Raw genomic sequence first — 52,059 nt, 5'->3', positions numbered from 1 at the left:
TCGTGCGACTTGCAGCTGGAGCTCTGCAGGACGCTGACCTTGTCACCGCCCTTGCCGCCGTGACCGTCGAGGCCCTGGGCCGTGGCGGTGCCGGCTCCCATGAGTCCGACGCTGCCGAGGGCGACGACCACGACGGCGGTTTTGCGTAGCTTGTGCATGCCATCTCCGAGTGAGGGGGTGGGACGATCCGTGACAGATCGACTTCTTACCGTTACGGGAGATTAAGATAAAAAATGCCAATATGTCCCGCAGGCGCGCCGGGAAGCGTGATCCTTGATGCTCAGCTGACCGGAAGGTCTCGTTCGGCGGACGGTCGGCGGACGCATGAGAAATGATCGTGGAATGAACATGACCGATCAGCTCGTGCTGCAGCCTGTCGACGAAGACAACCTGATCATTCTGGAACAACTCACTCAGGATCCGGAGACAGCGGGTGAGTTCGCGCGGTTCGGGTGGTTGGATCCGGGCCGGTACCGGAGGAAGTGGGCAGAGAACGGGTTGCTCAGCGAGGACGGCGGAACGCTCATGGTGGTTCGCGGCGGCGAGCCGCTCGGCTTTGTCACCTGGCGGCGTCGTCAGACGACACCGGCGTCCTTCTGCTGGAGCATGGGGATCGCGTTGCTGCCGCAGGCGCGGGGCCAGGGGTACGGCACGGAGGCGCATCGGCTGCTGGCGCGCTATCTGTTCGCGCACACGACGGTTCACCGCATCGAGGCGGACACCGAGGTCGACAACATTGCCGAGCAGAAGGCACTGGAGAAAGCCGGATTCAGTCGCGAAGGCGTGATGCGCGGTTGCGGCTGGAGAGACGGCGCGTGGCGGGATGGAGTGCTATACAGCCTGCTTCGCACCGACCCGCCCGTCTGACGGCCGGCTCCAGACCGCCCTCTTGCTGGAGAGCGCGGCTGCCCGCGCGGATCCGCGGCGCGAGGCCCGCACCCCTCGACCTCGCCGCGATCGACGACCCCATCCGGCCGGAGGTGCTCGCCGAGCTCGCCGCCGCGCGGGCGGACGAAATGGACGCCGATGCCGTCAACCGCGAATCTGTCGGGAGTTGCCCCGGCGTCGCTGCCATCGCAACTCGCTCACCGGACCCAGGACGGCATCGTGCGCCTGCGGGCGCTCGCTACGACCGAGAGGTTGCCGCCGACTGCCGGAAGGCTCAGCGGTCCGAGGGTCGGAAACCGCCCGCGCTGATGTTGGCCATCACGGTGCTCGTCACGCGGTAACGGCCGTTGGGGACGTCGTGGGACTTGGTGACGTGCACGGTCAGCGGTCCGGCCCATTCGTAACCCTTGTGCTCGCCGTGTCGTGCCAACTTGTCGGTGAGCACCTGAGCGACCTGGCCCTCGTGGGGATCGAGTTCGTCGTGGACGTGTTCGGCGAGTTCCACGTCGTACGCGTTCGGGGCCACCACCCGGCTCTGACTGCACACGAGGGCGTTCCTGTCGCATTCGCGTCGCAGTGCGCCGACCAGTTCGACCGGTTCCCTGGGGAAGACCTGCGCCACCAGGGTCTCCTCTACGCGTTCGAGGGCCCGTTCCCATGCGGTGAGTGTGCTCATCTACGTCGCCACTCCTTCAGTCGCTTCGCCGTGCTCGCCGACACCTGTGCGCTGCAATGGTTCCTGGGTCGCGGGTGAAGGCCGACGCACCGGCCACCGCCGCCCCCGACCGGTCTCGGCCATGGCGGGTGTCCTCATGTCTTTGTTTCTCAGTTTCATGAGCTTGGCCATAGCGGGCGGGTAACCACAAAGTGCTCAGCCACCCGGCCTGCGCACGACCGTCGAACGGCGTCGGCGCCCGTCGCTCAAGAGGGTCGGGGTCCCGCGGCGCGGCGGAGCCGGTTGGCGATCGCCAGTCCCAGCCCCTGCTCGACGGGCAGGGAGGCGATGATGAGGTCGCAGCCCCGTTGGTCGAGTTCGCGTAGGAACCCGTACAGTCCGCGTGCGTAGGCGGCCGGCGAACCCGGGACCGCCACCACGGCGTGTGCCTTCACCGGAGCGTCGGCGAAGGCGGGGGGAAGGAAGACGCCCACCTGGTGCCCCAGCTCCTGCGCGCGTTGCGCTTCGGAGACGACCTTGTCCGGCTCGACGAGGACGACCTGTGCCCGTGGCGCGTAGTGGGACGGGTGCTGGCCCGGCACCCGGATACGGCTCGTCGAGTGGACCGCGAGCGGGCGCCCCAGTACGGCTTCGAGGTCCTCGCGTGTCACTCCGCCGGGCCGGAGGACGCTCGGGATCTCGCCCGTGGCGTCGACGATGGTCGACTCGACGCCGACCTCGCAGGCGCCGCCGTCCAGCACGAAGTCCACGGCATCACCGAGCTCCGCACGGACGTGGTCGGCCGTTGTGGGGCTGACCGAGCCGAAGCGGTTGGCGGACGGGGCCGCCACACCGCCGTCGAAGGCCGACAGCAGGGCGAGTGCCACGGGGTGGTCGGGCACACGTACCGCCACCGTCTCCAACCCACCGGTCGCTTCGCGGGGAACCCGGGGACCGCGTCGCAGGACCAGCGTCAGTGGCCCCGGCCAGAAGCGTTCGGCCAACAGGCGCGCCGTCGCGGGCACGTCCTCGACCCAGTCGCCCAGGTGCTCCGCGCCGCCGATGTGGACGATCAGCGGGTGGGAGGGCGGGCGCCCCTTGACCTGGAAGACGCGCGCGACCGCGGCGGAGTCCTCGGCGTTGGCGCCCAGACCGTAGACGGTTTCGGTCGGGAAGGCCACCAGACCTCCGGTGCGCAGCACACCGGCCGCCTTCTCGATGTCACTGGTTCTTGCCGTCACGTCTGGCATTCCTCTCACTGCGTCGGCGTCGGCGTCGGCGTCGGCTCGGCGTCGGCGGCGTCCGTGTCCTGGGGCTCTTGGCGGGCAAGAGCCCCAGGATGATCGGTCACGATGCGCTGGGCGGAGCGCTCCGTGATCTGGCAGGCGGTAGCGACCTGGGTCGACCGTGCGTGGGGCGGTCCTGGCGATCCGTGGCGTCGGCAGTCATCCCGCCCCGTTCCCCGCTCGCCCGTTCCCCGCATGATGGGCGATGAAGAATACCGGAAATCATCGTCACCCATTTTGGCAGAGACGAGCGCGACCGGAGCGCCCCTCGCGCTGCCTCACCGGCAGGGTGAGCCTGGACGACCTGCCGGCCCGCTGCTGCGACCGCGGGCGGTGTGGCGGTGTACCGACACCCCGCAGTCGAGCGCCCCGGCTTGCCCGGGGCGCTCGCGCGCAACAGGGAGCGTCTGGTCTGCGTCAGGCCTCCACGACCCCCAGTTGCCGCAGCAAGCCGAGGTCGTCCCAGTTCCACCAGCTCTCGGCGATCTTGCCGCCCTGGCAGCGGAACGTGGCGTGCCCGGTTCCGGCGACGTCCCGGTTGGTGGGCTCCATCCCTTGGTAGGCGCCGGTGTGTCGGCCCTGGAAGGTGATCCGGCAGGTCACGAGGTCACCCTCGGCGATCACGCTCTCCAGTGTGAGCCGGGGGTTGAACGCCTCCAGGATCTCGCCGTTCTCCCGCTTGGCCTGGGCGAGGTCCACGTCGTAGGAGGAGAGGGCGGGGTCGTGCTCCCGGTAGTTGTCGGTGCACAGCTCGTCGGCCAGGTCGAGGTTCTTGGCGTTGACGACCTCGTCGAAGAAGCGGCGGACGATCATCTTGTTGAGCTGTTCGTCCCGTACGACGTCGAGATCCGTGAAGGAAGGCGTCTCGTCGCAGGCAGCGACCAGTTCCTCGAAGATGCGGTTGGTTTCTGGAAGGTTGGAGTTCTTCATGGCGTCTTCGTAGGACGGAAACTCCACGATCTCGACGACATGGGTGGAATCCGAGCGGTCCCGCCCGACGATCGAGTGTGTGGCGGTCCGCTTGCCCTGGGTCGCCTCGACCCAGTTGTCCATCAGCCGGTTGAGCTGGTCGATGTTGCTGGTCTTGCAGTCGATGAGCTGGACGAAGGTCATGAGCCCCTCCCGTGCGATGAGCGACACGCGCGAACGAATAGGGCTATTTCAGGCTATATCGGGGCTTTCGTCCTTGCTTCTTCTGCCGCTCTGGCTACTGAGTCGTCGGGGACTGGCGGCTCTCCACGGTCAGCGGGGCGGGCGGGGTGACCGGGCGGTACTGCCGGGCCGGGGGTGGGGTGAGGGTCGAGCTGGTCCTGCGAGTGCCGGGCGTCCACCAGCTGAGGAACGCCGCGGCGGCTGCGGCGGCCCTGCGCATGCCTGCGCGTGCTCGGTCAGGGTCTCGCTCTGGCGGCGGGGCAGCCGCGCTACTTCGACGGAGCTCACCGGCGCACGCCGCCGGCCGGTGAGGCAGCGGGGGTGCGCTTCTGCTGCGGGCGGCGCCGGCCGCGCCGGCCTATGAGCCGGTCGGGCCCGCTGTTCCTGATCGTGCGTGCGACGTACTCGGGCACGCCGTACGCGTGGGCGAGGGCCACGTGGGGGCGTTATCTCGCCGTTCGTCCACCGTCCCTCCATGACTTCGCCGTGCAGAGTCTCGGCGAGCGTGCGAGCGCGCGGGCGAGCGCGCGCCGCAGGCAGGTTCAGGGTGATGCCACGACCCGCGAAGCAAGCCTCGCAGCGGTCGACGGGACATCTACGGACATCTGACTCCAGATGCCGGTGGCACACTGAGGTCCGTGACGGACCAGGTACGGGCAGGCGTTAGCGTGGTCGGTGCCGAGAGCGAGGGCCGTGCTGGTTCGGTGCTGGGTCCAGGGGTGGAGTAAGGGGAAACATGCAGGTCGGAGCGGTGTCTTGAGAATCCTGCACACGTCCGACTGGCATCTCGGCCGGCCGTTCCACCGGGTGGGCATGCTCGGCGCCCAGGCCGACTTCATCGGTCACCTCGTGACGACCGTGCGTGAGCGCGGCGTGGACGCCGTGGTCGTGTCGGGAGACGTGTACGACCGCGCGGTGCCGCCGCTCGCCGCGGTCGAGCTGTTCGACGACGCCCTGCACCGGCTCGCCGACCTCGGCGTGCCGACGGTGATGATCTCCGGGAACCATGACTCGGCACGCCGGCTCGGCGTGGGGGCCGGGCTGATCGGCCGTGCGGGCATCCACCTGCGGACCGAGCCGTCGGCGTGCGGCACGCCGGTCGTGCTCCAGGACGACTTCGGCGACGTGGCCTTCTACGGGCTGCCCTATCTCGAACCCGCCCTGGTCAAGGACGAGTTCAGGGTCGAGAAGCCCGGGCACGAGGCCGTGCTCGCCGCCGCCATGGAGCGCGTGCGGGCCGACCTCGGCACACGCGCGCGCGGCACCCGGTCGGTCGTCCTCGCGCACGCCTTCGTCACCGGGGGTGAGGCGAGCGACAGCGAACGGGACATCACCGTCGGCGGCGTGGCAGCGGTGCCGGCCGGCGTCTTCGACGGCGTCGACTACGTGGCGCTGGGCCATCTGCACGGCTGCCAGACCATCACCGAGCGCGTCCGCTACTCGGGCTCGCCGCTGCCGTACTCCTTCTCGGAGGCCGGTCACCGCAAGAGCATGTGGCTCGTCGACCTGGCCGCCGACGGCGCGGTCACCGCCGAGCGCCTCGACTGCCCGGTACCGCGCGCGCTGGCCCGGGTCCGGGGGACGTTGGAGGACCTGCTCGCCGATCCCGGCCTCGCGCGGCACGAGGAGGCGTGGGTCGAGGCGACGCTCACGGACGCGGTGCGCCCGCCGGATCCCATGGCCCGCCTCGCCGAACGCTTTCCCCACATCCTCAGCCTGGTCTTCGACCCGGACCGGGCTCCGGACGACCCCGACGTGTCCTATGCGCGTCGGCTCGCGGACAGGAGCGATCACGAGATCGCGGAGGACTTCGTGGCGCATGTGCGAGGGGCCGGGCCCGACGAGCACGAACAGGGCGTGCTCCGGGACGCGTTCGACGCCGTGCGGGCCGAGCAGGCCGTGCGGGAGGTGACGCGGTGAGGCTCCATCGCCTCGACCTGACGGCTTTCGGGCCCTTCGGCGGCGCGCAGAGCGTCGACTTCGACGCGTTGTCGACAGCCGGGCTCTTTCTGCTGCACGGCCCCACCGGCGCCGGCAAGACGTCCGTCCTGGACGCCGTCTGCTACGCGCTCTACGGCTCCGTGCCCGGCGCCCGGCAGAGCGGTCAGGGCGGCATGAACCTGCGCAGCGACCACGCCGCGCCCGGCACCCGCACGGAGGTCCGCCTCGAACTCACCGTCGCCGGACGCCGGTTGGAGGTGACCCGGCAACCGCCCTGGGAACGCCCCAAGAAGCGTGGCTCGGGCACGACGCTCGACAAGGCGCAGAGCTGGCTGCGCGAGTACGACGCGCAGCCCGGCACCTGGAAGGACCTCAGCCGCTCGCACCAGGAGATCGGCGAGGAGATCACCCAACTGCTCGGCATGAGCCGCGAGCAGTTCTGTCAGGTCGTACTGCTGCCCCAGGGCGACTTCGCCCGCTTCCTGCGCGCCGACGCCGAGGCCCGCGGCAAGCTGCTGGGCCGCCTCTTCGACACCCAGCGCTTCGCGGAGGTCGAGAAGCGCCTCGCCGAGCGCCGACGGGCGGCCGAGACCCAGGTGCGGGACGGCGACGCCGCCCTGCTGGCCGACGCCCACCGGATGCAGCAGGCGGCGGGCGACGCCATGCGGCTGCCCGACCTCACGCCCGGCGAGCCGGGCCTGGCCGAGGCCGTCCTCGGTGCCGCCGCCGTCGCCCGCAGCACCGCCCGCGAACAGCTGACCGTCGCCCAGTGCCGCCTCCTGGCCGCCGAGTCCGCCCACGCCGCCGCCGACCGCGCCCTGACCGACGTACGCGAAGTGGCCCGGCTGCAGCGGCGGTTCGACGAGGCGCGAGAGCGGGCCGCGCTGCTGGAGGAGCGCGCCGACGGCTACCGGCAGGCGCGGGCCCGGATGGAGCGGGCGCGCAAGGCGGAGGCCGTGGCACCCGCGCTGGAGCTGCGTGAGGCCGCCGAGGCGGAGCACCGGCGGGCCGCCGCAGCCGAGGGACGGGCACGTGGGCTGTTGCCTGAGTCCCTCGTGGCGGCCGGGGCCGCCGGACTCGCGGCCGCCGCGCGCCGGGCCGCCGAGGAACTGGGGGGACTGGAGTCCGCCCGCCGCGCCGAGCAGCGGCTGGCCGCACTCGTCGACGAGCGTGACGAGCTGGACCGCCAGGAACGGGCCGACGAGGGCCTGTTGCAGGACGCCGAGGACTGGCTCGCCGGGTGGGAGGAGAGCCGCGCCGCGCTCCAGGCCCGTATCGACGCCGCCCAGGAGGCCGCGACCCGTGCCGAGCAGCTCGCCGTCCAGCGCGAGCCCGCGCGGCAGCGGCTCGGTGCCGCGCGGACGCGTGACCAACTGACCGGTGACACGGACGCGGCCGCCGAACAGACCCGACTCGCACACGGGCAGGTGCTCCAGGCCAAGGCGCACTGGCTCGACGTCAGGGAACAGCGTCTCAACGGCATCGCCGCCGAACTGGCCGCCCGGCTGAAGGACGGCGAACCCTGCGCGGTCTGCGGCGCCACCGACCACCCCGCCCCCGCCCGCAAGGACGCCGGACACGTGGACCGGGAGGCGGAGGAGCGCGCGCTGACCGCGTACCAGCAGGCGGAGGAACGGCACACCGAGCAGGAACGCCGCCTGGGCCTGGTCCGGGAGGCGCTGGCCGCCGCCGCTGCCGAGGCCGGAGACTCGCCGACGGAGCGACTCGCCGAGCACTGCGAAGAGTTGGAGCGCGGGTACGCGCAGGCGCGTCGGGAGGCGTCAGCCCTGCACCCGGCACAAGAGGAGCTGCGCCGGGCCGAGGAGGAGTACGAGCGGCGGACCGCCGACCGGCAACAGGCGGTGGTCAGAGCGGCCTCCCGGGTGGGACACCGTGAGCGGCTGGACCGGGAAAGCGCCCTGCTGGAGGAGGAGCTGACCCGGGCGCGGGGAGCCTTCGGCAGTGTCACCGCGCGAGCCACCCAACTGGAGCGGCAGGTCGCGCTGCTCACCGAGGCCGCCGACGCCGCGCGCGCCGCCGAGGACACCGCCCAGCGACTCAAGGACGCCGACGCCCGCCTGGCCGACGCCGCATTCCGCGCGGGCTTCGACACCCCGCAGGCCGCGGCCGCCGCGCTCCTCGACGACGCCGCCCACCGCGAACTCCAACGACGGCTGGACGCCTGGCAGTCCGAGGAGGCGGCCGTCCGCGCCGTCCTCGCCGAGGCCGAAACCGCGGCCGCCGCCCAGCAACCCCCCGCCGACCTCGCGTCCGCGGAGCGGGCGGCCGCCGCCGCGGCCCAGCGGGTCCGCGACGCCGCCTCCGCGAGCGACGCGGCCGCCCGGCGCTGCGCCGAACTCGACCGCCTGTCCGCCCGAGTGGCCACCGCCGTACGCCGACTCGGCCCGCTGCGCGAGGAGTACGACCGCGTGGCCCGCCTCGCGGCGCTCACCGCCGGCACCTCGGCGGACAACGAACGCAAGATGCGCCTGGAGTCGTACGTGCTGGCGGCCCGCCTCGAACAGGTCGCCGCCGCCGCGACCGTACGACTCCAGCGCATGTCCTCCGGCCGCTACACCCTCGTCCACTCCGACGACCGGGCCGGCCGCGGTCGCAGCGGGCTCGGTCTGCACGTCATCGACGCCTGGACCGGCCGCGAGCGGGACACCGCGACGCTGTCGGGCGGCGAGACCTTCTTCGCCTCGCTCGCCCTCGCCCTCGGCCTCGCGGACGTCGTCACCGACGAGGCCGGCGGTGTCCGCCTCGACACCCTCTTCATCGACGAGGGCTTCGGCAGCCTCGACGACCAGACCCTCGACGAGGTCCTCGACGTCCTCGACTCACTGCGCGAACGGGACCGCAGCGTCGGCATCGTCAGCCATGTCGCCGACCTGCGACGGCGGATCCATGCGCAACTGGAGGTGGTGAAGGGGAGGTCGGGGTCGGTGCTGCGGCAGCGGGGCACGGAAGGCTCGTGAACGTCCGCCTCCGCCTGGTCGGTACTTGGCGGCCCGCTCAGGATGGATTTGCCCTGCCTTTGACCACCGCTCTGAGTTCGCGATCCTGGGGTGGCTGTCGCAACCTGCTGTGCGGCGTGATCTGCGAATTGCACCGCCGGACGGCGTGCTCGAATCCACCGGGTCAGTGGCCCAGGAGGGCGGCGTTTCGAAGTCGACGACATCGGGCTCGACTGCCTCTCCGGCACCCCGTCCGTCCTTGGTCACCACGTTTCACAAGAAGGTGCTGGTGCCGACGCCACCCATGCGGCCCGAGACCGCCGCGCGCACCGAGCGCAGCCAATGGCGCGTAAGCCATAGAGGGGGAGCCGGAGCAAGCGGTTCAGACCGGTCTGCTACTTCACGCCCCTCTTGTGCGGGAGATGGCAAAAAGTCCTCTCTGGATCGCTGGGTTCCGACCCTAGTCTCAGCTTTCGTCGCCACGCGGCGGGGACGAAACAGGAAGGAAGGCGGAACCACATGCCTGAGATCAGCGCAGAGGAAATCAACGGCCCCTTCATGTTCATCCACGAGATCACCGGCACCTATCTGGAGACGGACAACTACAACGACAACGTCGGCCAGGGTGTCCAGACCTGGAACCTCGATCCCCTGATGACGAACAAGGGCCTGCTGGGCCATCTGTGGTACGTCGAGCCCTCGGGTGACAGCTACCTGATCAAGAGCTACGAGAACGGCCGCTGTCTCGCCGCGTCCCACGCCCGGGCCGGAAGCCTGCCGGTGCTGGAGAACCCCGACAACGGGATCCGTCAGAAGTGGGACTTCGTCCGCGTCCACGACGACGTGTCGAGCTACGCGGACAGCTACGCGATCGTCTCCCAGGCGTACCCGGACTACGCCCTCGCGCCGCTCGGGAACAGCGCCCTCAACAACGTGTACGTCGTACCGACGCGCATGTGGGGAGCACCGCCCTCACTGTCCCAGTACTGGAAGGTGATCCTCCCCCCGGAGCAGTGAGCGACAGCGCGGCGTCGTAAGACATCGTGCCCCGCCCAGCGGTATAGGCCGTGGGCGGGGCACATACGAGTCTGCAGAGTCTCGCGGCCGGGCGCTTCGAAGAGGCACCAGGGCGGCGGCTTTCAGCTCGACCTGCGGGTACTGGAGATCGCCCGGCTGGCTAGCGGCAGTTACGGCCTCTCCGAGGCCGCACTGCCGCCGAGGGAGGCGCTCGCCGTGCTGTTGAACCGGTCCCTTAGGGGCGAAGGTCTCCGCGCGTGCGCGCCCAGCCGGCGCAGATGCGGCGAGCGTCGCTGTCGGCATCGGCTTGGTGGCATTGGAACAGGGCTGCTGACTGGTAGGGGTGGGGGCGTCATAGCGGGCGGAGCTTCTCGTACTCCTAGTAAGGCGATCCAAGCCCTGCTCGGCCACAGCAGCTACCAACTGACCGCCGACACCTACACCAGCCTGCCGCCACAGTTCGAGCAAGCCGCCGCCAACGCCCCCGTTGACCTGGTGCCCCGCCGCAACGGCGTCGAAAAGCCCATCGACCAGTGAGCTCCTTCCGACGAGGCGTACTTCACGCAGCCCCCAACCCCAGTCCATGGGGAACAAGATGCGGCACGCACCGCGGTCGCGGAAGTAACAGGGGATCGGCGTCTGCGCGTTGTGCAGCCCGCCCGCCCTTCGGGATGAGGGAGAGAACGCCGCCTGATCGCGCTATCCCCGTCTGTCCCCCGGCCATGAAGAAGATCCCCTCGGAGATCACTCCGAGGGGATCTTCTTACCCCGTTCAGCCTGTTCAGGCGCTGGTGCACCCTGAGGGCCCACTGCGACGGCGGATCCATGCGCAACTGGAGGTGGTGAAGGGGAGGTCGGGGTCGGTGCTGCGGCAGCGCGGTCACTGACCGAGAGGGCGGCGGGGCAGCGGTGACGAGTAGACCACGCTCGTCGTCACCGAGCCCAGCGCGCCGATCTTGCCGGACACCTCCTCAAGGTGCCGCATCGAGCGGGCCGTGACCTTGATGACGAAGCAGTCGTCGCCGGTGACGTGGTGGGCCTCCAGGATCTCCGGCGTGGCGGCGACCAGGTCGTGGAAGGGCTTGTAGTTGCCGTTCGGGTACCGAAGGCGCACGAAGGCCAGGATCGGCAGCCCAAGGCGCTCGGGGTCCACCACGGCGGCGTACCCCTGGATGACGCCCGCCTCCTCCAGGCGGCGCACCCGCTCCGTGACCGCGCTCGCGGACATGGACACGGCACGGGCCAGCTCGGCGAAGCTGGCGCGGCCCTCGCGCTGGAGGACGTCGAGGATGCGCCAGTCGGTGGCGTCCGGGGAAAACGCGGTCATGGGCGAGGAATAGCAGGGAAATCCCCGGCGGATCAAGGGGAGTGCCGGGGATCTCTCCTTCAGGGACGGGATCACCGGTCATAGATTTCCGGTCATGACGACTCCTTCCACGCCTTCCGCTCCTTCCGCCGCCACCGTCAACCCCGTCCTGCGCGTGGCACCCGCCGCCCCCGCCGAGGCAGCCGCCCACTTCCGGGCGAGCCTCGCCTTCCACGCGGACGTGTCCGACGTCGCCGCCGCCCTCGCCGCCGACGGCGATCCCGGGTTCGTCGTCGTGGACTCCCGTTCCACCGAGTCCTGGGACCAGGGCCACATCCCCGGCGCGATCCACCTCCCCACCGCCCTCATCCCCGAGCGGGCCGGGCACCTGCTCGACAGGTCCGTACCGGTCGTGACGTACTGCTGGGGCCCCGGCTGCAACGGCGCGACCCGTGCCGCCCTCGCCCTCGCCGAACTCGGCTACCAGGTCAAGGAGATGTTCGGCGGCTTCGAGTACTGGGCGCGCGAGGGCTTCGAGTTCGAGACCTGGGAGGGCCGCGAGCGCCGCCCCGCCGACCCGCTCACGGCTCCGGTGGCGGCGGAGAACTGCGGTTGCTGAGCCAGTGGTTGAGCACAGTGAACTGGTGGGTCCGCTGTGCGTGTAGGTTCTGCTGCCATGGTGAGATACGCGGATCCCGGCGTGGTGGAGTGGGTCGAGTCGGGCGGCGGCCCCCTGATAGCGGTGCCGGAGACGGTACTGCCGTTCTGGGCGGGCGCCGACGGCGACGAGACGGTCTCGGACTACGACCGCGCCTGCGAGGTCGACGGGTCGGTCGGACTCCTGCCCGTGGGGGACAGCGCGGCGCTGGTGCTCGGTGACGAGCCCGCCTCGACCTCCTACCTGCCCGACCACGGCACCTTCGTACGCTGGTGCGCCGCAGACTCCGAGGAGGAACTGCTGGCCCGCGTCCCGGCGGCCCTCACCACGGCGGTCTGGGAGCGCGAGGTGCGCTGGACCGTGCCGGGAACGGTCGTCCTGTTCGACTCGGCCTGGCCCGGACGGGAGACGGAACGGACCGACCATCTGCGGGTGGCCCTGGAGCCGGGGCCGTACGCGGTCCGCTCCGCCCGGGTACAGCCCGGGCCGGAGACCTGGCTGGGGCTCGTGCAGGTGCGGCGGTTGCCGCACTGACCTGACGGGTGCACGAACACACCGAACGGACGGGTGCACGGCGCTCAAGCGCACCGACCCGACGCGCCTTCGTGAATAACCAGGTGCGTCGGAACCGGCCGTTCCCCATCATGGTCTGTCATGCCCCGACTTCCCCACCCCGCCCCCGAAGACCTGCGCCGCGACCCCCTGCCCCTGCGCGGCCGGACCGCCCTGGTGACCGGGGCCAGCAGACGCGGCGGCATCGGTCATGCCGTGGCGAGGCGACTCGTCGCGTACGGGGCGAGCGTCTATCTGCACCACCATGTGCCGCACGACGCCGCGATGCCCTGGGGAGCCGACCGCCCCGAGGACGTCGTCGCCTCCGTGCGCGAGGCGCTCGGCGACCCTGACGCGCAGGTCCTCGCGGGCCCCGGTGACCTCTCCGACCCGGCCGCACCCGCCGAACTGATCGCCACGGCGGCGTCGGCGCTCGGCGGACGGCTCGACATCCTGATCGCCAACCACGCCCTCAGCGGCTCCGACGGCACCCTCGACGAGATCGACGCCGCGATGCTCGACGCCCACTGGGCCGTCGACACCCGCTCGGTCCTGCTCCTCGTCCAGGCCCATGCCAGGCTGAGGCCGGCCGGCCCCGGCGGCCGCGTCGTGATGATGGCCTCCGGCCAGGACATCGCGGGCGGCATGCCCGGCGAGATCGCCTACGCCCTCCAGAAGGGTGCCCTGGCCTCGATCACCCGCTCCCTGTCGACGACGCTGGCCGCGCAGGGGATCACCGTGAACACCGTCAACCCCGGGCCCGTGGACACGGATTACCTGACCGGCGAGGCGTACGAGGCCGTGGCGGCCGCCTTCCCCGCCGGCCGGTGGGGCATGCCGGACGACCCGGCCCGCCTCATCGCGTGGCTGGCGACGGACGAGGCGGGCTGGATCACCGGTGAGGTCATCAACTCCGAGGGCGGGTTCCGGCGTTGATGTGACGGATGTCAGAGCCGGGCCAGCTCGTCCACCAGGTCGTCCAGTCCCAGGGAACCCTGGGACAGGGCCGCCATGTGCCAGGCCTTGAGGTCGAAGGCGTCGCCGTGCCGCTCGCGCGCCTTCTCGCGGCCCAGCAGCCAAGCCCGCTCGCCGAGCTTGTAGCCGATGGCCTGCCCCGGGATCGTCAGATAGCGGGTCAGCTCGCTCTCCACGAAGTCCGCCGGACGGCTGCTGTGCGCGCCGAAGAACTCCTGGGCCAGCTCCGGAGTCCAGCGCTCACCCGGGTGGAACGGAGAGTCGGCCGGGATCTGAAGCTCCAGGTGCATGCCGATGTCGACGATGACGCGGGCGGCCCGCATCATCTGCGCGTCGAGGTAGCCGAGCCGCTGCTCCGGGTCCGTGAGGAAGCCCAGCTCGTCCATGAGCCGCTCCGCGTACAGCGCCCAGCCCTCGGCGTTGGCGCTGACCCCGCCGATCGTGGCCTGGTAGCGGGAGAGGTTCCCGGCGACGTACGTCCACTGCGCGAGCTGGAGGTGATGGCCGGGCACGCCCTCGTGGTACCAGGTGGAGACCAGGTCGTAGACCGGGAAGCGGTTCTGGCCCATCGTCGGCAGCCAGGTGCGGCCCGGACGCGAGAAGTCCTCCGACGGGGGCGTGTAGTACGGCGCCGCCGCACCGCCGGGCGGAGCGATGCGGGACTCCACCTTCCGTACCGGCTCGGCGAGTTCGAAGTGCGTGCCGTCCAGCTTCTCGATCGCCTCGTCCATCAGGCCCTGGAGCCACTCGCGGACCTCGTCGACGCCCTTGATGTGCCGGCCGTGCTCGTCGAGGTGCGCCAGCGCCACCCATGGCGTCACGGCGCCCGGGAGGATCTTCTCGGCCTCCTTCTTCATCTCGCCGAGCAGCCGGTGGTACTCGGACCAGCCGTACGCGTACGCCTCGTCGAGGTCGAGGTCCGTGCCGTTGAAGTAGCGCGCCCAGCGGGCGTAGCGCTCGCGGCCCACCGTGTTCGGCCCGCCCTCGATCGCCGGCGCGTACACCTCACGCATCCAGTCCCGCAGCTCCACCACGGCGGCCGTCGCCCCGCGGGCGGCCTCGTCCAGCTCCGCGCGCAGCGCCTCGGGACCGGCCGACGCGAAGTCCTCGAACCAGCCGCGTCCCTCGCCGGTGTCCGCCCACTCGGTGAGCTGCTCGACGAAGGTGGCGGTCGGGCGCGGAGCCGCGTGCAGCTTGCGCTCCAAGCCCAGCGTCAGCGACTCGCGGTAGCCCGCGTACGCGGCCGGAACCGCGCGCAGCCGTTCGGCGATCGCCGCCCAGTCCTCGTCGCTCTCGCTCGGCGTGACGGTGAAGACCTCGCGCACCGAGTGCGCGGGCGTGGCCATGTTGCCGACCGCGCGCAGGCCCTCGTCGGCCTCGTGCACGGCGAGTTCCGCCGTCAGCCGCTCCCGCAGCAGACGCGCGCAACGGCGCTCGATGTCACTGTCCGCGCCGGGCCGGCGCTCGGCCTCGTCGAGCCGCGCGAGCGTGGCCCGCTGCAACTCCGCGAGCGCTTCCTGGCCCGCGGGCGACAGGTCGGGGAGCCTGGCGGAGCTCTCCTTCACGCCGAGATACGTACCGGTGACCGGGTCGAGGGCGATGAGCTCGTCGACATACGCGTCGGCGACCTCACGGGGCAGCGGGCTGTTGGTCTGTGACATGCGGTCCATCCTCATACGACGACCCGCGCCGCGTCAGCCCGGTTGACCGGTCGCCGTCCTCCGTCAGCCCGATTTCGCTGAGGGCGTGTTTCCCTGCGCGCCGGGTGGCAGCAGCGGCCCGCAGTCCCACTGCTGGAAGATCAACCGCGTCTCCACCCGCGCCACTTCCCGCCGGGCGGTGAACTCGTCCAGCACCAGCCGCTGCAGATCCGCCATGTCCGCGACGGCGACATGGACGAGATAGTCGTCCGGCCCGGTGAGATGGAAGACGGTCCGCGACTCCGGCAGCGCCCGGATCCGGTCCACGAAGGGCCCCACCAACTCCCGTCGATGCGGCCTGACCTGCACCGACAGCAACGCCTCCAGCCCTCGGCCCAGCTTGGCGGGGTCCAGCCGGAGCTGGTGGCCGAGGATCACGCCCGAGCGGCGCAGCCGCGTCACCCGGTCCAGACACGTCGACGGCGCCACGCCGACCTGCGCGGCGAGGTCGCGGTAGGTGGCCCGGGCGTCGTTCTGCAGGAGCCGCAGCAGATGCAGATCGACCGGATCAAGTACGACAGATTCGGCCATGAGCCGAACGTAACACGGCATCCGCCCCGTACAGCCCGGCCGATGTTCACTCTTCGCGCATGGATCCCGCGAGCAGAGAGGCATACGACGGCATGCACGGGTATGACGACGTACGTACCGCCCCGAGAGCACTCGCCACCGAGGCCGTGCACGCCGGCCGCGACGACCTGGCCCGGCAGGGCCTGCACGCCCCGCCGATCGACCTGTCGACCACCTACCCCTCGTACGACAGCCGCGGCGAGGCCGCCCGCATCGACGCGTTCGCCACGACCGGCGCGGAGCCGGACGGCCCGCCCGTCTACGGCCGCCTGGGCAACCCGACCGTCGCCCGTTTCGAGACCGCCCTGGCCCGTCTGGAGGGCACGGAGGCGGCGGTCGCCTTCGCCAGCGGGATGGCCGCGCTGAGCGCGGTACTCCTCGTGCGGGCGTCGATGGGCCTGCGCCATGTCGTCGCCGTACGCCCCCTGTACGGCTGCAGCGACCACCTGCTGACCGCCGGGCTGCTGGGTACGGAGGTGACCTGGACCGACCCGGCCGGGATCGCGGAGGCGCTGCGTCCGGACACCGGCCTGGTGCTGGTCGAGTCCCCGGCGAACCCCACGCTCACCGAGCTGGACCTGCGGGCGGTGGCCCATGCCTGCGGTTCCGTCCCGCTGCTCGTGGACAACACCTTCGCCACGCCCGTGTTGCAGCGCCCCGCGGAACACGGCGCCCGGCTCGTGCTGCACAGCGCGACGAAGTACCTCGGCGGGCACGGGGACGTGCTGGCAGGCGTGGTCGCCTGTGACGAGGAGTTCGCCGCACGGCTGCGGCAGATACGGTTCGCCACGGGCGGCGTCCTGCACCCGCTGGCCGGGTACCTGCTGCTGCGCGGCCTGTCCACCCTGCCGGTGCGGGTCCGGGCCGCCTCCGCGACCGCCGCCGAACTCGCCCGCCGCCTCGCCGCCGATCCCCGCGTCGCCCGCGTCCACTACCCGCGCATCGGCGGCGCGATGATCGCCTTCGAGGTCCACGGCGACCCGCACGAGGTGATCGCGAACGTCCGCCTGATCACCCCCGCCGTCAGCCTCGGCAGCGTCGACACCCTCATCCAGCACCCGGCGTCCATCAGCCACCGCATCGTCGACGCGGACGACCGCCGCGGCGCCGGCGTGAGCGACCGGCTGCTGCGGATGTCGGTGGGCCTGGAGGACGTCGACGACCTGTGGGCGGACCTGGACGGGGCGCTGGGGGAGCGGGGGCAACCGGTGGCACAGGCAGGATTCCGGAAGACCACGACGGGGGCCTGACCGGGAGGCGGCGCGGGTGCGCCCCGCAAGGGGCGCGGCGAACCGCGCGCCCAACCACAGAGCACCCGCGGCCGCCGACCGGTCCACGCCCCTGCGGCCCTTCGGCCTCCCCGCACGCGCCCGCCGGCCGCCGGGCCGTTCACGCCCAAGCAGCACCGGGCCCTCCCGGACCCCTTGCCGTCGCCGGTCGCTCCTCACCCCCTACGGCGCTTCGGCCCTCCCGGACTCGCCCGCGCCGGACAGACGCTCGCCGACCCCCACGGCCCCCTCCGGCTCCCCCAGCGGAGCGCCGACGCGGGCCGTGATGACCAGCGTGCCCTCCTCGATCTGGTAGTCGAGAGGCAGGCCCAGACCGCGCATCGCGGCGACCATGCCGGTGTTGGACGACTGCGTCACGGCGTACACGCTCTCGCAGCCCGCCTCGACCGCCATCCCCACCAGCCTGCGGAGCAACTCGCTGCCGATGCCGCGCCGCTGCCACGCGTCCTCGACGAGCAGCGCGATCTCCGTCTCGTCGCCGTCCCACAGCAGGTGACCGAGGCCGACGATGCGCCCCGACGCGGTCTGCACGGCGAGCGTGCGGCCGAAGCGGGGGCTGAGCAGGTGGTCCAGATAGCGGTCCGCGTCGCCGACCGGCCCGTGGTACCGCATCCCGAGCGTCCGCGTCGAGCACCGCTCGTGCATCTCCCTCGCGGCCTCGAGATCACCGGTGTCCGCCCGGCGCACGGTGATGTCGTTGCCCTCCGGCAGCGTCAGCACATCCTGGCTGCGCGGCACCCGCGGGCCGAGCCGGGCGTCCAGCTCCACCAGGGCACGCGCCCGCGCGAACTCGGTCGGGGTGAACGGCAGATACGGCCGCTCCACAGTGATCACGCCACCTTCCGGTGCCCGCAGCCGCATCACGGTGTCCTCGAGAGCCCCTTCCACCGGTACCGGCTCCGGCCCCCGACCACCCCCGTCGGGTGCGACGGGCGCGACGGGCAACGACCGGATGGTGCACCGGCCCAGCAACTGCCGTAGGGCCAGCGGCAGTTCCGCGGCGTCCAGGGCGGTACGGGTGGCCAGGCCCAGCACCCGGGTCGGCGCGTCCACCAGGTCATGCGCGTCGGCCCGCTCGATCCAGGTCCCCGAACCGCCGGCCACCGAGACCGCACGGGTGATCTCGGCCGCCGCGATCCCGCCGGGCGCACGCAGCAGGAACTCGTCCACCGTGCCCTCGGCCAGCGGATGCGTCTGCAGGCTCAGGATGTCCACCCGCAGCCCGGCCAGCGCCGTGCACAGCGTGGCCAGCGACCCCGGTTCGTCCTGCACCGTCGTCCGCATCCGCCACAGCGTGCCCTCCTCGGACACCGTCGCGGCCTCGTCCGGCGACTGGTCCGACGGCCCGGCCCGCTCCTCGGAACGCGGCCGGGCGCCGGTATCGGCCGTCGGCGGTGCGTGACCGTGGCGGCGTGCCCACCAAGAGTGGAACCCCGCCGTGCCGACCAGCACGGCCGCCGATGCCAGCAGCAGCGTCGGTCCGTCGGGCCCGTACCCGATCAGGTCCACCACGGTGTCGGCCACCGCCACCGCCGTGCAGAGCGCGGCGAGCGCGATGACGTCCCGCCGCCAGTGGTGTACGGGACGGCCGTCTTTCGCACGGGTCACATCAGACAGGTCTCGACTCATGCAACCACTGTGAAGGAATGGTGTTGCGTGATCACGAACGCTTTGTGACCGGGCGGTAAAGAACCCTTATGCCAGTTTTGTGCACTCTTCAATTGTCTTCACGCTGAGCGCCAGGAACGGCGGCGTCTCCCGTCAAGCGGCCAGTCCCTCCGTCAACGCGCTGCGCAGCCTTCGGGCCTGGGCCACGAGCCGGGACGAGCCATGCCGGTCCGCCGTCCCGTCCAGGTGCGGCAGTTCGTCGCGTGCCCCCGTTCTTTCGGCGCACTCCGCGGCGACGGCCAGAAGGTCCGCCAGTCCCCGTCCCGGCGTGGCCGCCCCGCCGGTCGCGAGGCCGGCGAGCAGGAGGGGCAGGGCGTGCCGAAGTATTCCCCAGATGGTCGCGTTCGCCCCGGTGGCCGCCGCCGTCCGCACCGACTCCGCCAGCCGGGACGGCTTCACGGCCCCGCACTCCACCAACTGCCCCAGGTCCGCGCCCAGCCTGGCCGTGTCGAGCTGCCCGCGCGCCGCCAGCACCAGCAGGGCGTCCACGGCGGCGAGCCGGTCCTCCGGATGCCGCGCACCGAGCCCGTACGCCACGGACAGGTGGACGGCGTCACCGGCCGCACCGCCGGATTCGGCCAGCCTGGGCAGTATCGCCGCGTCGCCCCGCCTGTCGTCGACGGCGACGGCCGAGAGGTCACGCAGCATCCTGACCGCCACCAGCTCGCGCCGCTCGGGCAGCAGGGCGAGCCAGTGCTGCCGCATACCGTCGCTCCAGTGGTAGCAGTGCCAGCGGTCCCGGTAGACGCTCACAGGCCGTCCCAACGGGCTGAAGCCGGGCGGGAAGTCACCCTGCAACTCGGCGATCTCCCCGGATTCGACGAGTATGCGGTTTCCCGCCGTGCGCCGCCGGTACGCCGGCCCGGCGGGACCGTCGAGCAGCCACCGGGCGAGACGCGTCCCCTCCGCCGTGCCGAGCGCTGCCGCCCGCTCCGCTGCCGCCTCGGCCACCGCGCGGTCGCTGCGCCGGACCCGCAGCAGCGCCTGCGCGAAGTCGGCAGCCGCGACCCGGGCGCCCAGGCGCCGGTACTGGTCGAGGCGAGTCACCAACTCGTCCGCCTCCAACAGTCCCGTACCCCAGGTGGGCGTGGACAGCAGGAACGGCGGCGGCTCGGTGCGGATCCGGTACGCGACCTCCCAGAGGCGTGCCTCGAAGGCTCGGGCGAGCGGGCTGTGAGCGCACTCGCTGGTGACGGCCCAGCGCTGGAGGGCAGTGCGGAGCGTGGTGGTGAGCACCTTCCCCCGCAGGGTGGCCAGGAGGAGTTCGAGACCGTGCGCCGCGTTGACGAGACCGTGGTGTCGGGTGAAGTAGTCGTCCGGGCTGAAGTGGTGCTGCGCACCGCTGTCGTCCCACCAGCGGCGCGCGAGGACGGGTTCCAGCGCCTCCAGCAGCCCGTCCAGGTCGCGGTACGCGTGACGCACGAGTCCGTCCAGGGCCCGCTCGAACGCCGCCACGTCACCATCCGACACGAGCAACGCGCCCACCTCTTCGGCGAGTTCCGTCGCGGACTCGGGTGCGGGTGCCAGCCGCACCGGCTGCGGCGCGGGCGGCAGGACCTCCTCGTACGGCACCGGCTCCAGGCTCTCCGCAGCCACGCCCAGGCTGCTCACCGCCCGGGCACGCAGCACCGGGATCAACTGCTCGGCCGCCGAGGCGAGTTCGTCCCGTACGTCCGCGCTCCGGACCTTGCCGGCGTGCCGTTCCACCAGCTTGAGCGCTCGCTCCTGCACATCCGGGTCCTCGTGCCCGAATGCCTCGGCGGCGGCGGGCAGCAGCTCCTCGGCGGTGGACGCGTCGCGGGCGAGCACCTTGCCCAACAGGACCAGCTGGGCGCGAACGAGCTTCTTCTCGGTGCGGAAGAGGACGGCACCCGACATCTCGGCCAGCTGCCGCGTGCTGAGCTCACCGTCCAGGGCCAGCGACGCGAGCACCGACTGGGCGTGCCCGGCCACGACGGACGCGGCGTCGCGGGCCAGTGCCAGCCAGTCGGCCGTGTGCTCCCGCTGCTCGTCCCGGGTGAGGTCGAAGGCATGCAGCATCCGGAGGAACACCCGGTGGTCGGCCGCCGGGCCGCCCCGCAGCAGCCGGGCCAGGCACGCGCCCACCGTCGCCCCGCGGTCGAGGACGCCCTCCGTGGTGAGCCGCGCGAGCGCTTCGGTCCAGCTGCGCGGACCCTCGGTCGGCATCCACGCCAGACGGCTGCCGATGTCGTCGGTCTCGAAGATCGCGGCCGTGAGCGGAGCCAGATGCGGGTCCTTGCGCAGCCGGTCCAGGACCGTGTCGCCGCGCTGCCAGACATGGCTGATGTGCTCCACCCACCCATGGACGTACGCCTGCGTCGTCGGCACCGGGCAGCCGGCGAGCCGCACCAGCCCCGCCATCAGTTCGTACGGCACCCGTGCGCTGACCGGCCGCTCGGCGATCCGGTGCGCCACGTCGGTGAGCCAGCCGGGGGCCCTGTCGCCCAGGACGTCGATCAGCACCGCCGGCGGCGCGGGCCACCAGCGCATGTCGGAGGCCGCGAGCCAACTCGCCACCGCGGCCGCGCCCGTCTGACACGCGGCCCCGGCGGCATGCAGGGCGGGATAGGCGCGGCGGGACCGCTCACTCCACTGGTCCGCCCTCAGCTCCTTGCGCAGCGCCCTCAACTCCGGGAACCGCGCCCGTCGTTCGGCGTCCGTCATACCGTCCAGGAGGCTCACCACCTCGGCCGTCCGCCCGGCCCGGACCGCATCCATCAGCGAACTCATCGCGCACCCCCGTCGACTCGTGCCAAGTCCTGCTCCACCGCGGCGACGCCCCGCCGCGCCATCCGCACCGCCAGCGCGTGCTTGCACGGCCCGCGTCCACCCCGGTACTTCGCCCACCACAGACAGCTGCAACTGAGCACGCCCGCCTCGTCGCGCACCCGGTGCACATGACCGTCCTCGGCCGTCACCGTCCCGATGGAGCCGTCCAGCGCGACCGCGCCCGCCGCCACCAGCGCCCGCGCCGAACGCAACCGCGGGTTGTGCCGCTCCACGCGCTCGGCGTCGTACGGCAGCTCCCGGTGGAAGTAGGCCGCCTCCGCCGTGTCGTACCCGACCCGCCCCGACGTGCCGAGCCGGACCAGAGCCGCCCGGACGCGCTCGGGCGTGAGGCCCGATGCGGCGGCGAGATCGGCGACGTCGACGCGGGGCTCCCAGGCCAGGAGCACCGCGATCAACTCCGCGTCCTCGGCCGCCTCGTCCGTGGCGAGCGCGTCGAGGACGCCGCCCTCGCCGGAGAAGCCGCGCGAGGCGTCGGGCGACAGCGTCAGCGTCAACCGCATGCCCGGCAGCACCGCCTCCCAGGCGCCGGCGGTCGGGGCGGCGCCGCCGGTGACCGCGGGCCCGTACACCCGCAGGGCCGAGGCATGCCGCAGCACCCGCTGGAGCGCGACCAGCCGCTCCGGGCTGGGCAGGCACACCGCGCCGGGCACCGCGCGCGTGGTCGGCCGCAGCCCCCTGCCCGAGGGGACCACCCACCGCGCACCGACCGAGGCGCCACGCGCCCCACCGCGCGGAAGCGCACGCAGGAACCGCACGGCCTCCGCGGCCGGCAGCTCGGCCCGCAGGTCGAAGCCCGCCGCTATCACCTGCGCCTCCGCGAAGCCCCGCAGCCAGCGGTCCGGGAGCGGCACCTTCTTCTCCACGACCGGGCCGTCCAGCGTGGTCACCGCCAACTCGTCGGGACCGACCCGCAGATGGAGCGGATCGTCCGCGCCGATCCGGGAAAGAGCCTCGCGCAGGGGGTTGTTGACGTCGACGTTCGTCGTGCCGTGCCCCACCTCGTCGCCGTCCAGGCCGGACCCCAGCACGTCCAGGCGGGCGTACACCCCGCAGCAGCCGGAGAAGGACTCGAAGCGCAGCCGGTCGCCGTTGCCCGTCACCACCGGGTCGAGAGAGGCGCGCAGCTGCCGCTGGTAGTACCGCGCGGCCGCCACGTCGGCCACCGCGAGCAGACCCGCGGAAGCCACCTGAGGCGACGTCAGGAAGCCCGCGAAGAACCGCGGATGGTCCTCGACACCCGAGGGCGTCGCACCCCGAGAGGTCTCGAGCCCCAGGCGCTGTCCGTCCGCTGCGGACTCCAGCACGGAGGGTCGGCAATAGGCCACGGCCTGCAAGGATCGCGTCATGGAAAAACCGTAGAGGCGACCACTGACAATCGGCCTGACCTGCGAAAACGCCCAGTGGCAAGGGGTGTTCACGATGCCGGAACGACTGTGCCGCGCACCGGGACGGCACCGGTGCGCGGCACGGTGTCAGACGACGGGCATCACTGACCGACCCGGCCCGGCCGCAGCACCTGCGTGAACAGCACGGTGCCGTCCGATTCGCGCAGGCGCACCGTCAGCTCGCCGCTGTCGCCGTCGATGTCGACCTCGCCGAAGAACTGGTAACCGCCGGCGGGCGAGACGTTCGCGGTCGTCGGCGCCTTGATGAACACACGCTCCGGACCGAAGGTGCCGTCCAGCGTGTTCGCCGGGAACGCGCCCGCGTTGAGCGGACCCGAGACGAACTCCCAGAACGGCTCGAAGTCGGTGAAGGACGCCCTCGACGGCTGGTAGTGCTGGGCGGAGGTGTAGTGCACGTCCGCGGTCAGCCACACCGTGCCGGTGATCCGGCGGTGCTTGATGAACCGCAGCAGCTCGGCGATCTGCAGCTCCCGCCCGAGCGGAGCCCCCGGGTCGCCCTGCGCGACGGCCTCGATGTTCGGCTTGCCGTCACCCGTGTCCGGCACCACCAGACCGAGCGGCATGTCCGAGGCGATGACCTTCCACACCGCCCGGGAGCGGGCCAGTTCACGCTTGAGCCACGCCAGTTGCCCGGCGCCGAGGATGCCCTGCGCGTCGGTGGACTGGCCGCCCGGCGAGTTGGCGTTGCGGTAGGTGCGCATGTCCAGCACGAACACGTCCAGCAGCGGACCGTGGTTGACCACGCGGTACACCCGGCCGTCGGGGCGGCGCAGGGTGGAGATCGGGAAGTACTCCGAGAAGGCCCGCCGGGCTCGGGCGGCGAGGACATCGACGTTCTTCTCGGTGTAGCGGGAGTCGGCGAGGATCTCGCCCGGGTACCAGTTGTTGGTCACCTCGTGGTCGTCCCACTGGATGATCGAGGGCACCTGGGCGTTGAACCGCTTGAGGTTGTCGTCGAGCAGGTTGTAGCGGAAGTTGCCGCGGAACTCGGCGAGCGTCTCGGCGACCTTGGACTTCTCCTCGGTGGTGATGTTCCGCCAGGTGCTGCCGTCCGGCAGGGTGACGGACGCGGAGATCGGTCCGTCGGCGTAGACGTTGTCGCCGCTGCAGAGGAAGAAGTCCGGGTCCAGCGCGGCCATCGCCCTGTAGATCCGGTAGCCGCCGAAGTCCGGGTTGATGCCCCAGCCCTGCCCGGCCAGGTCGCCCGACCACACGAAGCGCACGCCGTCACGCCGCCGCGCGGAGGCCGTACGGAACGTGCCGGTGACCGGCTCGCCGGTGCGGCGCGGGTCGTCCGGGTCGGCGAGCAGCACGCGGTAGTGGATCTGCTCGCCGGACGGCAGCCCGCGCAGCCGGGTGGTGCCGGTGAAGTCGGTGTCCGCGTCGAGCAGCGGGCCGTGCCATCTGCGGGTGTCGCGGAACGACTCCGTGGCGGACGTCTCGACGATCATCCGGGCCGGACGGTCGGACCGCACCCACACGAGTCCCGAGTCGCAGGTCACGTCGCCCGTCTGCACGCCCCAGCCCGCCCTGGGACGCCCCGACCGGGCGAAGGCCGGTGCCGAGCCGAGGGCGGTGGGCAGGGTGAGCGCCGCCGACGCGGCGAGCGAGCCGCGCAGGACGCTGCGGCGGCCCGGGAACGGGCGGTGTGACATGGGGGCCTCCAGGGGCGGGATCCGGCCAGTGTGCACTGCCACAACTACTGGTGCGCCGCAGCGCACACGGAAACCACAAGTGAACAACTGACCGCATCCGCAAGGGAACCGGCGAGCCACGGGGGAGGCGCGCGGACGTTCGCTTCCGGTCACCTCCCGGTCGAGGCGGAGCAGGCTGAGGCGATCCCGGTCAGCGCGGGCGCGCGGCGATCGCCTCTGCCATCAGCCGCACGCCCGCCCTGATCCGTGCGGGCGACAGGTGCGCGTACCCCAGGACGAGCCGTACGCCCTCCTGGCGGCTGTCCCCGGCGCGCGCGTGGGCACGTGCGTGCGTGTAGTCCGTCAGCGCGCGCACCACGACACCGGCCGCGGTCACACGCGTGAGGAACCGCTCCTGGGGCCCGTACCGCTCCGGCAGCGCGGCGATGACGTGCAGCCCCGCGGCGATCCCGGTCACCTCCGCGCCCGGAAAGTGCTCCTCCAGAGCGGCGACCAGGGCGTCCCGACGCTCCCGGTACGCACGCTGACAGCGGCGCAGCTGCCTGTCGTAGTCGCCGCGCTCCAGGAACCGGGCGAACAGCGCCTGATCCAGGGACGGATGACCGAGATCCATGGTCCGCTTGCGCTCGACGACGTCCTCGGCCAGCGACTCCGGTACGAGCAGCCAGCCCAGCCGCAGCCCCGGAGCGAGTGACTTGCTGACCGACCCGGCGTAGGCGACGCGTTCCGGGTCGAGCCCCTGGAGGGCGCCCACGGGGGCGCGGTCGTACCGGAAGTCGCCGTCGTAGTCGTCCTCGAGGACGAACCCGTCGACGGACCGCGCCCAGTCGAGCAGTTCGGCACGGCGCTCGGCGGAGTAGGCGATCCCGGTGGGGAACTGGTGGGCCGGCGTCGTGACGACGGACCGTACGCCCGACTCGTACAGCGGGCCGATGGCGAGCCCTCCGTCGTCCAGCGGCAGCGGCACGGTCGTGGCGCCGGCGGCTGCGTACAGGGCGTCGTGCTGAGGGCTCCCGGGGTCCTCCACGCCGACTTCGGGCATCCCGCGCGCGTGCAGCACGAATCCGAGCAGTGTCGTCGCCTGCGCCACCCCGGAGACGACCACGATGCGCTCCGGGTCGGCGACCACTCCCCGGCGGCGGGCGAGCAGTTCGGCCAGCGCCGTACGCAGCCGGGGCAGTCCGCGCGGGTCGGGATAGCCGAGCTCGTCGTGCGGCATCTCGGCCAGCACCCCGCGCTGCGCCGACACCCACGCGGCACGCGGGAACAGCGAGGTGTCCGGCGTGCCGGGCACGAAGTCGGCCCGGGCGTCGGTGGAGCGCGGGGCGAGGTCACGCGCGCGTGGCCGTGCGGCCCGTACGGCACCGCCCACCCAGGTCCCGGCACCCCGGCCGCTGCGCAGGTAGCCCTCCGCCGTCAGCTGCTCGTACGCCTCGGTGACCAGCCCTCGCGACACGCCGAGGTCGGAGGCGAGATCCCGGCTCGACGGCAGCCGCGTACCCGGCGCGAGCCGCCCCGACCGCACCGCCTCACGCAGCGCCGCCTGCAGCGAACGCCCACGCGCGCGTGCGGGCGCCGACGCGGCCGGCAGGAGCAGCTCCCAGGCGGCGGAGCCCACATGGCTCTGCGGGTCACTCGCGGCGGGCGGCGTGGGCGGCTTGTCGTGTCCGGACGGGCCGTCCCCCGCCGTCCCCCTCCCAGGATTGGTCTCGGATGGCGTCATGAAAGTGGACCTTAATCCGGGCCGCGCCGACTCCTAGCGTCGCTGCCATGAACGCCACCACCACGCGCGGCGCCCTTCTCGCCGCGCTCGCCTGCGTCCTCGTAGGAGTGTCCTTCACCGCCAACAGCCTGCTCGGCGACTACCCGTACGCCGGTGGCCAGTTCCTGCGCTACGCCCTCGCCTGTCTCCTGATCGTCCCCCTGGCAGGGCGGGGTGCCATGGCCAGGCTGCGCGCGCTCGCCGCCCGCCAGTGGGCCCGCCTCGCGCTGCTGGCGGGCGTCGGCATGGTCGGCTTCAACCTGGCCGTGATCGCCGCCGAGCGCACCGCCGAACCGGCGGTTCCCGGTGTCTTCGTCGGCTGCGCGCCCGTGGTCGTGGCCGTCCTCGTCCCCCTGCTGGACGGGCGCCGGCCCCGACGCGTCGTCCTGTACGGGGCGCTGCTCGTGGCTGTCGGCGCCTTCACTGTCCAGGGCTGGGGCCGTACGGACGCCACCGGCATCGCCTTCTCCGCCTGCGCGCTGGCCGGTGAGGTCGGTTTCGCGGTCCTCGCCGTGCCCGTACTGCGCCCCCTGGGCCCGCGGCTGCTGTCCGCCACGGTGTGCGCGATCGCCGCTGTCGAGTCCGCGGCGGCCGGGGTGCTCCTGGAGGGCAGCGCGTGGCTGAGGCGTCCGGACACCACGGAGAGCCTCGCGCTCCTGTGGCAGGCGGTGATCGTGACCGTCGTCGGCTTCGTGTGCTGGTACATGGGCATGCAGCGGATCGGCGCCGAGCGCGCCACGCTCTTCTCCGGCCTCATCCCGGTCGCCGCCGCCTGCACCGCCCCGCTCGTCGGAACCGGCTCCTACGGCGCCGTCCAGGCCCTGGGCAGCGCCCTGGTCGGCACCGGCGTCGCCCTGGGCTCCGGCGCGTTGACGCGCGCCCCGCGCGGATCAGCGGCTGCCGTCGAGGATGACGCGCGCGACCAGGGCCGGGTCGTCGTTCATCGGGCAGTGGCCGCAGCCGGGCAGCCTGACCAGCCGCGCCCGGGGAATGATCTGCTTGGCGCGCACCCCCTGACGGCGCACGAGCAGCCGGTCCCGGGTCCCCCACGCCACGGTGACCGGGATGCCGGGGATGTCGTCGGTGAACTGGACGCTCCGCCCGGCCCGCAGGGTCTGGTCGAACCCCGTGGCACCCGCCAGCGCGAGCGTCTCGGCGACCACGGCCTCGGGTGAGCGTCGGCCCGGGTGGGCGTAGATCGTGCTGGTCAGGACGGTACGGCCGGCCGCCGACCTGGAGAGCTGCTCCACCAGGGGCAGCGGCAGCCGCCGGGAGATGTGCCGCATCGCCAGCAGCACTGCGAAGGCGTAGCGCCGCTCGGCCGCGGACCAGAACCCCGCGGGGGAGAGCGCGGTGACGGACCGCACGAGCTTCTCGCGGCCGAGCTCCAGCGCGATCAGCCCGCCCAGCGAGTTGCCCACCACATGCGGCCGCTCGAGCTCCATGGCCTCGCAGAAGGCGCCGAACACGGCCGTCGTCGTGGTCAGGTCGTAGGCGAGGTCGTCCGGCAGCCCCGGAGACGCCCCGAACCCCGGCAGATCCACGCAGATCACGTCGCGCTCGGCCGCGAGGATCTCCACCACCGGGTCCCAGACCTGCCGGTGGTGACCGATGCCGTGCAGCAGGAGCAGAGGCTCACCGCTGCCCACGCGCGCGTAGTCGACGGTCACGCTCTGCGGGCCGCGGGGAGAGGGGACCTTGAAGGAGACGGTGGCGGACATGGGGTGCTCCTCGTCTGGGGACACGCTGACGGACGGCCGTAGACAGCTTGTCAGCAATTGCTACCGACGGGTAGACCCCGAGCGCGGCCTGCCTCGGGCGAACGCCCAGGCCCCAACATGCCCTGGTCGCCCAGGGTTTGGGCGACACGTGCCCGAGGTCGCCGATTTCGCCTGGACACGGCCGGACGCGTCGGCTGGGATGGTGCGGTGACCACCGACACCGAGACCGACGTCTTCGAAGACCACCGCCCCGTCCTCCTGGGAGTCGCCTACCGCATGCTCGGCCGCGTCGCCGACGCGGAGGACGTGGTGCAGGAGGCGTGGCTGCGCTGGTCCGGCGCCGACCGGTCCGTCGTGCGCGAACCGCGCGCCTACCTGGTGCGCGTCACCACCCGCCTCGCCATCGACCGGCTGCGCCAGATCAAGGCGCGGGGCGAGTCCTACGTAGGCCCCTGGCTGCCGGAGCCGTACGTCACCGACTTCGGGGACACCGTCCCGGACACCGCGGAGCGGGCCGTGCTCGCCGACTCCGTCTCACTCGCCGTCCTCGTCGTCCTGGAATCGCTCTCGCCGCTGGAACGCGCGGTGTTCGTCCTCAGGGAGGCCTTCGGCTACCCGTACGCGGACATCGCCGCCATGCTCGACCGCGGCGAGGCGGCGGTGCGCCAGCTCGCCGGACGGGCCCGCAAGCACGTCGACGAGCGGCGGCCCCGCTACGAGGTCGACCCCACCCAGCGCCGTGACCTCACCGAGCGGTTCCTGGCCGCGGCCGCGGAGGGTGACATCGAGGGGCTCATGGCGCTCCTGGCCCCCGACGTCCGCCTCGTCGGCGACAGCGGCGGCAAGGCCAAGGCGCCGGTGCGGGTCCTGGAGACGGCCGACAAGGTGGGTCGCTTCCTCATCGGCACCGCCCGCAAGAGCCTCGCCGACGTGTCGTTCCGGTTCCTGGAGGTCAACGGCGGCCCGGCGTTGCTCGTGCTCGCCGGCGACAAGCCCGACTCCGTCTTCCAGCTGGACGTCCTGGACGGCCGCATCCAGGCGGTCTACATCATGCGCAACCCCGACAAACTCCGGTCACTGGCAACGGCGTAGATTCCGCCGCCGCGCGACGCTCGTGGCGGCTCCGCGCCGCTCCCGTGAACGTTCCCGGCGATTGGTATTGACCAAGGATGAGGGCCGCCTTATGGTCGCAGAGAAGTGCAACAACCTTTAATAAACAAGGGCGCTAAAAGGCCTCCGGGCCACGGCGATTGCGGAGGACAGGGTGGGGACTACGCAGCTGGAACCGGTGCCGGAACCGAAGTACTGGCACCTGAGGACCGTGCTCAGCGAGGCACTGGACTCCGAGTTCACCGTGGGCGAGATCCTGCCCAACGAGCGCGACCTCGCGGCCCGCTTCGGCGTCGCCCGGGCCACGCTCCGCCAGGCACTGGAACAGCTCGAACTGGAAGGCAGGCTCCAGCGCCGCCGCGGTGTCGGTACGACCGTCGCGCCCCCGCGCGTGGGCGTGTCCGTCGGCACCGAACAGCACGCCTGGCCGGGCGCGACCGACGACGTCTGGCGGCCTGCGGACTGCACACAGGGCGTCGCGCCCGCGTCCGTCGCCGACGCCCTGGAGTGCGGCCGGGACGAGCCCGTGCACATCGTGCGCCGCTCCCGCGTGACGCACGGCCAGCCCGTCGCCGCCGAGCTGCTCTACGTCCCGCAGCCGTCGGTGCCCGACCTCTCGGCCATCGACGCGCCCTCCGGAGCGGCACGCGCGCGTGCCGTGCTGCGCGAGCTGCAGCGTCTGGAACTGGCGGGTCAGGAGAGCGCCGTCGAGCTGGGTTCGGCCCGCGCGGACGACGCCAAGGAGCTGGACCGGCTCCCGGGGGCGCCCGTCCTCGTCGTCACCACCCGCTACCTCGCCGAGGGGCGCACGGCCGCGCTCTCCGTGGCCACGTACCGGGCGGACACCTGCCGGCTGACGTTCGGCGACTCCGGCCGCGTGGAGATCCACCAGGACCCGGAGCGCCGGGCGTCCTGACCGCCGTACCGACACGACCCCGCGCCCCGGATCCGCTCCGGGGCGCGGTGGGTTCGCCGGCACCGTCAGCGCCGCGCGGTCACCGTCCCCTCCACCGCGAACAACTGCTCCTCCACATGGTCGAGTGCGAGCCGCAGCGCGCCCATCGCCACCGCCGCCTCGCCGAGAAGGGACAGGGCGACCTTCGGCGGCCGCAGGCAGTAGCGGGCGAGTTCGCGCCGCAGCGGCTCCAGCACGCCGTCCAGACCGGACGCCCACCCGCCGACGACGACCAGCTCTGGGTCGAGGGCGAGGACGAGGGCGGCCACGTCGTGGACGAGGCGCCGGATGAAGCGGTCGACGGCCGCGCGGGCCTGCTCGTTGCCCTCGCGTGCCTGGGCGAAGACCTTGGCGACGGCGTGTTCGTCGAGGGGGCGCAACGGCTCGTCCGTGGTGGACAGCAGGGCCTCCGGGGTCGCCTCGCGGCCCAGCAGATGCAACGCGCCGATCTCACCGGCCGCCCCGCCGAACCCCCGGTGCAGCTGCCCGCCGATCAGCGAACCGGCGCCCGGGCTCAGCCCGGCCAGCACGAACACCACGTCGTCGGACTCGGTGGCCGCGCCCTTCCAGTGCTCGGCGACCGCCGCCGCGTTGGCGTCGTTCTCGACGAGCACCGGGCACTTGAAGGACCGGCTCAGCCGCTCGCCCAGCCGCAACCCCGTCCACTCGGGCAGCGCGGCGCCCAGCCGCACGGTGCCGTCCGCGTCGACGATGCCCGGCGTCGCGACCCCCACGGCCCGCAGCGAGCCGCGTGCGACACCGGCCCGGCGCAGTAGTTCGGCGACGGCCGTACGCAGCCGTTCGAGCCGCTCGTCGGCCGGAGCCGTCTCGTCGACGTCCTTGGCGATGGTGCCGAGCACCCGTCCGTCCAGGTCGGCGAGGAGCGCGGCGACCCGGTGCGAGCCGATGTCCAGGCCCAGCAGATGCCCCGCCTCGGCCCGGAACCGGAACCGCCGCGCGGGGCGCCCCTGCCGCCGGACGACGCTCTCGTCGGCCGCCTTCTCGACGACGTAACCCGCCTCGATGAGCCCCTCGACGACGCCCTCGACGGTGGGCCGGGACAGCCCGGTCACCCGGGTGATCTCCGTCAGCGTCGCGGCGTCCGTGGCACGCAGCGCGTGCAGCACCACCGCGGAGTTGATCCTTCGCAGCAGCGAGGGATCCCCGCCGGTCAGCCGCGCCAACGTCCGTCCTCCCAGCTCGTGCGCATGTGGGCCGGATGGTACTCGCCGCGGCGGACCCCGGCGAGTGCGGGGCACGCACCGCCCACCGCGCGGGGCTCACCCCGGGGCCACGAATCCCGACTCGTACGCCGTGATCACCGCCTGCGTGCGGTCCCGGGCCCCCAGCTTCGCCAGGACGGCACTCACATGCGACTTCACCGTCTCCGTCCCGACGACGAGCCGGGCGGCGATCTCCGCGTTCGACAGGCCGCGCGCCATCAGCCGCAGCACCTCCGCCTCCCGCTCGGTCAGCCGGGCCCGCTCCAGCAGGGCGCGCGCCGCCCGGTTGCCGCCGTCCTCGCCGTACTGGGCGGCCAGTTGCCGCACCGAGGCCGGGAACAGCAGCGACTCGCCCTCGGCGACCAGCCGGACCGCGTGCACGATCTCGGCCGGCCGGGCGCGCTTCAGCAGGAACCCGTCGGCACCGGCCCGCAGCGCCTCGTACACGTACTCGTCGTTCTCGAAGGTGGTGACGACGACGATCTTCGGCGGCTCGTCGACCGTACGCAGCACCGCGCGCGTGGCCTCGATCCCGTCCAGCAGCGGCATACGCACGTCCATGGCGACGACGTCGGGCCGAAGCCGCCGAACCAGCGGAATCACCGCCGCCCCGTCGGCCGCCTCCCCGACCACCTCGATGTCCGGCTGCGCTTCCAGCACGGCCCGCAGACCCGCGCGTACGAGGGGTTCGTCGTCTACGAGGAGAACGGTCACCGGCATCCGGCCAGCGTAGATCACCTCAGCGGCAGCTCCACATGTACCTGCCAGTCGCCGTCGTCGGGGCCGGTCCGCGCGCTACCGCCCAGCAAGGCGGCGCGCTCGCGTATGCCGCGCAGACCACTTCCCCGGCCGGGCCCAGGTATGTCGGAGTCGAGCGGGTTGCGGACCTCCAGGTCGAGCCTGCCGTCGACCACCGCCATACGGACGCGGACGGCGACCGAACCGGCGTGCCGCAGCACGTTGGTCAGCGACTCCTGGAGGATGCGGTAGCCCTCGCGGGAGACCGGGCCGGGGATCGTCTCCAGCGGGCCGGACACCTCCGCGTCGACCTTCGCCCCGGAGGCGCGGGCGGACTCCAGCAGGCGGTCGGCGTCCGCGAGCGTCGGCCGGCCGCTCACCGGTCGTTCCGACTCGCGCAGGATGCCGAGCACGCGCTCCAGGTCGTCCAGCGCGGCCCGTCCGGTCTCCTCGATCGCTGCCAACGCGCGGTCGGTGAAGGCGGGGTCGCCCGCCGCCCGGGCGGCGCCCGCCTGCACCACGGCGACGGTCAGCGCATGGCCGATGGAGTCGTGCAGCTCGCGGGCGATGCGCGTGCGCTCCAGGAGCTGCTCGGTGCGCTCCTCCAGAGCGGCCAGGCGCTCGGCCGGGGACGGGCCGAGCAATCGGCGGGCGAGCGCGGTGACCAGCTCTCCGAGGCCGACCACACCGGCGTACAACGCGATGAGGGGGACAGGCGCGAGGAGAGCGTACGACCAGTGCGGACGCGCGATCCGCAGGATCGGCTCGTCGAGCTGCGGGTGCCCGAGGGCAGCCGAGACGAACATGACCGAAAAGACCGGCAGCCAGACGGTCATGAACCCGGCGACCCAGCCGAGAAGCATGCGGACTTCCAGCCAGAGCACGGTGCGAAACCGGTCCGCCCAGGTCGCCGAAGGCGCCGCCGAAATCCCGGAGTCCGGTTCGCCGGGCGTCAACAGCAGCCGCGCCTGGACGCCTTCGCCCAGACGCACGGCCGGGATCAGCCCCACCGGGATCAGCAGCAGCGCGGGCACCCACGGAATCGACGGGTCGATGAACATCCACACGCTGACGACGAGCATCGGCACCCACAGGTGCAGCAAGCGCGTGTACGTCGTCCCCCGAAGCAGCGGGCGCAGAAGGCGGGCCATTTCGTCATCGTGCCAGTCACCACTGACAGCGAACCTCCCCCGCTCGGGGGAGACGATCACCACCGGTGGGGGAGGCCCCGAACCCGTGCCGGCGGCCAGGCTGCTCCCATGACCAGCATCGACGTCCACGACCTGACCAAGGAGTACGGCACCCGGCGCGCGGTGGACCACCTCACCTTCAGCGTTCGCCCCGGCCGCGTCACCGGCTTCCTCGGCCCCAACGGCGCCGGAAAGTCCACCACCATGCGCCTCGTGCTCGGCCTCGACCGGCCGACCGCGGGAACCGCCACCATCGGAGGCCGCGCCTACGCGTCCCTGAGTGAACCCCTGCGCCACGTGGGCGCGTTGCTCGACGCCCATGCCGCGCACGGCTCCCGCACCGCCCGCGACCATCTGCGTGTCCTGGCCGCGAGCAACCGCATCCCGAACCGGCGCGTCGACGAGGTGCTGGAGGAGACCGGGCTGGCGTCGGTGGCGCGGCGCCGGGTGAAGACCTACTCCCTGGGCATGCGTCAGCGGCTCGGCATCGCCGCCGCTCTCCTCGGTGAGCCCGAGGTGGTCCTGCTGGACGAGCCCTCCAACGGTCTCGACCCCGAAGGCATCGTCTGGATCCGGGAGTTGATGCGCCGCCTGGCGGGGGAGGGGCGTACGGTCCTGGTCTCCAGCCATCTCATGAACGAGACCGCCTCCTTCGCCGACCACCTCGTCGTCCTCGGCCGGGGACGCATGCTGGCCGACACCCCGATGCGGGAGTTCATCCACGCGCGCGTGCGGCCGAGCGTGCGGATCCGGACGACGGACGCCACCGCACTCAAGACCGCCCTCGCCCGGCACGGTCACGACGCCGTCGAGCACCTGGCCGGGCACTGGACGGTGCACGACGCGCGCGTGGACGACATCGGCCGCATCGCCTCGGAGGCCCGCGTGCCGCTCCTCGAACTCGCGGCCGACGAGGGCACGTTGGAGCAGGCCTACTTCGACCTGACCGCGACCGAGGCCGAGTTCACCGCCCAGCACCAGGAGACCTGACCATGGCATTCGCACCCGTACTCCACACGGAGTGGCTCAAGATCCGCACGCTCCGCTCGCTGCCGGGAGCGCTGCTGGCACTGCTCGCGGTGACCACCGGCTTCTCCGCGGTGGCAGGCGCCTCCACCACCTCTGGCCCGGAGTTCGACCCTCTCTTCATCGCACTGTCCGGAATCCTGCCCGGCCAGATCGCGGCCATCTCGTTCGGTGCGATGGCCATGTCGGCCGAGTACCACGGGGGCGCGCTGCGGGTGTCGCTCGCCGCGGTGCCGCAGCGCGGACGGTGGTTCGCCGCCAAGATGACGGCCATCGCCGTGCCGGTCCTGCTGGTCGGACTGGTGTCCGCCTTCGCCGCCCTCGTCGTGGCGCGGGCGGCGATGGGAGGCGCGGCGAGTGGGCTCACCGCGGCCGAGCAGGTGCGCGGGGTCGTGGGCTGCGGGATCTACGTCATGTCGATGGCTCTCTTCGCGGCGGGCCTCACCGCTCTGCTGCGCAGCGGCGTGGCCACGCTCTCCCTCCTGATCCCGCTCGTCCTCGTGGTGTCGTTCGTCATCGGCGACGCCGCGGGCACCGTCGCGGACTTCCTGCCCGACAAGGCCGGCCAGATCGTCATGTACCAGACGTACGACGGCACTCTCGGGCCGTGGTCGGGACTGACGGTGACCGCCCTGTGGACGGTGGCGGCGTTGCTGGCGGGGGGATGGAGCGTGGGGCGCAGGGACGCCTGACGGCACGCCAATTGTCAGTGGGCCCGGGTTTACTGGACCACATGAACATCGCACGGCACCTCGCCCTCATCGACGAGCTGTGCTTCCGTCCCTTTCCGGCGGAGCACGGCCCGTCGGACGTCGGCGACGGCGGGCCCGGCTACCACGTCGTGGTGCTGGAGAGAAGCCAGGGCGACTGTGGGACGCGGGCCGCGACGGTGGAGCAGTACGAGAAGTACCGGGACGCCTTGTACGAGGTGCTCGCCTCCCGCTGGGGGGACACGGATCCGTTCGGCCTGCAGGGTGTTCTGCTGCGCACCGCCCTGGAGGAGATACCCGAGCCTTGGGCCTCGCTCAGCGCACGCGCTCGTGTCGCCCACCTCTGGGAAGCGGAGGGCACGGGGCGTTGGGTGGTGGTGGCCGTCGCCGACCAGGACGGGGCCGACGACGTCCAGCTCCTCGCGGTGGTCACGGACGTGGACCCACCGTGACCGTCAGGCTTCCGCCGCCCTCCGCAGCCGTGCGAACTCCTCCGCCATCGTCTGCGCCGTCCAGTGCGCGTTCAGCCCGCTCGGATTGGGCAGCACCCACACGCGCGTGTCCCCGATCACCCGCTCCTGCGGACCCACCTGGGCCCTGCGGTCGTCGAACGCCGCCCGATACGCGGTGACCCCCACGACCGCGAGCCAACGCGGCCGCAGTCGCGCCACCTTCGTCGCCAGCAGCCGCCCGCCCTCGCGGTACTCCTCGGCGCCCAGCTCGTCGGCCCGCGCCGTCGCCCGCGCGACGACGTTGGTGATGCCCAGCCCGTAGGACGGCAACTCCCCTTGCTCGGACGGCTTCAGGAGCCTCGGCGTGAAGCCCGACAGGTGCAGCACCGGCCAGAAGCGGTTGCCGGGCCGAGCGAAGTGATGGCCTGTCGCGGCCGTCATCAGACCGGGGTTGATGCCGCAGAACAGCACCCGAAGGCCGTCCGCGACCACGTCCGGGACGAGTCGGTCGCGGGCGGCCTCCAGCTCCGTCTGAGTGAAGCGCGTCATTGGGAAGTGCCGGTCGATCGGGAAGTGCCGGTCATCGGGAAGTGCGGATCATCGGGATGTGCGCGTCATTTCGTGCCGGGCGTCAGAGGATCGCCCCGGGCGTGTAGCCCGCGGCCTCCGGACGCTGCTTCACGATCTCCTCGATACGGCCCACGACGACGCCGACCTGATCGGCGGCGGCCCCCGTGAAGGAGAGCTTGTCGGCCATCAGCGCGTCCAGCCCGTCGCGGTCGAGCGGGATGCGCTCGTCGGCGGCCAGCTTGTCCAGCAGCTCGTTGCGCTCGGCGCCCCGCTCGCGCATCGCGAGGGCCGAGGCGACGGCGTTCTCCTTGATCGCCTCGTGCGCGACCTCCCGGCCCACACCCGCGCGCACCGCGCCCATCAGCACCTTCGTGGTGGCCAGGAACGGCAGGTAGCGGTCCAGCTCCCGTGCCACGACCGCCGGGAAGGCACCGAACTCGTCGAGCACCGTCAGGAACGTCTCCAGCAGGCCGTCCAGCGCGAAGAACGCGTCCGGCAGCGCGACCCGGCGCACCACGGAGCAGGACACGTCGCCCTCGTTCCACTGGTCGCCCGCAAGCTCGCCGGTCATCGAGGCGTAGCCGCGAAGGATCACCATCAGGCCGTTCACGCGCTCGCACGACCGCGTGTTCATCTTGTGCGGCATCGCGGACGAGCCGACCTGGCCCGGCTTGAAGCCCTCGGTCACCAGCTCGTGCCCGGCCATCAGCCGGATCGTCTTCGCCAGCGACGACGGCGCCGCCGCCAGCTGCACCAGCGCGGTCACCACCTCGTAGTCCAGCGAGCGAGGGTAGACCTGGCCGACCGAGGTGAACGCCTGCGCGAAGCCCAGGTGCCCGGCGATCCGGCCCTCCAGCTCCGCCAGCTTCGCCGCGTCCCCGCCGAGCAGGTCCAGCATGTCCTGCGCCGTGCCCACCGGGCCCTTGATGCCGCGCAGCGGGTAGCGGCCGAGCAGCTCCTCCACGCGGCCGTACGCCACGAGCAGCTCGTCGGCCGCGGTCGCGAAGCGCTTGCCCAGGGTCGTGGCCTGCGCGGCGACGTTGTGCGAGCGGCCGGCCATGACCAGCTCGCCGTACTCACCGGCCAGCTTGCCCAGGCGGGCGAGCACGGCCACCGTACGGTCGCGCATGAGCTCCAGGGAGAGGCGGATCTGGAGCTGCTCGACGTTCTCCGTGAGGTCGCGGGAGGTCATGCCCTTGTGCACGTGCTCGTGCCCGGCGAGGTCGTTGAACTCCTCGATCCGCGCCTTCACGTCGTGCCGCGTGACCTTCTCGCGCTCGGCGATGGAGGCCAGGTCGACGGTGTCGAGGACGCGCTCGTAGTCGGCGATCGCCTCGTCCGGCACCTCGATGCCGAGGTCCTTCTGGGCCCGCAGCACGGCGAGCCAGAGCTGACGCTCCAGCTTCACCTTCTGCTCGGGGGACCAGAGCGTGGCGAGCTCGGTGGAGGCGTAGCGTCCGGCGAGGACGTTCGGGATGCGGGGCTTGGCGGGCGCAGAAGTCACGTGTACGGAGTTTACCCGGCGGCCGGCGGGGCCCAGCGCCCCGCCGTCGGAGCGAGGCCGTCGGCCGAATGCGGGCGATCGAGTGAATTCCCTGGCCGTAGACGCGTCCTGGGTCCCTGGGCCCTCTATTTCTCGTTCATAGTCACCAGGTCGTGGTGAGTGTGAACGTGCGACATCACGACTCCTGCGATGACCTGCGAATCCCAGCAATCGACGAGACCGCGTCAATGAAACGACGTCGGCTTCCCCACTCCGCCTGAGAGAAAGACGACGAGAATGCGACAGGCCCTGACCAAGGGATTGATTGTGGCCGCTGCCGCGACAAGCGCCCTGTCTCTATGCGGGCCTTGGGCGTCCGCTGCCCCACGCGTGCAGGGGACCATGGTGAACTCCGCCGCTGTGATGTCGGGCCGTTCGGACCTATGGGAGCCGGACGGGCTGCACGAGCAGATGGATGACACATTCGGCAGGATGGATGAAAAATTCGGCGAGATGCGCGAAAGATTCCAAGAGCTGGATGACCGGCTCAACGGAATGAATCCAGGGCCGTCCACGTCCGAGAACGTCACCTCCTCATCCGGCAGCTCCGGCTACAGCTCCGAGAAGCCGAGCCACCACGGTTACGGCACCGAGAAGCCGAAGGAAAACGGCTACGGCACCGAGAAGCCCAAGGAGAACGGCTACGGTTCCGAGAAGCCGAGCCACCACGGTTACGGCAACGAGAAGCCGAAGAAGGACGACGGCTACGGGTCCGAGGAGCCGAGCGGCTACGGCTACGGGTCCGAGGAGTCGAGCGGCTACGGCTACGGGTCCGAGGAGCCGAGCGGCTACGGGTATGGCTCCGAGGAGTCGAGCGGCTACGGCTACGAGGAGGAGGACTACGGCTACGGCTACGGCTACGAGCGCCCGCACAAGCCGGAAAAGCCGAAGCCGGAAAAGCCCCACAAGCCACAGCCTCCGCAGAAGCACCGGCCGACGCCTCCCCCGGCCAAGACGCCGCCCGCCAAGCCGCATCACCCCAAGATGCCCGAGACCGGCGCCGAAAGCGTCATCGGAGGCGTTGCCGCGAGTGGCGCGCTTCTGGTCGCCGGAATTTTCCTGTACCGGCGAAGCCGGGCCGCGGCCCGTCAGTAGCGCACCTCAGTGACAGCGCCCGGCGCCCCACCAGGCACCGGGCGCTGTCCCGCTCAGCGGCCCTACGCCATCGGTCCCTCGTACGGCCGCAGCTCGGGCCGCTTCGGTGGGAGCCCGTCCCCGGAGGACCGCCCCGTCAGCCGCCGCGCGATCCACGGCAGCAGATGCCGGCGCGCGAACCGCACGTCCGCGACCCGCCGCGTGACCCACCCCGGCGGCAGCGTGGCCGGCAGCGGCGTGCGCCACTCGGTGTCCTCGGGGTCGTAGCCGAGCGCCTGCCACACGGCCTCCGCGACCCGGCGATGCCCCTCGGCCGTCAGATGCAGCCGGTCCACGTCCCACAGGCGCGGGTCGCCGAGCGACGGAGCCCCGTACAGGTCGACGACGATCGCGCCGTGCCGCTCGGCCAGCTCGTCGACGCAGGCGAACAACTCCTCCATGCGCGGCCGGAACCGTTCGAGGACCGGCCCCTGCCGCCCCGGGCTGCGCATCAGCACCAGCTGCTTGCACGCCGGAGCGAGCGTGTCCACGGCCTCCTCCAGGAGCCCGCGCACCCGCCCCATGTCGCACTTGGGCCGCAGGGTGTCGTTGAGCCCGCCGACCAGCGTGATCACATCGGCGCCCATCGCGGCCGCCACGTCGACCTGCTCCTCGACGATCTGCCCGATCAGCTTCCCGCGCACGGCGAGGTTGGCGTACCGGAATCCGGGCGTGTGAGCGGCCATCCGGCCGGCGAGGAGATCGGCCCAGCCCCGGTAGGAGCCGTCCGGGAGCAGGTCCGACATGCCCTCGGTGAAGGAGTCGCCGACCGCGACCAGGCTGGTGTGAGTGGGGTTCGTCCGCATGGCGTCAGCGATGGTATCCCGGGTTCCATACCCAGCGGTCGGTAGGCCCGGACGCCGCCCGCCCCCGGGCGCCGCCCGCCCCCGAGCCCTCGCACGAAGGGCCTCAGGTCCGCTGCCCGAACAGCTCCCGCAGCACGTCCTCCATGGTCACCAGCCCGGCCAGCCGCCCGTCGCGGCCCAGCACCGCCGCCAGGTGCGTACGGCTGCCGCGCATCGCGGTGAGCACGTCGTCCAGCGGTGTGCTCTCCCGCACGCGCGCGATGGGCCGCATGTCCCGCACCTGGAACGGCACGTCCCGCGGGGAGGCGTCCAGCGCGTCCTTCACATGCAGGTAGCCGACGATGCGGCGCCCCGCGTCGACGACCGGGAAACGGGAGAAGCCCGACTCCGCCGACAGCCACTCCAGCTCCTCCGGCGTGACGCCCACGCGCGCGTGCACGACGCCTTCCAGCGGGAGCACCACGTCACGCACCGGCCTGCGGCCCAGTTCCAGGGCGTCGTGCAACCGCTCCCGGGCACGCTCGTCGATGAGTCCGGCCTCGCCGGAGTCGCGCACCAGCCGGGCCAGTTCCGCGTCCGAGAAGGTCGCGGTGACCTCGTCCTTGGTCTCCACGCGCAGCAGCTTCAGCAGCGCGTTGGCGAAGGCGTTGACCGTGAAGATCACCGGCCGCAGCGCCCGGGACACCGCGACCAGGGGCGGGCCGAGCAGCAGGGCGCTGCGCACCGGCTCGGCCAGCGCGACGTTCTTCGGCACCATCTCGCCGAGCAGCATGTGCAGATACGTGGCCAGCGTCAGCGCGATCACGAAGGAGACCGCGTGCCCGGCGCCCTTCGACACGCCGATCGCGTGGAACACCGGCTCCAGCAGGTGCGCGATCGCGGGTTCCGCCACCACACCGAGCACCAGCGTGCACAGCGTGATGCCGAGCTGCGCGGCCGCCATCAGCGCGGACACGTGCCGCAGACCCCACAGCACGCTCTTGGCACGCCGGTCGCCCTGGTCGGCGTACGGCTCGATCTGCGAGCGCCGCACCGAGATCAGCGCGAACTCGGCGCCCACGAAGAAGGCGTTGACGACCAGGGTCAGGAAGCCGATGAACAGTTGTACGGCGGTCATCGCCCCTCCTCCGCCTCGTGGCCCGGCGCCTCGTCGAGCGGCGCGTGCAGCAGCACCCGGGCGGCTCTGCGGCCGGTGGCGTCCACCACGTCGAGGCGCCAGCCGGCGACCTCGACGCGGTCACCGACGGCGGGGATGCGGCCGAGCCGGGTCGCGACGAGCCCGGCCAGGGTCTCGTACGGCCCCTCCGGCGCCCTCAGCCCGAAGCGGGCGACCTGGTCGACGCGCGCCGAACCGTCGGCCGAGTACAGCGTCCGGCCCTCGTCGTCGCTGCCCGCCGGGGCGATGTCGGGCGTCTCGTGCGGGTCGTGCTCGTCGCGGACCTCGCCGACGACCTCCTCGACGATGTCCTCCAGCGTGGCCACGCCCGCCGTGCCGCCGTACTCGTCGATGACCACCGCCATGGTGCGCTTGCCGGACAGCCGGTCCAGGAGCCGGTCGACGGTCAGCGTCTCGGGGACGAGGAGCGGTTCGCGCATCAGCTCGGCGACGGAGACACGAGGGCGGCGCTCCGCGGGCAGCGCCAGGATGTCCTTGATGTGCGCGGTGCCCACGACCGAGTCGAGGCTGCCGCGGTAGACCGGGAACCGGGACAGCCCGGTCGCCCGCGTCGCGTTCGCCACGTCCTCGCAGGTCGCCTGGGCCTCCAGGGCGATGACCTGGACGCGGGGGGTCATCACGTTCTCCGCGGTCAGATCGGCCAGGTTCAGCGTCCGTACGAAAAGCTCGGCGGTGTCCGCCTCCAGGGCGCCCTCCCGGGCGGAGTGCCGGGCGAGGGCGGCCAGCTCCTGGGGGCCGCGCGCGGCGGCCAGCTCCTCGGTGGGTTCCACGCCCAGGCGACGCACCACGCGGTTCGCCATGTTGTTCAGGTGCGTGATGAAGGGGCGGAAGATCGCGCTGAACCAGCGCTGGGCGTTCCCGACGCGCTTGGCCACGGCCAGTGGCGAGGAGATCGCCCAGTTCTTCGGGACGAGCTCGCCGACCACCATCAGCACGACGGTCGACAGGGCCGTACCGATCACCAGAGCGATCGAGCCGGCCGTCGAGCGCGAGATGCCGAGCGACTCCAGCGGGCCCGCGATCAGCCGGGCGATCGACGGTTCGGCGAGCATGCCGACGACCAGGTTGGTGACCGTGATGCCGAGCTGTGCGCCGGAGAGCTGGAACGTCAGATTCCGTACGGCCTTCCTGGCACCCGCAGCGCCCCGCTCGCCGCGCTCCACGGCCCGCTCCAGCTCGCTGCGCTCGACCGTGGTCAGCGAGAACTCGGCCGCGACGAAGGCGCCGCAGGCGAGCGACAGCAGGATCGCCACCAGAAGGAGGAGCACTTCGGTCATCGGGACACCTCCGTCCCATCGTCGGACAGGGCGGGGAGGATCGCGCGATGTCGGGTACCGGGAGGCTCGCCCATGGGCGGACGCTCACACCTTTCATGGGGGACCGGAGTGATCCCTCATCGGGGGACCGAAGCGTCCCCCGGCAGTAAAGGGCGGGTAAATTGTGTCAGTCGGTGAGGTGCTTCACCCACCGACGCCAGTGTTCCTCGGGCGTGTACCCGGCTGCGCGCCAGGCATGATGCGCGGTCTCGTTGCGCTTGAGCACCATCGCGTCACCGCGGCGGCCACCGAGGCGTACGAACCTCTCCTCGGCGGCGGCCAGCAGTGCCGAGCCGATGCCCCGGCGGCGGCGCTGCGGATGCACCGCCAGCCGGTACAGATGACAGCGCCAGCCGTCGAAGCCCGCGATCACGGTCCCGACCAGCTCGCCCTCCAGCTCCGCCAGGATCAGTGCCTCGGGATCGCGGGCGACCAGCCGCTCCACGCCGTCCCGGTCGTCGCTGATGCTCGTGCCCTCGGCGGCCGTCTTCCAGAAGGCCAGCACGGTGTCGAGGTCGTCGGCCGTAGCGGCCCGTATCCGCAGATCAGTCATGGCCCCGATCCCACCACGGGCGGCGGGACGGGAGGCGGAATTCCGGTATTCGGACACCTACTTGCCGCGCAGCCGCGCCAGCACCGGGGCGAACGCCTCCATGCTCGGTTCGAGGACGGTCAGATAGGTGAACCCGTACCGCTCGCGCTGTGCCAGCACCTGGGCGGTCATCTCCGCCACGGTCCCGATCAGACCGATGGGCAGCTCCAGGACCTGCTCGGGAGTGAGGTACGGGACCCGTTCCATCAGGGGCCGCACGGCCGCCTCGCGGTCGTCGGTGTCGAGCACGAACTGGATGAGCAGGTTCAGCTCCGCCGGCTCCTCGCGGCCTGCCGCCAGCTCGCGGTACAGCGCGACCCGCTCCTCCAGTTCTCCCGCGAGCATCACCTCCAGCTGTCCCGTCGAGCTTCCTCGAACCGAGCGGGCGCCGGTGAAGGCCGCGATGTCGGCGTGCTCGGCGGTGAGGCGCAGCACGCGGTCGCCGTTGCCGCCGACGAGCAGCGGCACACGGGACCGCCCCCGCACCGGCTGCGGCATGGGGGCCTCCCCGGCCTCTGTGGCCTCTCCGGTCTTCCCGGCCTTCCCGGCATCTCCGCCCGGGCGCAGCCGGGAATGGGGGAAGTCCGCGGCGTCGAGCAACCGGTACAGCTCCTCGATCGTGTGCCGCAGGTGGTCCACGCGCTCACCGGGGGAGAGCCACGGCAGCCCCGCCGAGTCGTGCTCCGCCTTCACATAGCCGGTGCCGAGGCCGAGTTCGAGTCGCCCGTCCGTCAGGGCGTCGGTCGTCGCCACCTCGCGGGCGAGCAGGGCCGGGTTCCAGAAGCCCGCGTTCAGCACGAACGTGCCCAGCCGGGGCCGCTCGGTCGCCTCGGCCGCCGCGACCAGGGCCGGGAACGGCGCGGGCATGCCCAGATGGTCGGGGACCAGGATCACGTCGTAGCCGAGTTCCTCGGCCCGGCGGCACTTGGCCCGCCACTCGTCTGCCGGGGCGGGGGTCATGAGATTGACGCCGAAGCGGAACGGGCGCGGAGTCACCGGACGCGACACGAACTCTCCTCACCTGCATGGGACTTGAGTACCTGCCGCGATTCCATCACTCGTGCGCGATGGCCGCCAGCACATTCATGCGCGATGCACGCAACGCCGGCAGCAGCGCCGCCACGACGCCCACGACCGCCGAGCCGATCACCACCGCGACGATCGTGCCCCAGGGGATCGCCAGCGCCGTCATGCCCTGCAGCGCCAGCACCTGCTGGGTGCACACACCCCACACCAGCCCCAGCGCGAGCCCCAGCACCGCGCCGAACACGGCGATCACCACCGACTCCAGCCGGATCATCCGGCGCAGCTGCCGCCGGGCGAGCCCGATGGCCCTGAGCAGCCCGATCTCCCGGGTGCGCTCGACGACCGAGAGGGCGAGGGTGTTGACCACGCCGAGCACCGCGATGATGATCGCGAGCCCGAGCAGCGCGTACACGAGGTACAGCAGCACGGCGATCTGGTCGTGCACCAGTTCCTTGTAGTCGGCGATGTCCCTCACCTGCACCTGCGGATACGGGTCGAGCGTCGCCTCCAGACCGGCCCGCAGGTCGTCCGCGCCGGTGCCCGAGGCGGCGTTGACGTACACGGCCGCGTCCTGCCCGCCCGGCGCGTACCTCTCCAGCGTGGCCAGGCCGAAGTAGATCCCGCCCTGCGTGCCGAACCCCTCGGCGGACTCCTGGTCGGTCAGGGCGCCCACGGTCAGTTCGGCCCGGCGCTCGCCCTGGAACTGGACGGGGACCGTGTCGCCGACGCGCACGCCGTGGTCCTCGGCGAAGTCCTTGTCCATGGCGAGGCGCCCGTCCGCGAGCGCGGCCGCGGTGTCCCCTTGCGCGTAGGTGATGTTGGCGACCTCGTCGAGCTCGGGTTCGTAACCCGCGGCGGTCGTCTGCACACGGTCGCCGTCGGGGAGACGCAGCGCGATCGTCGTGAACTGCGAGCGCACGAGGAGCCCCACGCCCTCGGTGTCGCGGATCTTCTCGGTGATCTCTCGTGGGAAGGGCACGAAGTTGCTGTTCTGCACGACGAAGTCGGCGCCCAGCGTCTTGTCGATCTGCTGGTCGAACGACTTGGTCATCGAGGCGCTCGCCACCGACATCCCGCCGACCAGCGCGAGCCCCACCATCAGGGCGGCGGCGGTGGCCCCGGTACGGCGCGGATTGCGCAGGGCGTTGCGCTGGCTCATCCGGCCGATCGTGCCGAACAGCGCGGGGAAGGCCCCGCCCAGGACCCGGATCACGGGCCGGACGAGCAGCGGTCCCGCGATCACGGTCGCGACGAGGGTCAGGACGACGCCGAGACCCAGCAGGGACGCCGCCGTCGACGTCCTCGACGACACCGCACACCCCACGAGCGCCGCCGCACCGGTCGCCCCGACGACCGAGCCCACCACCGCGCGCATCCGCAGCGGCCGCCCGATGTCGGCGATCTCTGCGTCCGCGAGGGCCGCCATCGGCGACACGCCCGCCGCCCGCCGGGCCGGGAGGTACGCCGCCACGAAGGTGACGCCGAGGCCGACGACGTACGCGGTCACCGGCGTCCCCCAGCCGATGACCATCTCGTCGGCCCTGATGTTCATGCCCATCAGGCCCATCAGCTCGATCAGTCCGACGGCCAGCCCGATGCCGGCCGCGAGGCCCGCCGTCGAGCCGACCAGCCCGAGCAGCAGCGCCTCGATCAGGACCGAGCGCCGCACCTGGCGCCGGTCCGCGCCGAGCGCCCGCAGCAGGCCCAGCTCGCGGGTGCGCTGGGCGATCAGCATCGAGAAGGTGTTGACGATCAGGAACACGCCGACGAGTACGGCGACCCCGGCGAAGCCGAGCATGACGTACTTGATGATGTCGAGGAACCCGCCCAACTGCTCGACGTCCGACTTGGCCTGCTCGTCGGCGGTACGCAGCTCATAGGTACCTGTCCCGGTACCGGTCCCGGTGCCGGTCGTCGTGCCGTCATCGGTGCCGGCGTCGGTGCCGAGCGCGGCGGCCACGCGCTGCTTGAGCTCGGTGTCGCTGACGCCCTCGGCCGCGTCGACCGAGATGCTGGTGGCCGCCTCAGGGTCGCCCAGCAGTCTCGTCTGCGCGGCGGCGGGGTCGAAGAAGACGAGGGCGGCACCGGGGTTGGTGGTGGTGAACGTGACGATGCCGACCACCTCGACCGGGAAGGAGCCCTCCTGCCCGATGACCGTGAGACGGTCGCCGATCCGCACGTCCTTGCTGTCGGCGGTGTCCGCGTCGACCAGCACCTGCGCGTCGCCCTTCGGCGCGTGGCCGGAGGTGAGCTCCACGGGGCTGCGCTCGGTCGGGTTCCAGGCGGTGCCGATCGTGGGGGCGCCCGTGGTCGGGCTCACCGACTCGCGGTCCTCGTCGGCGACGGTGATGCCGTCCACGTCCACTTCCGCGCGGGCCGCCGCGACACCGTCGACCTGGGCGAGACGGTCGGCGAGCGACGCCGGCAGGGTCAGGGTCTGTCCGGAGGGGACCGTCTCGTCGAAGGTCTCCTTCGGTGTGATGGTGACGTCCGCGGCCGTCGAGGCGAACAGCCGGTCGAAGGTGCGGCTGACGGTGTCCGAGAAGATCAGGCTCCCCGCGACGAACGCCACGGACAGGATCACCGCCAGGGCGGACAGCAGCAGTCGCCCCTTGTGGGCGAGGAAGCTGCGGAGCGTCGCCCTGAGCACGAGGTCAGCTCTCCTCGGCGGCGGGCGGCTCGGTCGGCGCCGGCGCGTGGTCCTCGGCCGGTATCGCCCCCGGCGCTGGCCCGCTCTCCCCGAACGGGCCGCGGATCACGTCGAACCGCTTCATCCGTTCCAGTACGGCCTCCGCCGTCGGCCGTTCCATCTCGTCGACGATCCGCCCGTCCCCCAGGAAGAGCACCAGGTCGGAGTGGGCGGCGGCGCCCGGGTCGTGGGTGACCATGACGACGGTCTGCCCCAGCCGGTCGACGGCCTCCCGCAGGAAGCCGAGCACCTCGAGGCCGGCCCGTGAGTCGAGGTTGCCGGTCGGCTCGTCCGCGAAGATCAGCTCCGGCCGGGAGGCCAGCGCCCGGGCACACGCGACGCGCTGCTGCTGGCCGCCGGAGAGCTGCGACGGCCGGTGCGCGAGCCGGTCCCGCAGCCCGAGCGTGTCGATGACCTGGTCCAGCCACTTCTCGTCGGACTTCTTGCCGGCGATGTCCATGGGCAGGGTGATGTTCTCGGCCGCGTTCAGGGTCGGGATGAGGTTGAACGACTGGAACATGAACCCGATCCGGTCCCGCCGCAGCCGGGTCAGCTCACGCTCCTTCAGCCCGGTGATCTCGGTGTCGCCGAGCCACACCTGCCCCGCCGAGACGTTGTCGAGACCCGCCAGGCAGTGCATCAGCGTGGACTTCCCGGAGCCCGACGGCCCCATGACCGCCGTGAAGCGGCCGCGCGCGATGTCCACGTCCACCGAGTCCAGGGCGAGCACCGTCGTCTCACCCGAGCCGTACGCCTTGGTCAGACCGCGGGCGCGGGCCGCTGTCCCGTCGGCCGACGCGGGGCTCGGCGTGTGCTCCGCTGCTGCTGTCGACAAGACCGCCTCCTCACGGACGTCACGAACACCTCGTCCCCGTCGAGCGTAATGTGATCCATCGCACACCCGGAATCCTTCCGAGGTCCCGGTCCGTCTCCGTCCCAGGTCGTGCCCCCGATATCGATGTAAGGGGCACCCTCCACCCGTGCCGGTGCCCGGCGAGCCCTTGCCGGTGCTAGCGCCTCGGCGCTAGCTTCGAAGTATGGCGAAGACCCAGTTGAACGTGAGAGTGGACGAGGGCACCGCCCGAGCTGCCCGCGAACGCGCCCTGGCCCGAGGCCTGAGCGTCAACCGCTACATCGAGGAGCTGGTCAGGAAGGACACCGGTGAGGTCGGCCATACGTTCGTGGAGGCCGCCGCCGATTTCATGAAGCAGTACGAGTCGGTGTTCGCCGAGGAGTTCGGCCCCGACGGCACCCCGTCGGAACGCACGCGCGAAGGTCGCCACTGATCCCTTGAGTCATCTGAACATCGACCTTGCCTGGCTGCTGATGCTCGCCGAGAAGAGGACACCGGGGGACCCCCAGGTCACCGACTGGGGAGCCCTCGTCGCCGCCGTCGCGCGCCATCAGGCCGAGATCTTCGACGTCCCCGTCTACGACACCCCGCACGCCCGGGCCGCCGCCCTGCTCCAACTGCTCATGCACATCCCCGCGTTGGAGCGCTCCAACGCTCTGTTCGCCTCCGCCGTCGCCTACGCCTACCTCGTCGCCAGCGGCCTGAAGGTCGTCACCTCGCCCGAGCGGGTGCGCGAACTGGCCCGCCTCGTGAAGGGCGGTGAGGCATCGGTGCACGACATCGCGCGGGAACTGCGGCAGTGGAGCCTGTGAGGCGGTGACTACGCACCGATCCGCGGCCGCCACGCCGTGCCCAGCACGCAGTACGACGCGGGCAGCACCGGCCCCTTCTCCGGCATCATCACCCGCCGGTAGGGGCCGAGTTCGAAGCCTGCCTCCCGCAGCGCGGCGACCGGCTCGCGCGAGAGATGGCAGCCGCCGCTGATCAGCGGCCACACCGTCCGGTCCAGCGCGCGCTGGGTGAAGGTCATCGCCCGCCCGCCGCCCCGGCCGTGCTCGAAGAACCGCACGACACCGCCCGGCCGCAGCACCCGCCGTACCTCACCGAGCGCCCGCGGTACGTCCCGTACGCTGCACAGCACCAGCGAGAGCACCACCGCGTCGAACGCCTCGCTCTTGACCGGCAGCGCCTCCGCCGCGCCCGGCACCACGTCCACGGGCACCTCGGCACGCAGCGCGGACTCCACCGCCAACTGCCGCAGCAGCCGCTCCGGTTCGATGGCGACGACCTCCGAGACCGCACTCGGATAGTGGGCGAAGTTCAGGCCGTTGCCCGCGCCGATCTCGATCACCCGGCCGGACAGCCCGGCCAGCAGCCGGTCGCGTACCCCGCCCATGCCCATCCGAGTCTCGGCGTTGACACTGATCCGGGCATAGAAACGGGCGAACAGCGGGTGGTGCACGGCATCCCGCGACACCTTGCCGGAGCCGGCGGACCGTAGGGCCATGGGGACCTCCCGGGCGGATCGGGACTCACTTCCGATTCTCCCCCGTACGGGGCCGACGCACCCCCGCTGTCTGTGCGGTCGCCTCCGGCTCAGCCGATGAAGCCCCGGACCCGCTCGTACACCCCGTGATCGTTGTTCATGTCGGTGTGCGCGACGCAGCCGACCTCGACGTTCGTGGCTCCGCTCAGGATCGCGGTGGTGTCGGGCGTGAGCGCTTCGTCGCAGTTCGACCAGTAGCTGGCGTACGACACCCCGCCCGGGGTCTCGTCGCCGGAGTTCAGCGCGGTCAGGAACGAGCTGCCGGTGTTCATCTCCGCGCAGGAGGTGTACAGCCACGCGCACCACGAGGCGGTGCTCGTGCCGTGGTTCACACCGGCCGTGGAGACGAAGTCGTCGACGTACGACGTCCCGCCGAGGTTCTTGAGGTAGTAGCGGGAGCTGAGCGCGCCCATGGAGTGGACGACCAGGTCGACCTTCGAGGCACCGGTCCGGGCGAGCACGTCGCGGATCTCGGTCGCGAGCTGCCGGGCGGTGGTGGCGTTCGACTGGGCCCAGTCGTACGACCGGGCGTTGAGCTCGGCGGAGGTGTATCCGTCGGCCTTGAAGTAACCGATCCAGTCGCCCCAGGTGCTCGCCGAGCTGCTCAGGCCGTGCACGAAGACGACGGGATCGCGGGTCGCGGCGTGCGCGGGTGTGGGGGAGAGGGACGCTGACAGCAGGAGCGATGCGGCCAGGGCCGTCAGGGCCGTGGCGATGCGACGCTTGTGGCGCTGCATGATGCCTCCTGGAACGTGTGGGGTTGCCAGGAGTGTCGGGTCGGGTCTACGCGCGCCGCATCGGTGAAATCGCCGGTCTTTACGGTTCAATTAACTCGCCAGTAACGTGATGGGTGTGGTGACTCCGGTGAACCCCCCACCTCTTGAACGCGCTTCGCCACCGCAGGTCACGGACGCGTGGCGACAGCAGACCGCCGCCCTCCCCGAAGGCGTCCGCGTACGGGTGTTGCGCGCCGTGTACGGCGATCCGCGCGCCGCCGCCGAACTGGTCCCGCGCCTGACCGACCGTCAGGCCTCCGGCCTCGACCCGCTGCCCACGGAACCGACGGAGCTGGCCCCGTCCCTGCTGCGCGAACACCGGGCGAGGGCAAGGGCGTTACCGGACGACACGCGCCTGCTGCTGCTTCTCGCCGCCGCCGACCAGTACCCCGTCCCCACCGACGCCTTCCTGCGCGCCGTCATGGCCGCCCGCCTCGACACCCGGCCCCTGGACGCGGCCGAGGCGGCCGGCATCGCGCACGTGGGAGCGGGCGGCGTGGTGTTCCGCGACGCGTGGACGCGTATCGCGGCCTACGAGACGGGCTCCCCTGCCGACCGCCGCGACGTCCACCGTCTGCTGGCCCGGGTGCTGAGCGGCGAGGGCGAGACGCCGTGGCGTTCCTGGCACCGGGGCGCGGGCGCCCTCGGGCCCAGCGGGCGGCTGGCGGCGGAACTCGGCGCGGCCGCGGGCAAGGCGGCGGACGCGGGGCGGCTCTCCCTGGCACGGGCTCTGGCGGAGCGGGCCGCCACGCTCTGCCCCGAACCGTCCGAGCGGGCCCGCCTGGTGGCCCGGGCCGCGGCGTACGCCTGGCGGTCGGGCGACGGGGACCGGGCCCGCAGGCTGGCCGCCGCCATCTGCGACGGCGCGCTGGGCGGCGTGCTCGCCCTCCGGGCGGGGAACGCGTCGGAGGCGTTCGACGCGCTGCTGACGGCGGTGGCCGCCCGGCCCTCCGCCCCGACCCCTCCTGAGCCCGCGACGCCCCCGGTGGGCAAGATTCGCGTGCCGTCGGCCGCCATCACCACCCCCGCCTCCATACCCGTACGGTCTGCCGGCTCCGCCGGGTCGACCGACACCGCCACCCCCAGCCCCGCAGTCCACCTCCTCGCCCGCGCCACCGAAGCCGCCGTCTACACCGGGGACATACGCCGCCTGCGTGAGGCCGCCCGGGTCGCCGGACGGCTCGGGGTCGTGCCGCCCGGCACGCTGAGCGGGCTCGTGGCCGCGTTCGACGGGCGGTACGAGGACGCACGCGACCTGCTGAAGGCGGCGGCGGGGCGGTGCGGACCGGGAGGTGACCCCACCGTCCTCATCCACGCCGGGATCGCCGCCCTGCTCCTCGGCGACCACACCCGCGCCGCCACCGCGACCGTCCGCGCGGCCGCCTCGGCCCGGGCCAGGGGCACCCCGGTGACCGTGGCACAGGCGATGGAGTTCCGCGCGTACGCCGACTTCTGGACCGGCCGCCCCCGGGTCGGCGAGGCCACCGCGGCGGAGGCGCTGTGGCAGGCGCACGCCACCGGCCAGGACAACGGCGCCTGCCATCTGCAGGCCGCCCTCGCCATGTTCGCGGCGCTCACCGCGGACGCGGACCTGTGCCGCGAACGCGCCGCGAGCGCAAGGTCGTTCGCCCTCGCCCGCGGACTGGGGCTACCCGCCGCCCTGGCCCAGTGGGCGCTCGCCTTCCTCGACCTGAGCAGCGGCCGCTTCGCCGCCGCGGCCGCCCGACTGCGCGCCCTTGCCGCGTTCGGCCCCGGGCACGGCCACCGCGCCATCCGCCACCTGGCCACCCCGCACTACGTCGAGGCCGCCGTCCGCACCGGGGACACCCGGATCGCGCGCGTCGCGCACGCCGACTACCACCGCTGGGCCGACGCCGTGCGCAGCCCCGACGACCTGGCCCTGAGCGCCCGCTGCCGCGCCCTGCTCGCACCCGGCGCCGAGGCGGTGGACCACTACCGCACGGCCCTCGACCTGCACGCCCACGGCACCCGCGACTTCGAACGCGCCCGCACGGAGCTGCTGTTCGGCAGCGCCCTGCGCCGACTGCGCCGCCGCACGGAGGCCCGCGACCGACTGCACAGCGCCCTGGAGGCGTTCGACGCCTTCGGTGCTCCCCACTGCGCGGCCCAGGCCCGCACCGAACTCCGCGCCCTGGGCGCCCCGGCCGCCTCCGCACCGGCCGGCCCCGACAGCCCCGTCACCCGACTCACGGCCCAGCAGCTCCTGGTCGCCCGCATGGCCGCCGAGGGCGCCACCAACCGCGAGATCGCCGCCCGCCTCGCCCTCAGCCCGCGCACGATCGACCACCACCTGCGAGGCGTCTTCACCCGCCTGGGCATCCGCTCCCGCATCGAACTGGTGCGGCTCATCGCCGAGGGCGGCGAAGACGAGGCCCCCTAGGCCGTGTCGTGGTCACCCGGCGACCGCCTCCGCACCGGCGCACACCTCACGGCGCCTCCCGCCTGCGGAACCCCTCCGCGTCCCACGTCCCGAACAGCCGCGGCGCCAGCCAACCCGGCGCCGCGCCACGGAAGTCGGCGGGGGGCCGCGCGCCCGCCCCCGCCCGCCGCGCCCCCCCCAGCCGCGCCCCCCCCCCCACCGGCCGGGCCGCGACCATGCAACCGGGCGCCCGATCCCGGGGCGCGGGCCCGCGGCCG

At 72.3% G+C, this 52,059-nt stretch carries 46 protein-coding genes and 2 pseudogenes; 18 read left to right on the top strand and 30 right to left on the bottom strand.

The window, feature by feature from the left end:
* Window positions 1-348: 348 nt before the first annotated feature.
* The gene (locus ABZ078_RS34735; RefSeq protein ID WP_356581994.1) at window positions 349-867 is read left to right on the top strand and encodes a GNAT family protein; all 519 of its coding nucleotides are present in this window, start codon (window positions 349-351) and stop codon (window positions 865-867) included.
* Window positions 868-1,162: 295 nt separating this feature from the next.
* Here the strand turns inward: ABZ078_RS34735 and ABZ078_RS34730 are convergent, their stop codons facing one another.
* The 5 genes from ABZ078_RS34730 to ABZ078_RS34710 all read right to left on the bottom strand — a co-directional run bounded on the left by ABZ078_RS34730 (window position 1,163) and on the right by ABZ078_RS34710 (window position 4,418).
* Window positions 1,163-1,564: a DUF3662 domain-containing protein gene (locus ABZ078_RS34730; RefSeq protein ID WP_356581992.1), complete on the bottom strand. Its 402-nt coding sequence runs from the start codon at window positions 1,562-1,564 to the stop codon at window positions 1,163-1,165.
* 245 nt (window positions 1,565-1,809) lie between these two features.
* Window positions 1,810-2,793: an L-threonylcarbamoyladenylate synthase gene (locus ABZ078_RS34725; protein ID WP_356581990.1), complete on the bottom strand. Its 984-nt coding sequence runs from the start codon at window positions 2,791-2,793 to the stop codon at window positions 1,810-1,812.
* A gap of 453 nt (window positions 2,794-3,246) precedes the next feature.
* Window positions 3,247-3,942, bottom strand: a complete 696-nt coding sequence (locus tag ABZ078_RS34720) for an ester cyclase (RefSeq protein ID WP_356581988.1) — start codon at window positions 3,940-3,942, stop codon at window positions 3,247-3,249.
* 94 nt (window positions 3,943-4,036) lie between these two features.
* Window positions 4,037-4,201, bottom strand: coding sequence for a hypothetical protein (locus ABZ078_RS34715; protein ID WP_356581986.1), 165 nt, complete (start codon window positions 4,199-4,201; stop codon window positions 4,037-4,039).
* Window positions 4,202-4,265: 64 nt separating this feature from the next.
* Window positions 4,266-4,418 (bottom strand): hypothetical protein, encoded by a 153-nt coding sequence (locus ABZ078_RS34710; RefSeq protein WP_356581985.1) that lies wholly within the window; start codon window positions 4,416-4,418, stop codon window positions 4,266-4,268.
* Window positions 4,419-4,737: 319 nt separating this feature from the next.
* Here ABZ078_RS34710 and ABZ078_RS34705 point away from each other — a divergent pair, with 319 nt between their 5' ends.
* From ABZ078_RS34705 to ABZ078_RS34695, 3 genes are all read left to right on the top strand, one after another.
* Window positions 4,738-5,901 (top strand): exonuclease SbcCD subunit D, encoded by a 1,164-nt coding sequence (locus ABZ078_RS34705; protein WP_356581983.1) that lies wholly within the window; start codon window positions 4,738-4,740, stop codon window positions 5,899-5,901.
* Window positions 5,898-8,900: an SMC family ATPase gene (locus ABZ078_RS34700; RefSeq protein ID WP_356581981.1), complete on the top strand. Its 3,003-nt coding sequence runs from the start codon at window positions 5,898-5,900 to the stop codon at window positions 8,898-8,900. The genes ABZ078_RS34705 and ABZ078_RS34700 overlap by 4 nt, the downstream gene beginning before the upstream one ends.
* Window positions 8,901-9,398: 498 nt before the next feature.
* Window positions 9,399-9,896 (top strand): hypothetical protein, encoded by a 498-nt coding sequence (locus ABZ078_RS34695; protein WP_356581979.1) that lies wholly within the window; start codon window positions 9,399-9,401, stop codon window positions 9,894-9,896.
* A 235-nt stretch (window positions 9,897-10,131) separates the two neighbouring features.
* Here the strand turns inward: ABZ078_RS34695 and ABZ078_RS34690 are convergent, their stop codons facing one another.
* Both ABZ078_RS34690 and ABZ078_RS34685 read right to left on the bottom strand, forming a co-directional pair.
* Complete coding sequence (locus ABZ078_RS34690; protein ID WP_356581998.1) at window positions 10,132-10,221, bottom strand: hypothetical protein; 90 nt, start codon at window positions 10,219-10,221, stop codon at window positions 10,132-10,134.
* Between the two features lie 555 nt (window positions 10,222-10,776).
* The gene (locus ABZ078_RS34685) at window positions 10,777-11,223 is read right to left on the bottom strand and encodes an Lrp/AsnC family transcriptional regulator (protein WP_356581977.1); all 447 of its coding nucleotides are present in this window, start codon (window positions 11,221-11,223) and stop codon (window positions 10,777-10,779) included.
* A 94-nt stretch (window positions 11,224-11,317) separates the two neighbouring features.
* Between ABZ078_RS34685 and ABZ078_RS34680 the strand changes: the two genes are divergently transcribed.
* From ABZ078_RS34680 to ABZ078_RS34670, 3 genes are all read left to right on the top strand, one after another.
* On the top strand, window positions 11,318-11,821 hold the full coding sequence (locus ABZ078_RS34680) for a rhodanese-like domain-containing protein (protein ID WP_356581975.1): 504 nt from the start codon (window positions 11,318-11,320) through the stop codon (window positions 11,819-11,821).
* A gap of 57 nt (window positions 11,822-11,878) precedes the next feature.
* Entirely contained in the window at window positions 11,879-12,394 is a 516-nt protein-coding gene (locus ABZ078_RS34675; RefSeq protein ID WP_356581973.1) for an immunity 21 family protein, read from the top strand.
* Between the two features lie 120 nt (window positions 12,395-12,514).
* The gene (locus ABZ078_RS34670; protein ID WP_356581971.1) at window positions 12,515-13,348 is read left to right on the top strand and encodes an SDR family oxidoreductase; all 834 of its coding nucleotides are present in this window, start codon (window positions 12,515-12,517) and stop codon (window positions 13,346-13,348) included.
* An 11-nt stretch (window positions 13,349-13,359) separates the two neighbouring features.
* Here the strand turns inward: ABZ078_RS34670 and ABZ078_RS34665 are convergent, their stop codons facing one another.
* Window positions 13,360-15,048 carry a DUF885 domain-containing protein gene (locus ABZ078_RS34665; protein ID WP_356581969.1) on the bottom strand — a complete coding sequence of 563 codons (1,689 nt, stop codon included), beginning with the start codon at window positions 15,046-15,048 and terminating at the stop codon, window positions 13,360-13,362.
* 63 nt (window positions 15,049-15,111) lie between these two features.
* The gene (locus ABZ078_RS34660) at window positions 15,112-15,618 is read right to left on the bottom strand and encodes an Lrp/AsnC family transcriptional regulator (protein WP_356581967.1); all 507 of its coding nucleotides are present in this window, start codon (window positions 15,616-15,618) and stop codon (window positions 15,112-15,114) included.
* Window positions 15,619-15,710: 92 nt separating this feature from the next.
* On the opposite strand from ABZ078_RS34660, the gene ABZ078_RS34655 reads away from it, so the two are divergent.
* Complete coding sequence (locus ABZ078_RS34655; protein ID WP_356581996.1) at window positions 15,711-16,907, top strand: PLP-dependent transferase; 1,197 nt, start codon at window positions 15,711-15,713, stop codon at window positions 16,905-16,907.
* A gap of 201 nt (window positions 16,908-17,108) precedes the next feature.
* On the opposite strand, the gene ABZ078_RS34650 is transcribed toward ABZ078_RS34655, so the two are convergent.
* The 5 genes from ABZ078_RS34650 to ABZ078_RS34630 all read right to left on the bottom strand — a co-directional run bounded on the left by ABZ078_RS34650 (window position 17,109) and on the right by ABZ078_RS34630 (window position 26,209).
* Complete coding sequence (locus ABZ078_RS34650) at window positions 17,109-18,575, bottom strand: GNAT family N-acetyltransferase (protein WP_356581966.1); 1,467 nt, start codon at window positions 18,573-18,575, stop codon at window positions 17,109-17,111.
* Between the two features lie 132 nt (window positions 18,576-18,707).
* Window positions 18,708-21,365 carry a DUF6493 family protein gene (locus ABZ078_RS34645; protein ID WP_356581964.1) on the bottom strand — a complete coding sequence of 886 codons (2,658 nt, stop codon included), beginning with the start codon at window positions 21,363-21,365 and terminating at the stop codon, window positions 18,708-18,710.
* Window positions 21,362-22,771 carry an SWIM zinc finger family protein gene (locus ABZ078_RS34640; protein WP_356581962.1) on the bottom strand — a complete coding sequence of 470 codons (1,410 nt, stop codon included), beginning with the start codon at window positions 22,769-22,771 and terminating at the stop codon, window positions 21,362-21,364. The genes ABZ078_RS34645 and ABZ078_RS34640 overlap by 4 nt, the downstream gene beginning before the upstream one ends.
* 140 nt (window positions 22,772-22,911) lie before the next feature.
* Window positions 22,912-24,486: an alkaline phosphatase D family protein gene (locus ABZ078_RS34635; protein ID WP_356581960.1), complete on the bottom strand. Its 1,575-nt coding sequence runs from the start codon at window positions 24,484-24,486 to the stop codon at window positions 22,912-22,914.
* Window positions 24,487-24,676: 190 nt separating this feature from the next.
* The gene (locus ABZ078_RS34630) at window positions 24,677-26,209 is read right to left on the bottom strand and encodes a PLP-dependent aminotransferase family protein (protein WP_356581958.1); all 1,533 of its coding nucleotides are present in this window, start codon (window positions 26,207-26,209) and stop codon (window positions 24,677-24,679) included.
* A 47-nt stretch (window positions 26,210-26,256) separates the two neighbouring features.
* Here ABZ078_RS34630 and ABZ078_RS34625 point away from each other — a divergent pair.
* Window positions 26,257-27,093 (top strand): annotated as a pseudogene (locus tag ABZ078_RS34625) (DMT family transporter); the annotation flags it as partial.
* Between the two features lie 45 nt (window positions 27,094-27,138).
* Here ABZ078_RS34625 and ABZ078_RS34620 read toward each other — a convergent pair.
* Window positions 27,139-27,969 carry an alpha/beta hydrolase gene (locus ABZ078_RS34620; protein WP_356581957.1) on the bottom strand — a complete coding sequence of 277 codons (831 nt, stop codon included), beginning with the start codon at window positions 27,967-27,969 and terminating at the stop codon, window positions 27,139-27,141.
* A 207-nt stretch (window positions 27,970-28,176) separates the two neighbouring features.
* Here ABZ078_RS34620 and ABZ078_RS34615 point away from each other — a divergent pair, with 207 nt between their 5' ends.
* Both ABZ078_RS34615 and ABZ078_RS34610 read left to right on the top strand, forming a co-directional pair.
* Window positions 28,177-29,061, top strand: coding sequence for an RNA polymerase sigma-70 factor (locus tag ABZ078_RS34615; protein ID WP_356581955.1), 885 nt, complete (start codon window positions 28,177-28,179; stop codon window positions 29,059-29,061).
* Between the two features lie 172 nt (window positions 29,062-29,233).
* On the top strand, window positions 29,234-29,995 hold the full coding sequence (locus ABZ078_RS34610) for a GntR family transcriptional regulator (protein WP_356581953.1): 762 nt from the start codon (window positions 29,234-29,236) through the stop codon (window positions 29,993-29,995).
* Window positions 29,996-30,060: 65 nt separating this feature from the next.
* On the opposite strand, the gene ABZ078_RS34605 is transcribed toward ABZ078_RS34610, so the two are convergent.
* The 3 genes from ABZ078_RS34605 to ABZ078_RS34595 all read right to left on the bottom strand — a co-directional run bounded on the left by ABZ078_RS34605 (window position 30,061) and on the right by ABZ078_RS34595 (window position 33,146).
* Entirely contained in the window at window positions 30,061-31,218 is a 1,158-nt protein-coding gene (locus ABZ078_RS34605) for an ROK family transcriptional regulator (RefSeq protein WP_356581951.1), read from the bottom strand.
* 96 nt (window positions 31,219-31,314) lie between these two features.
* Window positions 31,315-31,977, bottom strand: coding sequence for a response regulator transcription factor (locus ABZ078_RS34600; protein WP_356581949.1), 663 nt, complete (start codon window positions 31,975-31,977; stop codon window positions 31,315-31,317).
* A gap of 14 nt (window positions 31,978-31,991) precedes the next feature.
* Complete coding sequence (locus ABZ078_RS34595) at window positions 31,992-33,146, bottom strand: histidine kinase (RefSeq protein WP_356581947.1); 1,155 nt, start codon at window positions 33,144-33,146, stop codon at window positions 31,992-31,994.
* A gap of 108 nt (window positions 33,147-33,254) precedes the next feature.
* Between ABZ078_RS34595 and ABZ078_RS34590 the strand changes: the two genes are divergently transcribed.
* From ABZ078_RS34590 to ABZ078_RS34580, 3 genes are read left to right on the top strand one after another with little or no spacing between them, the layout of a single operon-like run.
* Window positions 33,255-34,175: an ABC transporter ATP-binding protein gene (locus ABZ078_RS34590; protein WP_356581945.1), complete on the top strand. Its 921-nt coding sequence runs from the start codon at window positions 33,255-33,257 to the stop codon at window positions 34,173-34,175.
* Between the two features lie 2 nt (window positions 34,176-34,177).
* On the top strand, window positions 34,178-34,903 hold the full coding sequence (locus tag ABZ078_RS34585; RefSeq protein ID WP_356581943.1) for an ABC transporter permease: 726 nt from the start codon (window positions 34,178-34,180) through the stop codon (window positions 34,901-34,903).
* Between the two features lie 41 nt (window positions 34,904-34,944).
* A complete protein-coding gene (locus ABZ078_RS34580) occupies window positions 34,945-35,373 on the top strand; it encodes a hypothetical protein (RefSeq protein ID WP_356581941.1) in 429 nt (142 codons plus the stop codon).
* Between the two features lie 3 nt (window positions 35,374-35,376).
* Here ABZ078_RS34580 and mug read toward each other — a convergent pair whose 3' ends face one another.
* Together mug and purB are read right to left on the bottom strand one after the other, a co-directional pair.
* A complete protein-coding gene (mug, locus tag ABZ078_RS34575; RefSeq protein WP_356581939.1) occupies window positions 35,377-35,922 on the bottom strand; it encodes a G/U mismatch-specific DNA glycosylase in 546 nt (181 codons plus the stop codon).
* 82 nt (window positions 35,923-36,004) lie between these two features.
* Complete coding sequence (gene purB / locus ABZ078_RS34570) at window positions 36,005-37,447, bottom strand: adenylosuccinate lyase (RefSeq protein WP_356581937.1); 1,443 nt, start codon at window positions 37,445-37,447, stop codon at window positions 36,005-36,007.
* A gap of 381 nt (window positions 37,448-37,828) precedes the next feature.
* On the opposite strand from purB, the gene ABZ078_RS34565 reads away from it, so the two are divergent.
* On the top strand, window positions 37,829-38,581 hold the full coding sequence (locus ABZ078_RS34565) for a hypothetical protein (RefSeq protein ID WP_356581935.1): 753 nt from the start codon (window positions 37,829-37,831) through the stop codon (window positions 38,579-38,581).
* 62 nt (window positions 38,582-38,643) lie between these two features.
* On the opposite strand, the gene ABZ078_RS34560 is transcribed toward ABZ078_RS34565, so the two are convergent.
* The 7 genes from ABZ078_RS34560 to ABZ078_RS34530 all read right to left on the bottom strand — a co-directional run bounded on the left by ABZ078_RS34560 (window position 38,644) and on the right by ABZ078_RS34530 (window position 47,061).
* Entirely contained in the window at window positions 38,644-39,426 is a 783-nt protein-coding gene (locus ABZ078_RS34560) for an SGNH/GDSL hydrolase family protein (protein ID WP_356581933.1), read from the bottom strand.
* A 103-nt stretch (window positions 39,427-39,529) separates the two neighbouring features.
* Window positions 39,530-40,543, bottom strand: a complete 1,014-nt coding sequence (locus ABZ078_RS34555; RefSeq protein ID WP_356581931.1) for a hemolysin family protein — start codon at window positions 40,541-40,543, stop codon at window positions 39,530-39,532.
* Window positions 40,540-41,880 (bottom strand): hemolysin family protein, encoded by a 1,341-nt coding sequence (locus ABZ078_RS34550; RefSeq protein WP_356581929.1) that lies wholly within the window; start codon window positions 41,878-41,880, stop codon window positions 40,540-40,542. Before ABZ078_RS34550 ends, ABZ078_RS34555 begins: the two co-directional genes overlap by 4 nt.
* Window positions 41,881-42,046: 166 nt before the next feature.
* Entirely contained in the window at window positions 42,047-42,472 is a 426-nt protein-coding gene (locus tag ABZ078_RS34545; RefSeq protein WP_356581927.1) for a GNAT family N-acetyltransferase, read from the bottom strand.
* A gap of 57 nt (window positions 42,473-42,529) precedes the next feature.
* Complete coding sequence (locus ABZ078_RS34540) at window positions 42,530-43,519, bottom strand: LLM class F420-dependent oxidoreductase (RefSeq protein ID WP_356581925.1); 990 nt, start codon at window positions 43,517-43,519, stop codon at window positions 42,530-42,532.
* Window positions 43,520-43,565: 46 nt separating this feature from the next.
* Window positions 43,566-46,187 (bottom strand): ABC transporter permease, encoded by a 2,622-nt coding sequence (locus ABZ078_RS34535; RefSeq protein ID WP_356581923.1) that lies wholly within the window; start codon window positions 46,185-46,187, stop codon window positions 43,566-43,568.
* A gap of 4 nt (window positions 46,188-46,191) precedes the next feature.
* The gene (locus ABZ078_RS34530; RefSeq protein ID WP_356581921.1) at window positions 46,192-47,061 is read right to left on the bottom strand and encodes an ABC transporter ATP-binding protein; all 870 of its coding nucleotides are present in this window, start codon (window positions 47,059-47,061) and stop codon (window positions 46,192-46,194) included.
* A gap of 202 nt (window positions 47,062-47,263) precedes the next feature.
* On the opposite strand from ABZ078_RS34530, the gene ABZ078_RS34525 reads away from it, so the two are divergent.
* Window positions 47,264-47,512, top strand: a complete 249-nt coding sequence (locus ABZ078_RS34525) for a toxin-antitoxin system HicB family antitoxin (protein ID WP_356581919.1) — start codon at window positions 47,264-47,266, stop codon at window positions 47,510-47,512.
* A 4-nt stretch (window positions 47,513-47,516) separates the two neighbouring features.
* Window positions 47,517-47,891 carry a fic family toxin-antitoxin system, toxin component gene (locus tag ABZ078_RS34520; protein WP_356581917.1) on the top strand — a complete coding sequence of 125 codons (375 nt, stop codon included), beginning with the start codon at window positions 47,517-47,519 and terminating at the stop codon, window positions 47,889-47,891.
* 8 nt (window positions 47,892-47,899) lie between these two features.
* On the opposite strand, the gene ABZ078_RS34515 is transcribed toward ABZ078_RS34520, so the two are convergent.
* A complete protein-coding gene (locus ABZ078_RS34515; RefSeq protein WP_356581915.1) occupies window positions 47,900-48,586 on the bottom strand; it encodes a class I SAM-dependent methyltransferase in 687 nt (228 codons plus the stop codon).
* Between the two features lie 89 nt (window positions 48,587-48,675).
* Window positions 48,676-49,362, bottom strand: a complete 687-nt coding sequence (locus tag ABZ078_RS34510) for an alpha/beta fold hydrolase (protein ID WP_356581913.1) — start codon at window positions 49,360-49,362, stop codon at window positions 48,676-48,678.
* Between the two features lie 109 nt (window positions 49,363-49,471).
* Between ABZ078_RS34510 and ABZ078_RS34505 the strand changes: the two genes are divergently transcribed.
* Window positions 49,472-51,802, top strand: coding sequence for a LuxR C-terminal-related transcriptional regulator (locus ABZ078_RS34505; RefSeq protein WP_356581911.1), 2,331 nt, complete (start codon window positions 49,472-49,474; stop codon window positions 51,800-51,802).
* 46 nt (window positions 51,803-51,848) lie between these two features.
* Here the strand turns inward: ABZ078_RS34505 and ABZ078_RS34500 are convergent.
* Window positions 51,849-51,992, bottom strand: a pseudogene (locus tag ABZ078_RS34500) (dethiobiotin synthase); the annotation flags it as partial.
* Window positions 51,993-52,059 lie beyond the last annotated feature (67 nt).

The organism is Streptomyces sp. NPDC006385, from assembly GCF_040612485.1.
Taxonomy (GTDB): Bacteria; Actinomycetota; Actinomycetes; order Streptomycetales; family Streptomycetaceae; genus Streptomyces.
This window is presented reverse-complemented; position numbering and strand designations above follow the sequence as displayed.

Bases quoted from the DNA above. Each gene is read 5' to 3' on its own strand.
- ABZ078_RS34735 (WP_356581994.1), top strand. From the start codon at position 349: ATGACCGATCAGCTCGTGCTGCAGCCTGTCGACGAAGACAACCTGATC.
- ABZ078_RS34730 (WP_356581992.1), bottom strand. From the start codon at position 1,564: ATGAGCACACTCACCGCATGGGAACGGGCCCTCGAACGCGTAGAGGAG.
- ABZ078_RS34725 (WP_356581990.1), bottom strand. From the start codon at position 2,793: ATGCCAGACGTGACGGCAAGAACCAGTGACATCGAGAAGGCGGCCGGT.
- ABZ078_RS34720 (WP_356581988.1), bottom strand. From the start codon at position 3,942: ATGACCTTCGTCCAGCTCATCGACTGCAAGACCAGCAACATCGACCAG.
- ABZ078_RS34715 (WP_356581986.1), bottom strand. From the start codon at position 4,201: ATGCGCAGGGCCGCCGCAGCCGCCGCGGCGTTCCTCAGCTGGTGGACG.
- ABZ078_RS34695 (WP_356581979.1), top strand. From the start codon at position 9,399: ATGCCTGAGATCAGCGCAGAGGAAATCAACGGCCCCTTCATGTTCATC.
- ABZ078_RS34685 (WP_356581977.1), bottom strand. From the start codon at position 11,223: ATGACCGCGTTTTCCCCGGACGCCACCGACTGGCGCATCCTCGACGTC.
- ABZ078_RS34680 (WP_356581975.1), top strand. From the start codon at position 11,318: ATGACGACTCCTTCCACGCCTTCCGCTCCTTCCGCCGCCACCGTCAAC.
- ABZ078_RS34675 (WP_356581973.1), top strand. From the start codon at position 11,879: ATGGTGAGATACGCGGATCCCGGCGTGGTGGAGTGGGTCGAGTCGGGC.
- ABZ078_RS34670 (WP_356581971.1), top strand. From the start codon at position 12,515: ATGCCCCGACTTCCCCACCCCGCCCCCGAAGACCTGCGCCGCGACCCC.
- ABZ078_RS34665 (WP_356581969.1), bottom strand. From the start codon at position 15,048: ATGTCACAGACCAACAGCCCGCTGCCCCGTGAGGTCGCCGACGCGTAT.
- ABZ078_RS34660 (WP_356581967.1), bottom strand. From the start codon at position 15,618: ATGGCCGAATCTGTCGTACTTGATCCGGTCGATCTGCATCTGCTGCGG.
- ABZ078_RS34655 (WP_356581996.1), top strand. From the start codon at position 15,711: ATGCACGGGTATGACGACGTACGTACCGCCCCGAGAGCACTCGCCACC.
- ABZ078_RS34650 (WP_356581966.1), bottom strand. From the start codon at position 18,575: ATGAGTCGAGACCTGTCTGATGTGACCCGTGCGAAAGACGGCCGTCCC.
- ABZ078_RS34645 (WP_356581964.1), bottom strand. From the start codon at position 21,365: ATGAGTTCGCTGATGGATGCGGTCCGGGCCGGGCGGACGGCCGAGGTG.
- ABZ078_RS34640 (WP_356581962.1), bottom strand. From the start codon at position 22,771: ATGACGCGATCCTTGCAGGCCGTGGCCTATTGCCGACCCTCCGTGCTG.
- ABZ078_RS34635 (WP_356581960.1), bottom strand. From the start codon at position 24,486: ATGTCACACCGCCCGTTCCCGGGCCGCCGCAGCGTCCTGCGCGGCTCG.
- ABZ078_RS34630 (WP_356581958.1), bottom strand. From the start codon at position 26,209: ATGACGCCATCCGAGACCAATCCTGGGAGGGGGACGGCGGGGGACGGC.
- ABZ078_RS34620 (WP_356581957.1), bottom strand. From the start codon at position 27,969: ATGTCCGCCACCGTCTCCTTCAAGGTCCCCTCTCCCCGCGGCCCGCAG.
- ABZ078_RS34600 (WP_356581949.1), bottom strand. From the start codon at position 31,977: ATGCCGGTGACCGTTCTCCTCGTAGACGACGAACCCCTCGTACGCGCG.
- ABZ078_RS34595 (WP_356581947.1), bottom strand. From the start codon at position 33,146: ATGGCCCGCCTTCTGCGCCCGCTGCTTCGGGGGACGACGTACACGCGC.
- ABZ078_RS34590 (WP_356581945.1), top strand. From the start codon at position 33,255: ATGACCAGCATCGACGTCCACGACCTGACCAAGGAGTACGGCACCCGG.
- ABZ078_RS34585 (WP_356581943.1), top strand. From the start codon at position 34,178: ATGGCATTCGCACCCGTACTCCACACGGAGTGGCTCAAGATCCGCACG.
- ABZ078_RS34580 (WP_356581941.1), top strand. From the start codon at position 34,945: ATGAACATCGCACGGCACCTCGCCCTCATCGACGAGCTGTGCTTCCGT.
- mug (WP_356581939.1), bottom strand. From the start codon at position 35,922: ATGACGCGCTTCACTCAGACGGAGCTGGAGGCCGCCCGCGACCGACTC.
- ABZ078_RS34565 (WP_356581935.1), top strand. From the start codon at position 37,829: ATGGTGAACTCCGCCGCTGTGATGTCGGGCCGTTCGGACCTATGGGAG.
- ABZ078_RS34560 (WP_356581933.1), bottom strand. From the start codon at position 39,426: ATGCGGACGAACCCCACTCACACCAGCCTGGTCGCGGTCGGCGACTCC.
- ABZ078_RS34555 (WP_356581931.1), bottom strand. From the start codon at position 40,543: ATGACCGCCGTACAACTGTTCATCGGCTTCCTGACCCTGGTCGTCAAC.
- ABZ078_RS34550 (WP_356581929.1), bottom strand. From the start codon at position 41,880: ATGACCGAAGTGCTCCTCCTTCTGGTGGCGATCCTGCTGTCGCTCGCC.
- ABZ078_RS34545 (WP_356581927.1), bottom strand. From the start codon at position 42,472: ATGACTGATCTGCGGATACGGGCCGCTACGGCCGACGACCTCGACACC.
- ABZ078_RS34525 (WP_356581919.1), top strand. From the start codon at position 47,264: ATGGCGAAGACCCAGTTGAACGTGAGAGTGGACGAGGGCACCGCCCGA.
- ABZ078_RS34515 (WP_356581915.1), bottom strand. From the start codon at position 48,586: ATGGCCCTACGGTCCGCCGGCTCCGGCAAGGTGTCGCGGGATGCCGTG.
- ABZ078_RS34510 (WP_356581913.1), bottom strand. From the start codon at position 49,362: ATGCAGCGCCACAAGCGTCGCATCGCCACGGCCCTGACGGCCCTGGCC.
- ABZ078_RS34505 (WP_356581911.1), top strand. From the start codon at position 49,472: ATGGGTGTGGTGACTCCGGTGAACCCCCCACCTCTTGAACGCGCTTCG.